We start from the raw sequence: 56,849 nt of genomic DNA on the forward strand, positions 1-56,849 counted from the left end.
GAGCGGCTGGTTGCCCGGTGGCCGGGTCGGGTGGAGGTGGCGGCGGTGAATGGTCCGTCGTCGGTGGTGGTGGCGGGTGAACCGGCCGTGCTGGATGAGTTGTTGGCGGAGTGTGGGGCGGTGGGGGTGCGGGCCCGGCGGGTCGATGTGGACTATGCGTCGCACACGGTGCAGGTGGAGGCGATCGAGGAGGAGCTGGCCCGGGCCCTGTCGGGTGTCCGGCCGGTGTCTTCGCGTGTCCCGTTCTTCTCGACGCTGGAGGCGGGGTGGGTGGACACGGCCGCGTTGGATGGCGGGTACTGGTTCCGGAATCTGCGGGGCAGAGTGCGTTTCGCGGATGCGGTGGAGCAGTTGCTGGGTGAGGGGTTCGGGGCGTTCGTCGAGGTGAGCGGGCATCCGGTGCTGACGATGAGCATCGAGGCGGTGGCGGAGCAGGCGGATGCCGGGCCGGTGGTGGTGAGTGGGACGCTGCGCCGGGGCGAGGGCGGCCTGCGCCGGATATGGACGTCGCTGGCGGAGGTGTATGTACGCGGTGTCCCGGTCGACTGGGCGTCCCTGCTGGGCGCGGCTTCCGCGGATACCGTATGGGAGCTGCCCACCTACGCCTTCCAACACCAGCACTACTGGCTCAAGAGCGCTGCTCCCGCCGACGCGGGCTCCGTCGATGCCCAGCTCCTGGCCATGGCGGATCTGCCCGCCCCAACGGACATGCTGACCGCCCGCCTGCGTGGGCAGTCCGCGCCGGAGCAGGAACGTATCTTGTTGGAGACCGTCCGTCAGGAGACCGCAGGCGTCCTGGGCTACTCCTCGTTCGAGGACATCGAACCGGACATGGTGTTCAACCAGATCGGGTTCGACTCGGTCACCGCGGTGCAACTGCGAAACCGCCTCAACGCACTCACCGACCGGACGCTGCCGACCACCCTGCTCTTCGACTACCCCACGCCCCTGATCCTCGCCGCCTTCCTTGGCGACGAGCTAATGGGAGAAGCCGGGGATATCGAGGACACGACGAGCACGGCCGAGGTGTCGACGAAGCCGGTGTCGACCGAGCCGATCGCGATCGTGGGTATGGCGTGCCGGCTGCCGGGCGGCGTGTCCACGCCGGAAGAACTATGGGACCTGGTCAGCCAGGGACGGGACGGAATCAGTGACTTCCCGGTGAACCGTGGCTGGGACCTGGAGAAGCTGTTCCACCCGGACCCGGACCACGCCGGTACCAGTTACGCACGGCAGGGCGGATTCCTGCACGACGCCGGGGAGTTCGACGCGGGGTTCTTCGGGATATCCCCCCGTGAGGCGCTGGCCGTGGATCCGCAGCAGCGTCTGATGCTGGAGGCCTCGTGGGAGGCACTGGAACGTGCGGGGATCGACCCGACCACCCTGCGAGGCAAGGACGTAGGCGTCTTCTCCGGGGTGACTTACCACAACTACGGGTCCGGCGTGGAGCCGGTGCCTGCCGAACTGGAAGGCATGTTGGGCCTCGGCGCCTCGGCGAGCGTGCTGTCGGGTCGGGTGTCGTACGCGCTGGGCTTCGAGGGCCCGTCGGTCGCGGTGGACACGGCGTGTTCCTCGTCTCTGGTGGCGTTGCATCTGGCGGCGCAGTCGTTGCGTGCGGGGGAGTGCTCGATCGCCCTGGCGGGTGGGGTCACCGTGATGCCCACTCCCGGCATCTTCATCGCCTTCTCGCGGCAGCGCGGCATGTCGGTCGACGGCCGCTGCAAGTCCTTTGACGCTTCGGCGGACGGCACGGGCTGGGCCGAGGGTGTGGGTGTACTCGCCCTGGAGCGGTTGTCCGACGCGCAGCGCAACGGTCATCGGGTGTTGGCGGTGGTGCGGGGTAGTGCGGTGAATCAGGACGGTGCGTCGAACGGTTTGACGGCGCCGAATGGTCCGTCGCAGCAGCGGGTCATCCGGCAGGCGCTGACCAACGCACGCCTTGCCGCGTCCGATGTGGACGCGGTCGAGGCGCATGGTACGGGTACGGCGTTGGGTGATCCGATCGAGGCGCAGGCGCTGTTGGCTACGTACGGTCAGGGGCGGCCGGTGGGCCGTCCGTTGTGGTTGGGGTCGTTGAAGTCGAATATCGGTCATGCGCAGGCGGCTGCGGGTGTGGCTGGTGTGATCAAGATGGTGATGGCGTTGCGGCATGGGGTGTTGCCGCGGACGTTGCATGTAGATGCCCCCACTCCGCAGGTGGATTGGTCGGCGGGTGCGGTGGAGTTGTTGACCGAGGAACGGCCGTGGCCGGAGGAGGCGGGGCGCCCGCGCCGGGCCGGGGTGTCCGCGTTCGGAGTCAGCGGCACCAACGCCCACGTCATCCTGGAGCAGGCTGCGCCGATGGAGGTGGACTCGACCGAGCCGGTGAAGCCCTGGCCGAAGGGCGTTCCTGTGCCGCTGGTGGTGTCCGGCCGAGATGCCGCGGGGCTTGCGGCGCAGGCACTGCGGCACCAGTCCTTCCTCCTGAGCGAACCGCAACTCGACCTGAGTGAGCTGGGTTTTGCGTTGGGTGTGGGTCGTGCGGGGTTGTCGGATCGTGCGGTGGTGGTGGCGGGGGACCGGGGTGAAGCGTTGGCGGGGTTGGGCGCGGTGGTGCGGGGTGAGCCGGCGGTCGGCGTGGTGTCGGGGTCGGTGAGGCGGGGCCGGCTGGGGGTGTTGTTCGCCGGCCAGGGATCTCAACGGGTGGGCATGGGCCGGGAGTTGTACGAGGCGTTCCCGGTGTTCCGGGAGGCGTTCGATGCGGTGTGTGAGGTGTTGGACGCCGAACTGAACTCGGACTCGGGCTTGGACTCGGGCTCGGGCTCGGACTTGGGCTTGGGTTCGGTCTCGGGTGGGGTTTCGGTGCGGGATGTGGTGTTCGGGGGTGGGGGGTTGTTGGGACGGACGGTGTTTGGCCAGGCGGGGTTGTTTGCGTTGGAGACGGCGTTGTTCCGGTTGGTGGAGTCGTGGGGTGTGGTGGCGGATGTGGTGGGTGGGCATTCGTTGGGTGAGGTGACGGCGGCGCATGTGGCGGGTGTGTTGTCGTTGGGGGATGCGGCGGTGTTGGTGGCGGCGCGGGGCCGGTTGATGGAGGGGTTGCCGGCGGGTGGGGTGATGGTGGCCGTCGCTGCGGGAGAAGAGGAGGTGCGGCCGCTGCTGGTGCCAGGGGTGGATGTTGCGGCGGTGAACGGTCCTGCGGCGGTGGTGTTGTCCGGTGATGAGGAGCCGGTTCTGCGGGTGGTGAAGACGCTGGCGGGGCGGGGGGTGAGGACGAAGAGGCTGCCGGTGTCGCATGCGTTTCATTCGGCGCGGATGGAGCCGATGCTGGCGGAGTTCCGGCGGGTGGTGGAGGGGTTGTCGTTCGGGGTGCCGGGGATTGCGGTGGTCTCGAATGTGACGGGGGAGGTGGCGGACGCCGAGCTGTTGTGTTCGCCGGAGTATTGGGTGGGGCATGTGCGGTCGGTGGTGCGGTTCGCGGATGGTGTGCGGGCCATGGCCGGATACGGGGTGAGCACGTTCTTGGAGTTGGGTCCGGATGGCACGTTGTCCGCGATGGGCAGTGAATGCCTGGACGCTGAAGACGAGCAGGCCGTGTTTGTACCGGCTCTGCGCCGGGAAGGCGACGAGGCTCGCGCGTTGATGTCTGCCCTCGCTCAGCTCCATGTGACAGGCGTGCAGGTCGACTTCACCGCCCTGCATGGCGGCACGACCCTTCCCGCCCTCACACCTGACCTGCCGACCTACGCCTTCCAGCGGGAGCACTACTGGTTGGTGGGAGACGGAAGCGGTGTTGGGGATGTCGCGTCGGCGGGGCTGACAGGGGTCGGGCATCCGTTGCTGGGTGCGGTGACGGAGGTGCCCGAGTCGGGCGAGGTGCTGTTCACGTCACGTTTGTCGCTGCGGTCGCATCCGTGGCTGGCCGACCATGTGGCGGCGGGGGCGGTGTTGTTGCCCGGGGCGGCGTTCGTGGAGTTGGCGGTGCGGGCCGGTGACGAGGTCGGCTGCGGTGGGGTCGAGGAGCTGGTGATGGAGGCCCCGCTGGTGTTGGCCGAGGGCACGGCGGTGCAGTTACGGGTGTGCGTACAGGCGCCCGAGGAGACGGGCCGGCGCGGCGTACGGGTGTACTCGCGCGCTGAAGACGCCGCTGCCGGTGCGCCCTGGGTGCGGCACGCCTCGGGAACCTTGCACCCCGCGGAGGCGCCCGCGCCCGAGACAGAGCTGTCGGTGTGGCCGCCGGCCGGTGCGGTGGCCGTGGACCCGGCGGAGGTCGAAGGTCTCTACGACGCTCTGGAAGACGTCGGCTACAGGTACGGTCCGGCGTTCCAGGGACTGCGGGCGGCCTGGCGCGCGGACGGCGCCGTATACGCGGAGGTGGCCCTCCCCGAGGAGCACCGGGCCCAGGCGGCAGCCTTCGGACTCCACCCGGCACTCCTTGATGCGGCCATGCACACCGTCGCCTTCCACGAACGCGACGAAGTCGATGCGGAGTTGGTGCTGCCGTTCGCCTATCGAGAAGTGGCGCTGCATGCCTCCGGGGCCTCGGCGCTGCGGGTCCGCGTGACACCGAGCGGCCCGAACACGATGACCCTGGAACTGGCCGACGAGACCGGCGCGTCCGTGGCTTCGGTGGGCTCGGTGGTTTCCCGCCCGGTCACCGCCGAGCAATTCGGCACCGCGGCGACGGCGGACCGGATGTTCCGCGTCGCCTGGGACGAACTGCCGGTTCGGCCGGACGGTACAGCCGCGGAACCCATACCGGTGGCCGACGCCGAGGACATACACCGCCTGACCGCGACGACGCCGAGCACGACGCCGACCACTGTGTCGGAGACCTCGCGCCCGGACGTACTGCTGCTGGATCTCAACGGCGATACGACCGATGTGCGGGAGCTGACCGCGCGGGCGCTGCGCGTCGTACAGGCGTGGCTGGCCGAGCCGTCACTGGCGTTCAGTCGGCTGGTCGTGGTGACGCGGGGTGCCGTGGCGGTCCGGGCCACCGATGCGGTCGATCCGGCCTCCGCTGCGGTATGGGGGCTGATGGGGGCCGCACAGGCGGAGAACCCCGGGCGGATTCTCCTTCTCGACATCCTCGACGTCGATCGAGGGCCGATACCGGCCGCACCGTTGTCCGCGCTGCTCGCCGGTGACCAGCACCAACTGGCCTTGCGCGGCACCAGCTGCTTCGCCCGGCACCTCATCCGAACCGGATCGGTGCGCGAGGCCGGGACTGAGGCCGGTGCCTCGATGGGCGCTCGGGAGCCCGGCGGGACGGTGTTGGTGACCGGTGGTACGGGTGCGTTGGGCGGAGTGGTGGCCCGGCATCTGGTGACGGCGCACGGGGCGCGGAACCTGGTGTTGGCAAGCCGGGGCGGGCCCCGGGCCGCCGGGGCCGCCGAGTTGGAGGCGCAGCTGGTGGCGGCGGGCGCGCGGGTGCGGGTCGTGGCCTGCGACGTGGGAGACCGCGAGGCGGTGGCCGGGCTGCTGGACGAGATCCCGGACGACGCTCCGTTGACGGCGGTGGTGCACATGGCCGGCATACTCGACGACGGTGTGCTGACGGCGTTGACGCCGGAGCGGATGGACGCGGTCTTCCGGGCGAAGGTGGACGGTGCGTTCCACCTCCATGAGCTGACCCGCGACCTGGATCTGTCCGCCTTCGTTCTCTTCTCCTCCGCCGCCGGGATTCTCGGCAACGCGGGGCAGGGCAACTACGCCGCCGCCAACGCCTACCTCGACGCATTGGCCCACCAGCGCCGGGCCCAAGGGCTGCCCGCGGTCTCCCTGGCCTGGGGGATGTGGCAGCAGGCCGCCGGCACGGGGATGACCGGCCGTCTCGGCGACACCGAGCAGCACCGGATGACACGCGGTGGTGTGGCCCCCTTGTCCTCGGCCGAGGGCATGGAACTGTTCGACACCGCGCTGCTCCTGGACGAACCGGTGCTGCTGCCGATGAAGCTGGACCTCGGCGCGCTGCGGGCGCAGGCCGCCGACGGGCCGGTCCAGCCGCTGCTGCACAAGCTGGTGCCCCCGGTCCGGCGAGCCGTCCGGGCCGCAGTGGACCAGGGCCTGGTGACCGGCCGGCTGGCCGGAGCCAGTGCGGCGGAGCAGGAGCTGATCCTGCTCGAGACGGTCCAGCGGGAGGCTGCCCAGGTCCTGGGACACTCGACGGCCGCCGCTCTCGACCCCGATGTGCTGTTCACCGAGATCGGCCTGGACTCCCTGATGGCGGTGGAACTGCGGGACCGCCTGGCCCAGCGCACCGCACTGCGGCTGCCTCCGACGTTCGTCTTCGACCACCCGACTCTTCGGATGCTCGCCCGGCAACTCCGGGACGAGCTGGAGAAAGCCGACGCGAACGCCGCCCCCGGAACCGCCCGGGAGTGAGCCGCACAGCGCAGCAGGCCCAGCTCAACCGGTCCAGCCCGGCAGGCACCGACCGCAGCGGCAAGAAAGGGATCGCACATGTTCAGCACGGACACGTACCTGGCGCACCTGGGGTTCTCCCGGCCGCCCGACCCGACCCTGCCGAATCTGCGGCAGCTGCACCGGAGCCACCTGGGGGCGGTCCCCTACGACACCGCTCACACGCACCGCCTCAGCGCGGAGAACATGGCGGACATCGACATCGACAAGGCCTTCGACGCCATCGTGCCGACCGGCGCCGGTGGTATGTGTCTTGAGCTCAACACCCTGTTCGCCCGGCTGCTGCGCGAACTGGACTACGACCTGGACGTCATCGGCGGCGGTACGTATCTGCCCGGTGACACCTTCGCCCCCGACCCCGAGCACATGCTGATGCTCGTACGAGTCGAGGGGCAGGAGTGGCTGGCCGACGTGGGTCATGCCGGTCTCTGCTTCACCGAGCCGCTGCGCCTGTCGGAGGAGGTGCAGTGGCAGTACGGCTGTGCGTTCCGGCTGATCCGGCGGGACGGTTACCTCGTACTCCAGGCCAAGACCCTGGAGCGCGACTGGCGCACCACCTACCGCTTCACCACCGAGCCCAGGACCTACGACGCCTGGGCCGGCGTAGGGGAGGGCAACGGCCCGGCCATCCTCGCGGCGATGCGCCGGCGCAGGCGGGCCACCGACAAGGGACAGGTCTTCCTCACCAACAACATGTTCACGGTCGTGGAGGACGGCCGTGAGAAGGTCACCCTCCTCGTCGATCCGGAGCAGCGCGCCCAGGTGCTCGACACGTACTGGGACGGTCGCGACTGACCGGGCCGGTGCCGCACGTCCCCGCCCCGACACCGTGTTGCGACCGCGGTCGACGACCAGCAGATGAGAGTGATGCGCCGTGAAATTCGGTTTGCTGTACGGGGCCCAGCTGCCCCGTCCCTGGACCCAGGACTCCGAACACCGCCTGTTCGGCGAGATGTTGGAGGAGATCGAGCTGGCCGACCGGCTTGGCTTCGACCATGTGTGGTGTCCTGAGCACCACTTCCTGGAGGAGTACTCGCACATGTCCGGGCCGGAGGTGTTCCTCGGCGCGGTCAGTCAGCGCACCAGCCGTATCCGCATCGGCCACGCGGTCGCTCTGATGCCCCCGGCGTTCAACCCGACGGCACGGATCGCCGAGCGGATCGCCATGCTGGATCTGCTCTCGAACGGGCGTGTGGAGTTCGGCACCGGTGAGTCCACCACCCCCACCGAGCTGGGCGGGTTCGGGGTGGAGCGCTCCGTCAAGCGGGACCAGTGGGCGGAGGCGATGGAGGCCGTCGCCCGGATGTTCGTGGAGGAGCCCTTCGCCGGATACGAGGGGAAGTACGTCTCGGCCCCGATCCGCAATGTGCTGCCCAAGCCGCGGCAGAAGCCCCACCCCCCGATGTGGATGGCCTGCGGGAACCGTGACGCGATCCGTGTCGCCGCCGCCAAGGGTCTCGGCGCGCTGAACTTCTCCTTCTTCGGACCGGCGGAGACCAAGAAGTGCGTCGACGCCTACTACTCGGGCATCGAGTCCGCGGACTGCGTGCCGGCCGGGTTCGCGGTCAACGCGCAGATCGCCGCGACCATTCCGATGTTCTGCCACCAGGACGAGACCACCGCGGTGGAACGCGGCGCCGACGGCGTCCAGTTCTTCAACTTCGGCCTCGGCTTCTACGCCGGCTTCGGCACCGCCGCACCGGGGCGCACCCGGCTGTGGGAGACCTTTCAGCGCGACCGTGACCGGTACGGCATGGGCCGCTCCTCCTTCGGCAGACCCGGCATGCCGTTGGGCAATCCGGCCCGGGGCGCGGTGGGTACCCCGCGGCAGATACGAGACTTCCTGCGGCTGCACGAGGAAGCCGGCCTGGACCAGGCGATCTTCCTCGTCCAGGGCGGCGGAACCCGGCACGAGCACATCTGCGAGTCGCTGGAACTCTTCGCGAACGAGGTGATGCCCGAGTTCAAGGAGCGCGACGAGGCCGCCGAACGGCGCAAGACGGCCCGGCTCCAGCCCGCCATCGACGCCGCCATGGCCCGGCGCGAGCCGCCACGGACGGCCGATCCCGACTACATCATTCCCGCCCGCAGCCCGAGCTGACAGCCCGGACAGCCCGGATCTGGCAGTGCGTCACAGAAGCGGTGCATCACGGAAGCAGAGCCTCACAGAAGGAGAACGTGCTACCACCATGGCTGACACCCCTGAAGAAGAGATGCGCATCCTCGACCCGCAGACCATCGCGGAGGAGCTGCGCAAGCACGGACCGCCGCGCCAGATCACGATGCACGGCACGACGGCGTGGCTCGTCTCCCGGTACGAGGAGGCCCGGGAATGCCTCGGACACCCCGGCATGAGCCCGGCCGCCGCCTATGCCGCCTCCCAGGGACAGACGACGCCGGTGAGCGGACTGTTCGAGGACACGCTGGCCGGTACCAATCCGCCCCAGCACACCCGGCTGCGCCGGTTACTGTCCAAGGCGTTCACGGCGCGTCGGGTGGAGAGCCTGCGACCCAGGGTCCAGGAGATCACCGACACGTTGCTGGACGCGATCGCGGCCGACGGCCGGGCCGATCTCGTCACCGCGCTGGCCGTTCCGCTGCCCATGCAGGTCATCTGCGAACTCCTCGGTGTGCCCATCGCCGACCGTGTCGAGTTCCACCAGTGGGCCGACCTGATGCTCACGCCCCCGCTGGACCCGGACACCGCGGCACGCTCCCAGGACGCCTCCGCCAAACTGTGGACGTACATGGAGGATCTCGCCGAGGCCAGGCGGCAGGATCCGAAGGACGACCTGATCAGCGATCTGATGTCCGCACACGAGGAGGACCGGCTCAGCCACCGTGAGGTGGTCGCCACCGCACGGCTGATGCTGATCGCCGGGTACGAGCTGACCGGCAGCTTCATCAGCAACGCGGTGCTCTCCCTGCTGACCCGGCCGGACCAGATGGAGTTGCTGCGCAAGGACCCGGAGCAGCTGTCCGGGCGTGGCCTGGACGAACTGCTCCGGCACGCCGGGCCCGGCATCCTCGTCGCACGGTTCGCCAACGAGGACGTGGAGATCGGCTCCGTGCTGATACGCGCCGGTGACCAGGTACTCCTGGACATGAACGCCGCACACTCCGACCCGGCGTACTTCACCGACGGCGAGCGGCTGGACCTGACCAGGGAATCCGCCGCGCATCTGCAGTTCGGCCACGGCATCCACTACTGCATCGGCGCGCCGCTGGCCAGGGTGGAGGGGCAGATCGCCCTGGAGAGCCTGATCCGGCGGTTCCCCGACCTCCGGCTGAGCGTTCCCGCCTCCGAGGTCAGCCACAGCAAGAACCCGTTCATCCGCTCGCTGGCGGCACTCCCCGTCGAGTTCGAGGCCAGGTAGGCAGGCGGCTCGCCTCACCACCGGGAGACGGAGGTGAGGCGAGCCGGGTGCGGAACGGCGAGCTACGGGGCCGTCACCACCGGGCACAGCGACAGCAGTTCGGCCGGCTTGTGCAGGACCACATCGGGTTCCGCCGCGAGCAGCGTCTCCCTGTCGGTCTCGCCCCACATCGCGGCCACGGCGGTGATGCCCGCTCCCCGTGCGCTGGCCAGATCGGTGACCGCGTCCCCGACCATCACGGTCCGGTCGGGGTCGGCGCTCATCGACTCCATCGCCTTCAGCACGATGTCCGGTGCGGGCTTGGGCCGGGCCACCTCGTCCGAGCCGAGGACCACGTCGAAGTACCTGTGGATGCCCAGCGTGTCCAGCAGCGACCGCGCCCGCGGTCCCGCCTTGCCGGTGGCCACGGCGAGCCGCAGCCCGCGGTGGCGCAGCTCCGCCAGCAGCTCGGGCACGCCGTCGAACATCTCCACCAGGTGGGCGAGCCGGTAGCTCTCGCGGACGAACGGGGTCTCCATCTCCAGGGGGAGACCCATGATCCGCATGATGTCGGGGAAGTAGCGGCCCAGATGCCGGTTGTACTCCTCGAAGGGCGGTTCGCCTTCGCCGACGGCCTCGGCGTAGGCGATGGTGAACGCCTCGCGCATCACCGCGAAGCTGTTGACGAGTACACCGTCGAGGTCGAAGACCACCGAGGTGATCGGGGTGGCACCCGCTCCGGAGAGTGGGCTGCCGTGACGGATCGGATGGCTGTTCATGGAGCACTCCCGTGGTGCGGGCCGGTACGGCGGACCGCAGGCCCGGGTCTCGGGTGCGGCGGTCCGTGAAGGCGGTTGAGGCAGGCGGAGCGGGCAGAGCGGGGGAGCAGGTGACCGGTGGCGGGCAGCCGGTGCGGGTTACGCCGACGCCGGCTCCTGGACCTCCCGGGCGGTCCCGGCGGGCCAGGTGGTTTCCGTGGTCCGGGCCGACGCGTAGACCCGTTCGATGGCGCCGATGGTGCGGCGGACCTCCTCGATCACCCGGCCCCGCGCGGCCGGGTCGCGCAGCAGCGCGGGAAGCGTGCCGAGCTGCCGGTCGTACTCGACGCCGATCCGTTCGGTGGGTACGGCCACCGGCCAGGTCGTCCCGTCGACGGTGCGGGTGAGCGTGGATTCCTCAAGGCGGTTGGGGCTGAACCCGAAGGTGCAGCGCAAGGTCGCGCTGCCCGCGCTGCCGTCGACCGTGATCCGGGTGGTGTCCAGCGCCTCGTGCGAGGCCCAGCTCGCGTGCAGAACGACGGACCGGCCGTCCTCGGTGACAAGGAAGCCGCGCGCGGTGTCCTCGACATCGCTTCCGCCCCGGCCCACGCCCACGTCGTCGTCGTTGCCCCGCCACGTGGCCCGGGAGGATCGCTGGGTGATGAAGTCGGCGGACACCGTGCCGACGGCATGCCGGAACGCGGCGGTGCCGAGCAGCGGGACGGCGATGTCGAACAGATGCCAGCCCAGGTCGACCAGCGCCCCGCCGCCCGCGAGTGACCGCTGCGTGAACCAGCCGCCCCGGTCGGGTACGCCACGCGCCCGCACCCAGGCCAGTTCGACATGGCGGATCCGGCCCAGCCGGGTGGCCAGCCGGTACAGCCCGTGCACATCGGCCCGATGGCGGGCCGCGCTGCCGGCCAGCAGCACCGCGCCACCGGAGCGCTCCGCGGCGGCCAGCCGCTCGGCCTCCTGGGAGGTCAGGCACACCGGCTTCTCCAGGAACACCGAAATGCCCTTGGCGAGCAGCTCGGTGGCGACCGCGCAGTGCAGATGGTTGGGCACCGCGACCACCGCGAGATCCACCTCGGAGGGGTCGAGGTCGTGAACCGTCGCCAGCACCGGCAGCGGGTCCGCCCCCGCCTCCTCGGCGACGGCCGCGCGCCCGCGTTCGTCGGGATCCACCGCCGCGGTCAGGGCGAAGGCGGGGTTGCGGCGGAGGCGGGGCAGCCAGATCGAGCGGGCGGCCCACCCCAGGCCCACCACAGCGGTCCGGACCGGCCCTTCCCGGAGGGAGGGGGCGCTCACGCGTTCACGAGCACGTCGGCGACCACGGCGGCCACTTCGTGCATCTGCTCCTCGCCGCCCAGCAGCACCCGGTGGTGCAGCCAGACGCAGTCGCGGGTGAGTGCCTCCGAGTGCGGGCAGCGGCGGGCGAGTTCGTCCACCGTGGTGTCCGGCGCCGCGGCCTCCCAGAAGGCGTCCGTACGGTAGACCGCGCGGAAGGCGACGAAGGCGGGCACCCCGCGCTCGATGAGGACGTCGACGACCTTCGCGCGCCGCTCCTCGGTGATCCCCGGTATCCGGAACATCGCCATGTAGTGCGGATTGCGGTCTCCCCGGTCGTCGCGAGCCTGCGGTACGACACCGGGGATCTCGGCGAGCAGCCGGCTCAGTACCGGCCAGCGCAGCTCACGTGTCGTGATCTGCGCGTCCAGGCGGGCGAGTTGGGAGCGCAGCACGGAGGCGGAGAACTCGTTGAGCCGGAAGTTGGAGCCCGAGGTGCGGTGGAAGTAGCCGCGGTCGGTGCGCGGACGACCGCAGCTGTGCCGGACGAAGCCCTTCTCGTACGACTCGGCGTCGGGGAAGAGCACGGCACCGCCCTCACCGGCGGTCATCAGCTTGCCGTTCTGGAAGCTGAACGTCGCGACCGAGCCCAGCTCCCCGACCTTCTTGCCGCGCCACTGGGCACCGTGGGCGTGGGCCGCGTCCTGGAGCAACGGCACCCCCGAGTCGGCGGACAGCTTGCCCAGCGCGTCCATGTCGCACATCTGGCCCGCCATGTGCACCGGCATGATCGCGTGGGTCTTCGGGCCGATGGCCGCCTCCACCGCCGACGGATCGATGCAGTAGGTGTCGGGGTTCACGTCGACGGGAACGGCCACTGCACCCAGGCGCTGTGCGGCCTGCGAGGACGAGATGAAGGTGAACGCGGGGACGATCACCTCGGAGCCGGGGCCCACGCCCATCACTTCGAGGGCCAGTTCCAGCGCATGTGTGCCGTTGGTGACCGCCAGCGCGTGCTCGCTGCCATGGGCCGCGGCGAACTCCGCCTCGAAGGCGTCCACTTCACTGCCCCCGATGCGCCACCACTGTCCCTGCTCCAGGGCCCGCATCAGGGCCTCGCGCTCCTCGTCGCCGTACTGCGGCCATGCGGGCAGTTCGGATGTCAGTCGGACACCATTGCTCATGATTTCCCTACTCCCTTTACGCGTTATGGAGGCAGGTCCTCAGCGGACGCAATAGCACGCTAACTGGCCGACGGCACAAACGTCATTCCCCCTCAAGGCACCCCTACAACCCCCTCAGAACTGTTGCCGGGCAATCTCTCGTGCCATTCCCGCGGTTCCCGTGCTTGAATGGCAACTCCGCGACGATCCGCTGTAATTCAGCTGACCCCACAGGGTGAGGTGCCCATTGAGCAGGCTGTTGTTGGTGAACGGACCGAATCTCGGCATACTCGGCAGGCGGCAGCCCGAGATCTACGGCACGGATACGCTGCAGGACATCGAGCGCTGGGTCGGGGAAGAGGTCGCGGAGCGCGGCTGGAAGGTGAATTCCTACCAGTTCGACGGCGAAGCGGAGATCATCCAGACCATTCAGGGGAACTACGACTCCGTCGCCGCCATCATCAATCCGGCCGCGCTCATGATGGCCGGATGGGGACTTCGGGACGCGCTGGCCAACTATCCACGGCCATGGATAGAAGTGCATCTGTCGAATGTCTGGGCCCGCGAGCAGTTCCGGCACGAGTCGGTGACCGGCCCGCTGGCCGCGGGTGTCATCTTCGGCCTCGGGGCACTGGGATACCGGCTCGCCGCACGCGCCCTGCTCGAAAAGGTGCCCGACTGAGTGCCCGCACCACCGTCACCACACCTCCTCGGAGGCCGACGAGCCGGGAGACCACCATCAGTCATCTGGGCATCGACATCGGCGGCACCAAAGTGGCGCTGCGCGTCGAACACGACGACCTGAGCATCAGCGAGTGCTCTTTCAACTGGTCCGAGCCGGACGGTACGGAGGCCGCGCCGCCCGGCGACGCCGCCCGTGACCTGGACCTGCTGACGCATCACGTCAGGAAGGTGTGCGCCGGCCGCCCCGAGCGGCTCAGCGGTGTGGGAGTGGCGATGCCCGCCACACTCGACGCCACCGGCACGGTCACCGCCTGGCCAGGCCGCCCCGGCTGGGCCGGGGTGGACCTGCGTGGCGCACTGTCCACGCTCTTCGGCGACGCCGAGGTGCGCTGCGCGGACGACGGTGATGTGGCCGCCCTCGCCGAAGCCCACGAAGCCGGCTGCCCCGACCTGTTCTACCTCGGCGTCGGCACCGGTGTCGGCGGCGGCATCGTGCTGAACGGCACATCCCTGCCCGGCGTGGGCCGCGGCTTCTCCTGCGAGGCCGGCCACCTCATCGTGGACCGTGGGGGGCCGCTGTGCGACTGCGGTCGGCGCGGCTGCGTCCAGGCGGTGGCCTCGGGTCCGGCGACCCTGCGCCGGGCGGCGCGGCGGCGGGGCGGAGAGGTGACCTTCGGCGCGCTGCGGGAGGGCGCGCTCGACGGGCAGCCCTGGGCCGTGACCTCGCTGCGGGAGAGCTGCGCTGCCCTGGCCGCGGCCGTGGCGGGTGTGTGCGAACTGCTCCATCCCGCACTGGTGTTGATCGGCGGAGGGTTCGCCGCGGCGATGCCGGACTTCGTGGAGACGGTGGCCGAGCGGACGACGGCGCTGGAACGCCCGGGCCATCCGCTGCCACCGGTACGGCCCGCCCGGCTGGGCGGACTGTCCTCACTGCACGGCGCCGTCCTGCTGGCCAAGGGACTGCCGCGCTGACCCGCACCCCGCACCCCGCACCCCGTACCCCCGTACCCCCGCACCCCGCACGGCCCTGCTCCGGCCGCCGGGCTCCGATTGCGCAACCGGCCCCATTCGCACCGGCGCTACCCGGTGGCCCGGTCCATGCCGGCGAGCGTCGTGGCGACCGTCTCCTCCGCCACGCCGGAGACCAGGTCCGGACCGCCGGGACCGTCCAGGACGAAGGTGAGCCCGCGCGTCGCCTTCTTGTCCAGCCGCATCACCTCGATCAGCCGCGCCGGATCGGCATCGGCGGGCAGCGCGTACGGCAGTCCGTAACCGCGCACCACCTCCAGGTGCTCGGCCGCCCGTGCCGCGTCGATCCGGCCCAGAGCCAGCGCGAGACGCCCGGCGAAGACCGTGCCGATCGCCACTCCCTCACCGTGGCGCACTGCGAAGTCGGTCACGACCTCCAGCGCATGGCCCAGGGTGTGTCCGTAGTTGAGCACATGACGCAGCCCCGAGTCCCGCTCGTCCGCGGAGACCACCGACGCCTTCAGCGCCACGCTCGCCGCGATCTGCTCCGGCAGGGGCAACCCGCGCACATCGCCGGCGCCGATGAAGTGGCACCGGGCGATCTCCCCGTAGCCGTTGAGCAACTCCCGTGGCGGGAGAGTCTCCAGATAGTCGGTGTCGCACAGCACGGCGGCCGGCTGCCAGTAGGCCCCGATCAGGTTCTTGCCCTCGGGAAGGTTCACCGCGGTCTTCCCGCCCACGCCTGCGTCCACCTGGGCCAGCAGCGAGGTCGGCAGATGCACCACAGGCACGCCACGGTGGTACAGCGCGGCGGCCAGACCGACGACATCGGTGGTGGTCCCGCCACCGCAGGAGACGACGGCGTCGGTACGGGTCAGCCCGAAACGGACGAACTCGCGGCACAGTGCCTCCACCGTGGACAGCGTCTTGTGCTCCTCGCCGTCACGGGCGCGCAGTACGGCCGAGGGAACGCCTGGGTCGGGCAGCCAGTCGTCCGGCCGGGCGGAGACCATCACCACGCGCCGCGCGCCCAGCTCCGCGAGCACCCCGGACAGCGCATGCCGGACACCCGGCCCGATGTCGACGGGATAGGAACGGTCGCCGAGTTCCACCATGACGCGGGTGTGCGCCTGATCCCGTTGATCCTTGGCCAGGTGTTCTGTCATCCCGCCTGTTCCCTCGGTACCCGGAAGCGGTTGATGGCGTCGATGTGCCGGGCGCGCATGTCCTGGTCGCGCACGCCCATGCCTTCCTCGGGGGCGAGGCAGAGGACGCCGACCTTGCCCTGGTGGAGGTTGCGGTGGACGTCGTAGGCGGCCTGACCGGTGTCTTCGAGCGGGTAGACCCTGGAGAGGGTGGGGTGGATCCTGCCCTTGACGACGAGGCGGTTGGCTTCCCATGCCTCGCGGTAGTTGGCGAAGTGCGAGCCGATGATCCGCTTCAGGGACATCCACAGGTAGCGGTTGTCGTACTCGTGGTTGAACCCGGAGGTCGAGGCGCAGGTGACGATCGTGCCGCCCTTGCGGGTGACGTAAACGCTTGCGCCGAAGGTCTCGCGGCCGGGGTGCTCGAAGACGATGTCCACGTCCTCGCCGCCGGTGAGTTCACGGATGCGCTTGCCGAACCGCTTCCACTCGCGCGGGTCCTGGTGGTGCTCGTCCTTCCAGAACCGGTAGTCCTCCGCACTGCGGTCGATGATCAGCTCGGCGCCCATGCTGCGGCAGATGGCGGCCTTGCGTTCGCTGGAGACGACGCAGACGGGAGTGGCGCCGCCGGCGAGCGCGAGCTGGGTGGCGTAGGAGCCGAGTCCGCCGCTCGCGCCCCAGATCAGGACGTTGTCGCCCTGCTTCATGCCGGCGCCGTTGCGGGAGACGAGCTGTCGGTACGCGGTGGAGTTCACCAGCCCCGGAGCGGCGGCCTCCTCCCAGCTGAGGTGGTCGGGCTTGGGCATCAGCTGGTTGGACTTGACGAGCGCGATCTCGGCGAGCCCGCCGAAGTTGGTCTCGAAGCCCCAGATGCGCTGCTCGGGGTCGAGCATCGTGTCGTTGTGCCCGTCGGACGACTCCAGTTCCACCGACAGGCAGTGCGCGACGACCTCGTCACCGGGCTGCCAGGCGTTGACGCCCGGGCCGGTGCGCAACACCACACCCGCGAGGTCGGAACCGATGACGTGGTACGGCAGGTCATGGCGCTTGGCCAGCGGGGACAGCCGGCCGTAGCGCTCAAGGAAGCCGAAGGTCGGCAGCGGCTCGAAAATGGCCGACCACACGGTGTTGTAGTTGACCGAGGAGGCCATGACGGCCACCAGGGCCTCGCCGGGGCCGGGCGAGGGAACGGGTACTTCCGCGAGATGGAGTGACTTCCGCGGATCCCTCTCGGCCGGGGCCATGCCTTCGAAGAGGTCGGTCTCGTCCTTCCGGATGACGATGCCGCGAGTGAATTCGGGAAGAGGTACACCGAGCCAGTCCTGCCGGGAAACGCCCTCGGTAAGGATCGCGCTGGTTATTTCGTCCACGTCCCGAACCCTAAAGTTCCCCTGCCACCGCGTGAACCCCAGTCCCTGCCGTCTCGTTAAGGGGTACCCCCTGCAAGACAGGGCAGGAAGTGCCTAGGGGGTGGGCGGGCCGAGGCAGTCGCGGTCAGCCGGAATCACGGTCGGTCACCCGGTGCGGCCACCGCCTCCGCCCACTGGGCGATCAGATCCACGATCGCCGTCTGATGGGATGACAGATAGAAGTGTCCGCCGGTGAAGACCCGGAGTTCGAAAGACCCTTCCGTGTGCTCGGACCAGGCGCGGGCCTCGTCCTGATCGACCTTGGGGTCGTCGTCGCCCACCAGGCACACCACGGGGCACCGCAGCTTCGGCCCCGGCTCGTACTCGTACGTCTCGACGGCCTGGTAGTCCGCGCGGATCGCGGGGAGCACCATGTCCAGCACGTCCGGATCGGTCAGGAGCCCCACGTCCGTGCCGTTCAGCCTGCGCATCTCGTCGATGATTCCGGCGTCGCTGCGCTGGTGCACGGTCTCCCAACGCTTGCGGGACGGAGCGCGCCGGGCGGAGACGAACAGACCGGCCAGGACGATGCCGTGCTCACGCTCCAGCCGCCGCGCCACCTCGAAGCCGAGGGTCGCGCCCAAGCTGTGCCCGAAGAACAGCAGCGGCCGGTCCGCCCAGGGCACCAACGCTGTCACGACCTGGTCCGCGATCTCGGAGACACTGGTCAGACATGGTTCCGTACGACGGTCCTGACGCCCCGGATACTGAAGAGCCAGCACGTCGACCGAAGCCGGCATCGCCGTGGCGACCGGGTAGAAGAAGCTGGCCGAGCCGCCCGCGTGCGGCAGACAGACCAGCCTGACGTCGCTGTGCGGACGGGGGTGATATCGGCGTATCCACAAACTGTCCTGCTGGGCCGACGTGACCATGTCGCTTTGGGATCCCTTCCAGTGGGAGCCACCGGGGAAACGGTGACGTACGCTGCAGTAGTCTCACAGGTGGAGGGGCACTGCTCACACCCCTAGCATCCCCCTCACTGGCTGTTCGTTCCGTGGATTCGTGCTTGGTTCCGGCTCAGGGTCCGCGCCAGTTCGGGTGGCTTCGCCGACGAGTCCGCGGGCCGTGCCGATGCTCCGCTCGATCTTCCGGCGTCTCGGGATGACTCCGAATCCCTTGGTGCCGGGCTTGCGTGGGACGGGGTGCACGTCGATGCGGGCCACGGTGTCGGAGAGGCTCGCGGCGGCGGTGACCAGGACGGTCAGCATCAGGCCGAGGGCGTTACAGCCCAGGTGGCGTGTGCGGCCGATGATCCGCTTGCCGCGCCGGTGCGGGACGTCGTGGGGCGGGTTGCGCCAGGGAATACCGGTGCCGGTCCACGTAGAGCATTGCGTTCATGAGGAGTCGCGGGTCGTGCCGGGGCGGACGTCCCTGAGGTGGTGGCCGGCCAGATTCCCGATGAGCTGCCCAGCGGCGGCGCCCTTCTGGAGAATTCCTGGTCGCAGCTCCAGTGGGTCCCGGCAACGGAGTTCGTTCCCACGGCAGTTCTCTTCGACGGAGGGGTGCGGTTGGGCGGCAGGTGCTTCGGCTTCCAGCGAGGTCCCCGCTGCTACTTGCTGATGCAGGGGTGCTGTTCAGGATGTCCTTGGCGGTCTGCTGCCCTCACCGGTCCGGGTCCTGTCGGCGAAGGCCGTCGAGGATGACGTTCATGAGAGGCCGTGCCATTGATCCCCATTCGTCCCGGCCCAGTCGGCCGAGGTAGGCGATGAGCAGGAGGACCCCGCGGGCGTCCACGTCCGTGCGGAGGGAACCGGCTGCCTTTCCGGCGTCCAGCAGGTGACCGAGGGCGTCTTCGATGGGGTTCTGGCTGTGGGCGACAAGGTCTTGCCACGCCGTCGGCTCCAGCGCGGCCAGGACGCCGTACTTGATCTCGGCGTAATCGATCACTCGGTCGAGCCAGTGCCGCAGGGCTTCCGCGGGCTCGTGTTCCGTCAGCAGAGCGGAGGCGGCGGCCACGAGTTCTTCGACGTCGCGCCGGTAGACCTCGGCGAGGAGCGCTTCGCGGTTGGGAAAGTTCCGGTAGAGCGTTCCCTGGCCCACACCGGCGCGCTTGGCGATCTCGTTGAGGTGGACGTGGTGGGACTCGGCGAGGGCTGCGCGGGCGGCCTCGACGATGCGGGTCCGGTTCTGCACCGCGTCCGGACGGCGTGCTGGCGCGCTCATGGGCCTCTCCCGATGTTCCGCCGCTAACAAGTGGACACGTGTCCGGTAGGGTGAATCACGCACCGGACACGTGTCCACTTTACCTGGAGGCAGTAATGCTCTCTCTTCACGGCAAAATCGTCGCCATCACCGGAGCAAGTGGCGGCATCGGCGAAGCCACGGCCCGTCTGCTCGCCCAGCGCGGCGCCTCGGTCGTCCTCGCAGCGCGCCGCGGCGAACGCATCGACGCCATAGCCCAGGACATCCGGGAGGAAGGGGGTCGTGCCGCCACGTGCGTCGTCGACGTCACCAAGGCCGAGGACCTGCGGCACCTGGTCGCCACCACCATCGACCGGTACGGCCGTATCGATGTACTGGTGAACAACGCCGGCATCGCCCCGATCAGCCCGCTGGCCGATCTCGACACCGAAGGCTGGTCGGCCATGATCGATGTCAACCTTCGCGGCACGCTCCACGGCATCGCCGCCGCGCTGCCCGTCTTCCGCGAGCAGGGGTCGGGCCACCTGGTCAGCATCATCTCCGTGGCCGGCCTGTCCGGTGTGTCCCCCTCGATGGCTGTCTACGCCGCGACCAAGAACGCGGTGCGCGCCGTCCACGAGGGGCTGCGCATGGAGTCCACCGACGGAGTGGTGCGTACGACAGCCATCTCGCCGGGATACGTCCGCACCGATCTCGCCGACTCGATGACAGACCCGCGCCTCCGCGAGCGGACGCGCAAGAACATGGACGCGGTGGGCATCCCTGCGGCGGCGGTCGCCCGCGCGGTGGCCTTCGCCATCGAGCAGCCCGGCGACGTCGAGATCGGCGAGATCAACGTCCGCCCCACCGTCCAGGCATGACACAGGGGGTGCTGATCCGCTCGCCCAGCACGATTCCGAGGAAGATGAATCAGCCGGCGGACGCGGCGCCGTGTTCAACGCGGGGTCAGGCTCCCTGAGCAAGCGCCAGGGCAGCAGTCACAGGGCTCCCGCACTCCAGGTGGCTGCGTCCGTGGTCGCGTTACCCGTGGAGCGGGCCCGTAGGGTGACGGCGTTGTAGCCGATGGCGGGGAGCAGCGCCGGCGTGATGCCTGTCAGAGGGCGGGGACCGGAGACCGGGTGCGCGACCAGGAGCAGCGGACCGGGCAGCGCGATTCCGACCGCGGTGGCGCCACGCTTGGTGAGCCGCTCGTTCAGAAGGACGTGTGCTCCGGCGCTGACCAGGATGGGCCGCGCCGAGGGTGACCATGGGGCCGAGCGCGAGCCCGGCGTCCTGGGCAACGCCGAAGTAGGCCGTCTGATGGGCCGCCAGGGCCACGCCGGTGAACACTGCGGTGCGTCGGCATGATGTGGGCCGCACGGCGGCAGGCTGCCGGGTGCGGTGTGCGAGCAGGACCGCGACGGCGACGGCGAAGCGCCGGAACGGTACGGCGATCGTGCCGAGGCCGCTGGTGCGGAACAGTTCGTCTGCCGCCGCGCCGCCTGCGCCCCAGGTGATGGCGGCGGCGGAAACGGAGAACAAGCCACGCCGAAGCGGCGTGAGGGCATGCGTGATCATGTGGTGCGTCTGGTGCGTCTCCACGAGGGAGAGCCGGAAGGGGGCTGCTTCGTGTGCGGGTGGCATCCATCGCCCCGGCAGCTGTGCGGCCGAGGTCGGGACTGCTCTGCGCCGCCCGCCGGCGGACGGGGGGCGGCAAGATCATGAAGCGCATGGGGGAACCCTGGCGTTGCCGCTTCGGCGGGTGGGTGTGCTTTCCACGGCGGACGGACTGGGGCATCGTCTTCGTCAAGCTGCTGCGGCCTCGGGGTGTCCGCGTTCTCTCCGATGCGGTTCTGGCGAGTGCTTGCCGGGACCGCGTTCGCACGTACGGCGACAGAAGTGTCAGGACGCTGGTTCCAAGGGGCATTTGGGGGATTCATGCGGCAGCGCTCGTTGCTTCCTGTGCAAATTGTCGTGCTGGTCTCGGCGACTCTGCTGGAGGTCCTGACCAACTTCACCGCGAACGCGGTGCAGTCGCCGGTCGTCCGGCTGATCAGCCGGATCGCGCCACTGGCGGTGGTGGTCCTGATCGGTGTGGTGATCGCCGGGCAGGTGGTCGTCCAGAAGCGCTCGAACCCCGCTGCTCCGCGACCTGCCTGGGACAGCGACCGCACCCCTTACCCGGGACTGGCCGCCTTCGACCGCGGCGACGCGGCGGTGTTCTTCGGCAGGGAGGACGAGATCGCCGGGATCATCCGGCGGCTGCACCTGTCCGCGCAGCAGCCCTCGGAACGGTTCCTCTGTCTGACCGGCACCTCGGGCAGCGGCAAGAGTTCGCTGGTGCACGCGGGCGTGCTGCCCCGGCTGCTGGAGTCCAGGTGGCGGCTGCTGCCGGTGATCGTGCCCGGCGCCGACCCCCTGCGGCACCTGGAGGAGGCGCTGGCGGCCAGGCCCCGCGGCGCAGCGGCGGCCAGAGCCGGGCGCACGCTGCTGGTGGTCGACCAGCTGGAGGAACTGGTGACCGCCTCGCCGCCGGAGCGGCGCGAGCGCTTCCTGGGAGGGCTGGCCGAGGCACTGCGGGAGGACCGCCGGCTGTGGGTGGTGGCCACTCTGCGGGTGGAGTTCCTGCCGGAGTTCCTGGCATCGGCGCAGCAGGAGCTGTTCACCGCCCCCACCGCCCTCGGCACGATGAGCACCGCCGAGCTGGTGGCCGCCGTGGAGCAGCCCGCCCGGCTGGCCGGTGGCGCGTTCGAGCCGGGACTGGTCGCGCGGATCGTGGAGGACACCGGCACCGCCGACGCGCTGCCGCTCCTCGCCTATCTGCTGCGGGAGCTCTACCTCTCGGTCGGCGACTCCAAGATCGCCACCAAGGAGAGCTACCTGGCCCTCGGCGGCGTCACCGGCGCCCTCGCCCGTCAGGCCGACGAGGTCTTCGCCACGGTCGTCGACGAGCACGGCGCGGACACCGTGCTGACCGCGCTTCTGCTGTTGGTGGGGATGGAGGCGGGTGAACCGGTCAAGCGCCGGGTGCCTACGGCGGAACTCTCGCCCACCGAGCGGGAGATCCTGCGGCCCTTCGACGCGGCACGGCTCCTGGTGGTCACCAGAGTCGACGACGTACCCGCGGTCCAGGTCGCACACGAGGCGCTGTTCCGGCAGTGGCCGCCGCTGCAGCAGCAGGTGACGGTCCGGGCCGAACTGCTCAAGAGCCGCAGCGAGTTGGAACGCTGGGCCGCGGACTGGCAGGCCTCGGGACGCAGCCCCGACTACCTGCTCACCGGGGAGCGGCTGGCGGTGGCCGGGCGCTGGCTGGCCGGTCTGGAGACCGCGGACGGTGCGACGGTGGCGGTGCGGGAGCTGGTCGTGGCCTCGCGCAGCCGGGACCGGGACTTCCTGCTGCGGGTTTCGGAGTCGATCGGCCAGTACGTCCTGGCCAATGCCGAGCGCGAACCCGAGTTCGGCACCCTGCTGGCCGCGACCGTCCTCACCGAGTGCCCGCCCACTTCTACGGCGGTGCGCGCGCTGATGACCGCGCTGGCCCACAACCACACCCGGGCGGTGCTGGCCGGCCACCGGGCCGGGGTGCGCGCGATATCCTGGTCCCCGGACGGCGCCTGGCTGGCGACCGGCTCGCTCGACGGCACCGTACGCCTGTGGGACGTCGTCACCGGGGCGGCGGGCGCGGTTCTGGAAGGGCACGGCGACGGCGTCGTCGCGGTGCACTGGTCGCCGGACGCGCGGCTGCTGGCGACCGGTTCGCGGGACCGTACGGCCCGGGTCTGGGACCCGGCCACCGGCCGGACCGTCGCCGTGCTCGACGCGGCCACCGACACGGTGCGGGACGTCGCCTTCTCGCCCGACGGCGAGCTGCTGGCGACCTGTTCCAGGGACCGGCGCATCCGGATCTTCGCCACCGCCGGGTGGGCGCAGGTCGCCGAACCGGCCGGGCACAGCGACGAGATATACCAGCTGGCATGGTCTCCGGACGGGACTCGGCTGCTCTCCGCCGCCTACGACCGCAGCTACATCCTGTGGCTGCGGGAGAACTGGCAGCCGCAGCGGGTCGGGGACCGGCCCTCGGGCCATGCCACGCCGTTCGGCTGGACCGTGGACGGGACCTTCCTGGTCTCCGGAGAGGAGTGGGTCAAGGTGATCGACGCCGCCACCGGCCAGGAGCGGCGGGTCTTTCCCGAGCGCAGCGAACTGATCGTCAGCCTGCGCTGCTCACCGACGGGCGACAGTTTCGCGCTGTCCTCACGCGGGCCCGAGGTCAGGATCCGCATGCTCGACCACGGCGACGAGCGGGCCAGACTCTGCGGTCATGCCACCCGGGTGGAGTCGGTGGCCTGGTCCCCGACCGGAGAGCAACTGGCAGCCGGAGCGGAGGACGGCGCCGCCCGGATCTGGTCGGTCGACGTCCCCGGCGCGGAGCTGTACGCCACGGCCCGGCATCCTGGCCTGGTCACCGGCCTGGACCTGAGCCCGGACGGGGCGTTGATCGCCTCCGGGGCCGCCGACGGTGTGGTGCGGATCTGGCGTGCGCACGACGGCAGCCCGGTGGCCACCCTTGCCGGGCACGGCACCGTAGTCACCGACCTGCGCTGGCACCCGCACGGTGGAGCGCTGGTGAGCTGCGCGGACGACGGCACGGTCCGGATCTGGAAGCCCGCCGCCGGCACGTGGGCCGGAGCGGAAGGGGGGACGGAGAGGATCTTCACCACCGAGGAGACCGTCGAGGCACTGGCCTGGTCACCGGACGGCGGGCGACTGGCTCTCGCCGGGCGGGACCAGCGGGTCACCGTGCTCGACGCCGGGTCCGGGCAGGTGCTCGGCCGGTACGGTGAGCACTCTCAATGGGTCTGCGCCGTGGCCTGGTCACCCCGCGCCGGTCTGCTGGCGACCGGCTCGGACGACCACACGGCGCAGCTGTGGGACGTCGCCTCGGCCACGCTCCGGCACCGGCTGATCGGGCATCAGAGCTGGGTCGACGCGGTCACGTTCGCCCCGGACGGCGCACGACTGGCGACGAGCTCGGCCGATCTCACGGTACGGCTGTGGGACGTCGCCACCGGGAGGCAGGTCGGCGAGCTGCGCGGCCACGAGGCACGCATCCGCGCCGTCGCCTTCGCCCCCGACGGACAGCTGCTGGCCACCGCCTCCGACGACCGCACGGTGCGGCTGTGGGACGCACGCACCGGGCAGGAGCGTCGGGTGATCGGCATCCACCGGGACCGGGTCCAGCGGCTGGCCTGGTTCCCCGACGGCAGCCGGGTGGCCACCGCCTCCGAGGACCGGACCGTACGCGTCTGGGGTGCCGAAGGAGATCTCGACGCCCTGCTGGCGACCGCCAGGGAACGCATCTTTCGCACGCTCACGCCGAACGAGCGCCGGACCCATCTGCTCCCCGAGTAGCCGGCCGGCGCACAGGCCGGCCGGCCGCGGCAGCCAACCCGGGGACCGCCATGCGGAGGGAGACGGCGTCGGTTCGGGTACTGATGAGCTCGCGTATGCAACTCTGGTCGGCGGGGGATGACGCAGACCGGCCGTCATCCCCATCCTGGGAGGCAAGGGAAAATTCCCGGGGGCCGACGACGCGGAATATCGAGTCCGGGCCTATGACTATGTGTCAGGGGTTTCGGAGATCGGATCCCTCTCATGGACACGATCTGCTTATTCGTAGATGCCTTTGGGGGCTTCCCCTGAGCCGTGGCCACCGTTTGCTGTGCGGCAGCGGTCAGCGTAGCCGTTCGCTGTTCGAAGGCGATCGGGCTGACCTGGCCGATGGCTGAATGCCTTCTCCTGGTGTTGTAGCGGGTAATCCAGCGGAAGACTGCGAGGCGGGCTTCACGGACTCCTGACCAGCGTTTGCGGCCTTGCAGGGTCTCCCGTTTCAGGGTCGCGTTGAAGCTCTCCGCGGCGGCGTTCATCGTGTTGGCAGCGGTGACCTGTGGGCCCGCTGGATCGCATCCCACCTTCTGGAACTGCTCGACGACCTGGCTGCCAGCAGCCTCTACACTCTGCTCCCTGTCTGCTCCTTGACGGAACGCCCCCGCCGTCGCCCGTACCTTCGCCCTGTCCGATCCGGCCGTGCTAACCCTGTGGCCACCCCAGCGCAAGCTCCTTCATCTCGAACACGGCAACCCGCTCGACCCAGCCACCAGCCGCAGCCACATCAGTGTGCCTACTAGTGCAGGCAAGACCCTCATGGCGCAGCTCGTGGTCTGCTCCCATCTTGCGCGCTCACCGGGCCGGGTCATCTACGTATCTCCACTGCGCAGCCTTGGCCGTGAGATGCGCCAAGCCCTCCGCGCCCGACTGCGCCTGCTCGGGCGCCGCCTGGCCGCTGAACAGCCCGACTTCCCCGCGGCCGACCGCGATACCGACATCGCCGCAGACCTGGAGATCCTCACCCCGAACGTCTGATGCATGCTCTGCGCCACGACCCCGTGCAGACCCTGCAGGACGTAGGTCTGATCGTCATCGACGAGGCTCACCAGATGGCGCAGGACCGTCGCGGCTTTCTCCTGGAAGGCATGCTCGCTTCCTGCCAGGTTCACCCGGCAGCTCCGCGCATGGTCCTCCTGTCCGCTGCGATTGGAAACCGCGCGGCCGTGGCTACCTGGCCAGCACCTGATCTGGCAGAGGGCCACGTGGTTTTCAGTGATGAGCCTGCGGCCCACCGCTACCGCGCGGCCCACCGAACTCGTCACAGGTCCGCTCGGGACACGCAGCTTCGACGAGGGGAACCCGCCGAAGTGGAACCGGGAGACGAGGCTGAGCGGGACCGCGGACTACAGCCTGTTCGCCGTCGGCGCCGCATATCTCACCGGTGCCGGCAGCGTCTTCATGATCGTCGGAATACGCAGGGACGCACGCAACACTGCCGTGGCCATCGCCGAGCACCTGCCTGAGCGACCCCAGGCCGCTCAGATCACCGCCTACCTCGCCGATACAGTCGGCCCTGAACACCCCCTGGTCTCCTGCGCCAACAAGGCGTCGCCTACCACCACGCCGACCTGCCTGACGACGTCCTGTACGCCATAGGGGAGGCCCTGCGCGCCGACCAGATCCGCGCCATCGCCAGCACCAGCACGCTCACCGACGGCGTCGATCTCCCCGTACGCACCGTCATCGTTCACAGCAAGGTCGGCGAGGACTTTCTGGCCGATGCCGGCCAACGGCGTATGTCATCGGCTCAACTCCTCAACGCGGTGGGCCGGGCCGGACGCGTGGAGCGCGAGAGCGAGGGCTGGATCCTGCCGCCCCGGTCGCGGAAACCCACCAACAACGACTTCGATCTCGTGACGCCCGGCGACGACTATCTGGACGTCACCTCAGCCTTGGTGGACGAGAGTGCACTGACCCAACTTGCTGAAGCCGAAGACCTCCTGCGAGAGAGCGCTGACGCGATCTTCGCGTAGCGGACGAACCATTGTGGGCCGTGCACCGCCTCCTCGCCATGCAGCAGCTTGACCCGGAGATCCGCGAACGCTGGCTGAACCTGGCCAACCACGTCGCCGACCAGTACCGAACCGCCGACCCAACCACGCGCCGGTGGTGGACCACGACCGGTACCAGCCCGGGCACCGCCCGCACCCTGGACCACCTGGCTGAGACCCTCGCCGGCGAACTTCTCGCCCAGGCCGATCCTCTCGAACGCGAAACCAATGAGCACTGTGCATCGTGAAGTTGCTGGTCACGGGTCTGGTGTGCGCGGGGTTCGGGATGCTCGTGTTGGTCGTGGGTGGATGACTTCGGTGAAGATCGTCGGTCACCGGGACACTTCGCGGTTCGTGAGGACGAGCAGGGTCCTGACCAGGGCGGTCGCCCAGGTCGGGTCGGTGCGGACTCTGCCGAGCACGCGCCAGTTTTCGAGGTGGGCGAAGCCGTGCTCCACCGGTGCCCGGGCCGCTGCCAGTGCGGTGTTCGACAGCTTCTGTCCTCGTGTCAGGGGCCGGTTCCGTGCGGCCTGTAACCGGTGATCACTGCGGGGCCGGTGTCGGGGCCGCTGTCGTCGAGCCCGACGAAGCCCAGGTCGGCGATCGTCCCGAGACCGGCCGCCCGCAGCTTGGCGGTGAGCTGGTCGTGTCGGCAGGCGGTGATCTCCGAGGTCCGTCCGGGCCGGGCCGCCGAGGCCCGGAGCAGCCGGCCGCGATCGTCGGTGAGCGCGATCACGAGCAGGCCATGGCATGTGCTCTTGCCGGAGTAGTTCTTCCGGTTCTCTTTGCCGGAGCGCCGGCGGGTGCGGATCAGCGTGCCGTCCAGCAGCACCATCCCGCCACCCTTGCGGGCGATCTTTTTGAGGGCGCGGTCCAGGCGCGGGGCGCGGGCGGCCAGCAGGCCGACGACTTCCCTGACCCACCGGGTCACAGTGGTGCGGTGTATCCCGTTGCCGCCGGCCAGATCGCCCGGCCGCTGGTCACAGGGCAGTACGGCCCGCACGAGGGAGGCGATCCGTTCCGGAGGCAGGGCCCGCCACCGTGACCTGATCTTCTTCAGGTGGTCGCGGATCAGGCCGGCGAGCCAGTTCAGGGTGGCACTCGACAGCGGCAGGCGGGCAATGCAGACAAGGCTGTCAGGGCCATCGACGGGGTGGTTGTTTTTCTTCACACCAAACTCAACTGCTGCCGGGGGCCCGCCAGTTACGCTCCGTCGGCGCCCGCCTCCCTAGGCCTGGGAGCGTGTGGTGAACCTGCCGTCAGGACGCTTGTGCAGTCGGCCGCGGTCGGCGAGCTTGGTCATCTTCGCCGCAACGGTTCCAGCTTCCCGCGCACCGTCACCTCAAGGCCTGGTTCCTCGCCGACGGCCCTGACCTGCACCGGGCCGTCGGCAGCCCGTACGATCGCCAGGATCTTGCGGTAGTCAGCGGGCAGCGCGGCCTCATCGCCCGTCCCGCCGCGGTGCGGGATCAGCAAAACCGCCCGTCCCGCCACCCGGGCCGCTGTCGGGGCCGCGGCCCGGGTGGCCTCCGTCACAGCCTGGTCCTGTTCGGCCAGCCGGTGCAGGACCCGCTCGGCGATCACCAACTCCTCCCGCTCGGCCTGGACCTCCGCCAGTTGCTTGGCCAACTCCTCGGCGAGCGTGTCCAGTTCATTCCGGCGAGCCGTGATCCGCGCCAGCTCCGGCATCCCCGCGCTCTCCCGGCACCGGCCCGGTGAGGGATCGTAGGAGGGGCACGGCGGTCGGCGCAGCAGAACCCGACAACGGCCCTGGGGACAGGTCGGACGATCTTCGCCATGGACACCCGCCGACGATCAGCGCGAGTACCCCGCCCGCCCCGCACACCAGGCCCGTGACCTGTGTACTTCATGTCTGCACAGGTCTCAGTGGGAATGGGGCAGTCTTCGCCCGGATGCCGACCCGCGGCGTGCGTGGTGGTAGGTCTTCGATCAGCGGTCGATGGCGGCCATGTTGTCCGCGTCGTAGCGCTCGCCGGAGGCCGGGGGCAGGTCGTTCAGGCGGGCGACGTGGCCGGCGGTGAGCTCGATGTGGTCGGCGGCGGCGTTCTCCTCCAGCCGGGCGATTCGCTTGGTTCCGGGGATGGGCGCGATGTCGTCACCCTGGGCGAGCAGCCAGGCCAAGGCGACCTGCGCGGGCGTGGTGTCGATCTCGGCGGCTACGGCCCGGACCTCGTCGACGATTCGCAGGTTGCGTTCCAGGTTGCCGTCGGCGAAGCGGTGGTTGGTGCGGCGCCAGTCGTCGGCGTCAAGATCGTTCAGGGAGCGGATGTTGCCGGTCAGGAAGCCGCGGCCAAGCGGGGAGTACGGCACGAAGCCGATGCCCAGTTCGCGCAGGACGGGCAGGATTTCGGCCTCCGGGTCGCGGGTCCACAGGGAGTATTCGGACTGGACCGCGGTGACCGGATGCACGGCGTGAGCGCGGCGGATCGTGGCAGGGCCGGCCTCGGACAGGCCGATGTGGCGGATCTTGCCTTCGGTCACCAGTTCGGCCAGTGCGCCGACGGTCTCTTCGATGGGCGTGCCGGGGTCCACCCGGTGCTGGTAGTAGAGGTCGATGTAGTCGGTGCCCAGGCGCTCCAGTGATCCCTCCACGGCCAGGCGGATGTTGGCCGGGGTGCTGTCGGGAGCCGAGCCGCCGGTGTGGGAGATCAGTCCGAACTTGGTGGCCAGCACGACCTCGTCCCGGTGCCCTTGCACGGCCCGGCCGACCAGCTCCTCGTTGATGAAGGGGCCGTATCCCTCAGCGGTGTCGATATGGGTGACCCCGAGGTCCAGAGCGCGGTGGATCGTGCGGATCGACTCGTCGTCGAACTGGCCGGCGCCGGTGTAGAACGCCGACATTCCCATGGCTCCGAGACCGATGCGCGAGACCTTCAGGCTGCCGAGCGAAATGGTTTTCATGGCGCGGACTTCCCTTCCCATTGTTTGGTACCGATCGGTGCAGAACAATAGCACATCAAGACCGATCGGTACCGAACCGCGTTCGCCGCCTTGCGGGAACGAAACTGCTGGTCAGCTGGGATCTGTACCGAGTGGTACACTTATGGCATGGGTGACTCGCCTAAGGCCGTCATGGGTCGGCCCCGAGGATTCGACATCGACCAGGCGCTGGAACGGGCGATGCGGGTGTTCTGGGCGCGTGGTTACGAAGGTGCAAGCCTCGCCGAGCTGACCGGCGCCATGGGGATCACCAAGACGAGCATGTACGCGGCCTTCGGCAACAAGGAACAGTTGTTCCGCAAGGCCCTCCAGCGCTACGGCGCGGGGCCGGCCGCCTACGCCACGCGCGCCCTGGAGGAGCCCACCGCACGGGCTGTGGCCTTGGCGTTCCTCCGCGGAGCGGTCTGCACCACGACCCCTCCCGATGGCCCCTCCGGGTGCCTGACCGTGCAGGGTGCGCTGGCGTCGAGCGACGAGAGCCGGGCCGTCCACGACCTGCTTGTCGACTGGCGCAACGACGCGGGGGTCCGCCTCGAGGAGCGCTTCCGGCGCGCCGTCAACGAGGGTGATCTGCCGCGCAACGCCGACCCTCGGCGTCTTGCCCGGTTCATCATGACAATGGGGTTCGGCATCGCGGTGCAGGCCGCCAACGGCCTCGGTCCTGCTGAGCTCGATGAGATCGTCGACACGGCGCTGCTCGGCTGGCCTGCATAGCGGCTGCACCCCTTAGCTCGCCCCGGTGGGACATCCTCCGCGCATGGGGGCCGTGACGGTGCGGCAAAACTTCGGTACCGTTCGGGACAGAAGTTTCGGACAGTGGTTCCTCCCCCTGCCGACGATCACCGCGACGATGCCGTCAAGGGCCGTCGCGAAACACCGCGCATGACCTCCGCTCCGGGGGCCGAAGAAGGAGATCATGTCCGACACCGACCTGCGTGAGTTCTACCTGCGCTACATCGGGGCGCTCAACGCCCACGAGATCTACCGCATGGACGAGTTCATCAACGACGAGACCACCCTGAACGGCGAGCCGGGCACTCGGGACCAGGTCATCGCTGTGCTGAACGGCGACATCGGCGCGGTGCCGGACTTCCGCTGGGAGCCCCGGGAGATCGCGGTCGATGGTGATCGTCTGGCTGCCCGTCTTACCAACACGGGCACGCCCGCCAAGGAGTGGCTCGGCGTGGCTCCCACCGGCGCCTCGTTCGAGATCGTCGAGTACGCCATCTATCAGGTTCGTGACGGGCGGTTCGTGCACATGACGGCCCTGCACGACGCCGAGACCCTGAGGCGGCAGCTCGGTGCCTGACCCCCGTAAGCCGATCGGCGTAGGCATCGTCGGCCTGAGCGCCACGGGAGGCTGGGCGGCCGGGGCTCACCTGCCCGCGCTGAGCGCCGTCGACGGGATCGAGCTTCGCGCGCTGGCGGCGAGCTCCGCAGCCTCGGCCCAGGCCGCGGGAGCGGCGTATGGCGTACCCGCGTACACGTCGGTCGAGCAGCTCGCCGGCGACGAGAACGTCGACCTCGTGGTTGTCGCCGTCAAAGTGCCCCAGCATCGCGAACTCGTGTTGCCCGTGCTGAAGGCGGGAGTGCCGGTGCTCTCGGAGTGGCCGCTCGCCGTCGACCTGCGCGAGGCCGAGGAGATGGAGCGTGCCGCCGGGACGACGCGCACCTTCGTCGGTCTTCAGGGACGCTCCTCGCCTACCTTCCGCTGGCTGGCCGACCTCGTGTCCGAAGGATTCGTGGGGGAAGTGCTCTCCGCCACCGTCGTGGCGTCTTCGACCGAATGGGGCACTCCGGTGTCTCCGACCATGGTCTACACGCTCGACCGCAAGCTCGGGGCCACGATGCTGACCATCGCGTTCGGACACGCGATCGATCTGGTGTCGATGGTCGTCGGCGAGCTTCAGGAAGTGGTCGCCACGACCGCGACCCGGCGCCGCCAGGTTCCCCTCGGGCGCACCGGGCAGGTCGTTCCGATGACCGCCGAGGACCAGATCGCTATCTCGGGCACCGTGGCGGGCGGGGCGATCCTGTCCGTCCACCACCGTGGAGGCGCGGCATCGGGTGCAGGGTTCTCTCTGATCATCGACGGCACGGAGGGGCGACTTGAGATCACCGCCGCCGAGTTCCCGCACATCGGTCCGGTCACGGTGCGTGGCACACGCAGCGGCGGTCGGCCTACGAAGGTCACGCTGCCCAGCGGCTACGACGACTATCCCGGCCTGGCCGGAACAGTGATCCACACGCTGGTGCACGCCTACGCCGCGATTCGGGACGACCTCGTCCACGGAACGGCTGTCGCCCCGGACTTCACCCACGCCGTCAAGCGCCACCGACTCCTTGACGCGATCGTACGGTCCGCCGCCACAGGCCAACGAAAAGCCCTCCATCCTTAGGCCCGCAGCCAGTCGATTCGACACTGTCCGACATGGTGTAGCTCTTCTGTAGGGACCTGGTGGGGCGGTGCGGAGTGGACAGCCAGCCCCGGTGTAGCTGCAACCAGTGGTCGAGAGCGGCGAAGTCCTCGTCCGTGATGCCTTGTCGGGGATCGACGCGATGCAGAAGGACCTGGCCTGCGTGTTGTGCCTCCATCCAGGTCCGGTCGGCGGCCGTGATCTCGTCGTCGACCCAGGCGAAGGGGCGCCCGGCCGCCCAGTGGTGGAGGTCACGGGTCTTCCAGTGAAGCCCGTCCTTCTCGTCTTCGTCGGACGGCTCGGGCCAGATCACTACGGGCAGCTCCGGCAGGCCCAGCCACGGTGCGATGCATTCGTTCGCGTCGGACATCCACGTGGTGGCCCACACCAGCTGGCACGGCAGCGCCATCAGCCGGGGCCCATGCGCCGGATCGATCCTGGTGATCAGCGGATTCGCGTCGGCTGCCTGCGCCTGGCGCCCGGCCTGGTAGGTCGGGTATCCGTTCGGAAGCTGTTGCTGTGTTGCCCCGAAGGGAATGAGCGGACCGTCGACATCGAGAAAGAGAAGGGGCAGCGTAGAACCGATCACGACTGCACGGTAACGGTGTTCGGGCTGACGCGACAGCGGTCCGCGTCGGGCCCTCCGGGCAGGTTGATTCCCCTTCGGGAGGACGGTGAGGGCGGCGATGGGCTCGTTGATCGAAGAGCTCCACCGGCGGGAAGCGGCGGCCCGCGCGCAGGTACAGGCACTCCGCGAACAGATTGACGAGTTCGCCGAGAGGCTCGCGGCAGCCGAGGAAGCAGAAGCGGGGCCGGTGGCCTCCCGGCCCGGGGATCAAGGGCCGCACCATGGTCGACGGCGGCTGCCCGATGGCCCGCGACCACAGCCCCTGCCCCGACCGGCCCCTGAGCGTCCGGCTGACCATCACCAGCGGCGACGGCGGACGGACGGTCACCAAGACGACCAGCGACGCAGACGGCCACTTCCGCCTCCCGCTGCCGCCAGGCACGTACACCATCCGCCCGGCCAATCTCACCGGCGCCGTCGTCCCGATCGCCCAGCCGGTGTCCGTCACCGTCAGGAGCGGAAGGTGCACCGCGGTCACCCTCCGCTTCGACTCGGGCATCCGCTGAAACCTGAGACGTGGAGCCGCCCCGGCAGGACGTGCCGGGGCGGCTGTTGCGTTCATGGTCTGTCGGTCAGGGACTGTCCTCGCCGCCCCCGGTGCCGCCGTTGGCCAGCCATTGCGCGTAGGCGATCGCGGCCAGGCGGGCGGAGAAGGCGTTGTCACGTGCGGTGGCGGTCGTGGCGGTGGCGGTGCCTGCCGCTGCGGTAAGAGCCGAAGTCGGCGTGTACATCGCCTCGTTGAAGACCGACCCGCTGGGGGCCGAGGCCACGGCGAAGACGGGGTGTGCGGTTCCGCCGGAGAAGGAGGTGGAGATGTAGTCGCCGACCATGGTGCCCTGCGTGGTGCTCGCCAGCCAGGAGTGGGTCATCGGACCGGCGAGCTGGGTCGGTGCCGTCCAGGTGCTGCCGGCGTTGGTCGAGGAGACGTAGCCGACGTCCAACTGGCAGGTCGCGGCGGTGCAGTTGGCTGTCGGGTGGTAGTAGTACGCCAGCGCCAGGTGCGCGGTGGTGCCCGAGGTGGCCGGGTCGACGGCGAGGCCGGGGATGAAGTGGTCGACGGTGCTGGTGGTCGCGTCGATGGGGATGCGGGTCACTGCCGACCAGGTGGTGCCGTTTGTGGTCGTGGACATCACGATGTCGTTGGAGGTGCAGGAGCCCCCGCCGGCGCGGAAGCGGCAGTCCTGCCAGACGACGTACGCCTTGCCGGCGGCGTCGATCTCGGCGGAGGGGAGCGGGCCGCTGCGCAGGCTGCCGTGCACGGTGAAGGTGCTGACGGTGGCGACGGTGGTGGTCGAGGTCCAGGTACTGCCGCCGTTGGTGGACCGGAAGGAGAGGATCGACGTCTCGGAGGCGTTGGAGGCCGGGACGATCACCGTGCCGTTGGGCTGGACGACGGGCTGGCCGCCCAGGCCGGTGGCGTTGTTGCCGGTGTTCTTCGAGGCGCCCCAGGTGAGACCGCCGTCGCTCGACGTGGTCATCTTCAGGCGGTCGCCGTCGCCGTTGTTGTCGTACTCGGTGTAGCAGTTGCCGTAGAAGGCGCTCGTGGCGGTGTTGTCGCAGACGATCCAGTTCTTGTCGAGGCTGGAGCCGGTCGCGGTGATGACCGGGTTGCTCCAGGTCAGTCCGCCGTCGGTGGAGCGGCTGGTGAAGACCTCGGGGACGGTGACGGACGAGGTGATGGGGATGGTGGAGATCAGCCAGGCGTTGTGCTTGGCGTCGTAGGCCACCGAGGGGTCGCTGACCCGCTGGAAGGTGCCGCCCGCCTGGGTGGTGATGCCCGGGAGGAAGCCCTTGGTCCAGGTGGTGCCGCCGTCGGTGGAGGTGGAGAAGCCGATGTTGGAGGAGCCGCCGTCGTTGAACCGGCCGACCTGGAAGGCGGAGACGATCGTGGAGCCGTAGGAGAAGGTGTCCGGCTCGACCTCGGTGGCGTGCTGGCTGGTGGAGTTGGTGTAGGGGTCGGTGCTGATCTGGGTGAGGGCGGGCGCGGCAGTGGCGGTGGTCGTCGACAGGGCCAGCGCGCCGGCCGCGAGGGCCGCCGTCACCAGGCCGGGTCTCGCCATACGGCGGAGCAGGGATGCCAGGGACATGATCCGTTCCCTTTCGAAGAAGGGGCACGTCCGGCATCGGTATGTCGCGCGCGTCGCGAAGTGGGGTCGGGAGTATGCCTCGTACACGTCCGCGCCGTGAGGGCGGGCGGAGCCCGGCCGAACTGAACATCGTGCAGGACGTGCTGAAGGACGCCGCCACTCTGCTGCGCAAGCATGACCATGTCAACATGTTCCGGCTCAACACCGCCCGAATCAGAAGGAATTGACGTCACCTTGACCCTCGGACACCTCGACGGGCCGCCTTGCCGCACCACGCTCTCCGACTGAGCCGGCGGGATGCCAGGTGCCATTGACGAATGTGTCATGAATCCTGCTGGCCTATTCCGCGTGGGAGCTCGCTGGGCAGGCCGGTGGCGGCCCGTCCAGCACTTCTGGTCGATGGTCGAGCCGGTTGCCCACGTTCAGCGGGGTGCGTGAGCCGGTTCTGGGCGAGGAGGACGGCGAGAGCGCCTGCCACGGTGGCGGCGCGGGTGAGGGCGGTGGCGTAGGTGGCGCCGCCCATGCGAGCGAGCTTGCCTGCGGCGGCACCGGCCAGCGGTGCGACGACGATGATGAGTGCGGTGGTGAGAAGGACGACGGCGACCGTCACGGCAGACTCCCTGTACACGATGGGATGTTGACGTGGTCCAAGGCCGCGGAAACCGTGTTCGCCGTGGTTCGCCGGGACGACGATGGACATCGGTGAACACATCGGGGCCGGGGGCGAGCACGTGCACGACGAGCAGAACGGCGGCAGTCCGCCACTCACCGAACTGCGCAGGAGGCTGACTGGCGGGTGGGCGCGGGCCGGGCTGAGCCAGAAGCAGCTCGCCGCCCAGGCGAAGCTGGGGCGCACCACTGTGTCGGAGGCGCTTTCACCCAAAGGGCCTGTGCCCTCCGCAGCGACGGTGGCGACGCCGGCCCGAACGTGGTGAGGATCCGTCGGTCCGGCAGAGCGCCGACGCCGTGGGGATGAAAAGCACGGCGTCGGTCGCGAAGCACGTACCTGTCGGCTGGTGTGCTGAGCATGCGGTTCCGCTGGGGACTCGATGCTGGGCTGGACATCTGCCGCGCAACCTTCACCCGCATGGGCAACCTCGGTGTACGACTCACACGGTTTCGGACGCGCCACATTCGGAGCCCTGCTCCAGGAGCCCGTGTGTGCGGGCCCCAGGGCATTGATGAGGATGAGGCTCAGAGGCAACTGAGAAGTCCCTGTGAAAAAGTGCCGAGGCTTCCGCAGCGTCCACCGCCCGGTCATCCCCCCATGGAGAAAGCCCTCATGAGCCTCACTGTCGTCAATGGACTGCCCGCGCACGTCCTGTTCGTGCACTTCGTCATTGTGCTCGTGCCCTTGAGCGCCCTGGCACTCGTGGTGTGCGCGGCCTGGCCCGCAGGTGCCCGGCGGCTCGGCCTGCTGCTGCCGATCCTCGCGCTCGTGACGCTGGCGAGCGTGCCGGTGGCCACCCATGCGGGGGAGTGGCTGGAACAGCACGTCGGCAGCGACCCGTTGGTGCGCAAGCACGCCGAACTTGGCGACGGTCTGCTCCCGTGGGCTCTGGGTCTCTTCGTGATCTCGGCCGTCGTCTGGTGGACGGCCCGCCGGTCGGCCCCCGCCGCGGACGGCGCGGCGGGGGCTTCGTGGTCGCCCTCGGTACTGGTTCGGGGCGCGATCGTGGTTGTTTCCCTCTCGGTCGCGGTCGGTGCCGTGGTGGACGTCTACCGGATCGGCGACTCGGGCGCCAAGGCCGCCTGGGAGGACAACTACTCCAAGACGGCCACGCAGAACGGCGGCTGACGGGACGCGGCCGGCGTTGGGGCCGGGCGCCTGCGGACCGGCATCGCGAGTCCTTGTCGCGTACGTCTCTGCTCGGGCCGAACGGTCCCCGACGTGCCCGCGGGATACCTGAGAAGTTCAGCTGATCCCGGCGGGAGGGATGCTCCCCTCCGTGGTGGACTCGGCGTGATGCCCCGAGGCGGTGGCATGGGCGTCCCGGGCGTGTTGGGTGTGGTCCGCACGGAGGCTGGCGATCAAACGGTCAGCGATGCTGTCGGCGACCAAGGGGGTCCGGTCTCGGTGATCACGATGGGACCGGTTGGCCCCTCCTGTGACCGAGTGGCCCCTTTCTGACGTGGTGGGCCCTGCACGTGAATGGGACGGAGAGCGCGGCCCGTACGGCACATGCCACGAGCCGCGACACACCAGCAGCGTGTGCGGCCCGGGCCGAGAAGGAACGTCTTCGACGGCCGGAGCGTGCCGAGCTGCCAGTTCCCGGAGGCGGTGGGTGCAGTGGTCCATGAGCATGTCGTACGTGATCCCGTGGCGGAACGTGACGGGACCGGGTCACGGCCTGCCGACCCGTTGGAGCCGCTGACCCTGCTGTTGCAGCATCTGCGCAGTTCGGCCGAAGGACTGGCGGAGCGGGAGGCGGCGCGCAGGCTGCAGGTCTACGGGCAGAACGAACTGGTCCGCCGTGGCGGGACCCGGTGGCCTGCCGAGCTCGCACGGCAGTTCACCCATCCGTTGGCCCTGGTCCTAGCGGTGGCCGCGGTACTGGCGTGGGTCAGCGGGAGCCCGACCCTGGCGGTGGCGATCACGGCGGTGATCGTGCTCAACGCGGCGTTCGCGTTCTTCCAGGAGGTACAGGCGGAGCGGGCCGTGGAGGAATTGGCGGCCTTTCTCCCCTCCCACGCCCGGGTGTTGCGGGACGGCCGCCCTCAGCAGGTGGAGGCCGTCGCTCTGGTCCCGGGTGATGTGATGGTCGTGGCCGAGGGCGACAGCATCTGCGCCGACGCCCGGCTGCTCAGCGGTGCGGTGCAGGTCGACATCTCCACCCTCACCGGTGAGTCCGAGCCGGTCACCCGCTCCGCCGAGACCATGGACACCGACGTTCCCGTGCTCCAAGCACGTGACGTCCTGTTCAGCGGGACGGTGTGCACCGGTGGTGAGGCCCTCGCGGTGGTCACCGCGACGGGGATGCACACGGAACTGGGCCGCATCGCCACCCTCACCGCGCGCGTGACACGTGAGGACAGCCCGCTGGAACACCAGGTGAAACGGGTCGCCTGGCTGATCGCCGCGGTCGCCGTCGGTGTGGGGGTCGGCTTCCTGCCGCTGGGCCTGCTGGCCGGACTGGGCTGGAGTGCGGCGATCAGCTTCGCGATCGGCCTGCTGGTGGCCAACGTGCCCGAGGGACTGCTGCCCACGATCACCCTGGCCTTGGCCGTGGGCGTACGGGAGTTGGCCGGGCGCGGCGCCGTCGTCAAACGTCTCAGCGCCGTGGAGACACTCGGCTCGACGACGGTGATCTGCACCGACAAGACCGGAACCCTCACCGAGAACCACATGCGCGTCACCTCCCTGTGGACGTCCGAGGGCTCCGCGGACCCGCGGGTGCCGACGCCGCAGACCGACCTCGTCGTGCGATCCGCCGCGGCCTGCACCAACGCCGAACTGCCCGGGAGCGCCACGGCCGAGGCGAAGGGGGATCCCACCGAACTCGCCCTGCTGGAGCTGGCCGCCGCCCTCGGCCGTCCGGTCACCCCCGACCAACGCACCCTGGGGCGCCGGACCTTGTTCCCCTTCGACTCACGGATCAAGCTCATGACCACCGTGGACGAGCAGCAGGACGGGGACGGCGGCACTGTCCTCGCGGTGCACACCAAGGGCGCGCCCGAAGAGGTGCTCCCCAGGTGCACCCACCTCCAACATCCCAGCGGCGCAAGCTCGTTGACGGACAGCGACCGTGCCGCGGTGACCTCGGCCATGAACGACTACGCGGACGCCGGACTGCGCGTCCTTGCCGTCGCCGTCCGCCAATTGCCCACCGGGGTACCGGTTCCCGACCGGCGGGAGGAAGCCGAACTCGGCCTGTGCCTGCTCGGCCTGGTCGCCATGACCGACCCTCCCCGCCCCCAGGTGGAGGCCGCGATCGCGCGCGCCCACCAGGCCGGCATCCGCGTGCACGTCGTCACCGGCGACTATGGCGCGACCGCCGCGGCGATCGCCCGCAAGGTCGGCATCGGCGACGACAAGCCGCACGTCGTCACCGGCCCCGAACTCGACCGGCTCTCCGAACGAGAACTGGATCAACTTCTGGCCTCGGAAGGCGAAGTGGTCTTCGCGCGGAGCACACCGGAAGCCAAGCTCCGTATCGCCGACGCGCTGCGCGCCGAGGGGCAGGTAGTCGCCATGACCGGGGACGGTGTCAACGACGCCCCCGCGCTGCGCAGGGCCGACATCGGGATCGCCATGGGCCGCTCCGGCACCGATGTCGCGCGGGAAGCCTCCACGATGGTGCTCACCGACGACGACTTCACCACCATCGTCTCGGCCATCGAGGCCGGCCGCCGTATCTACGACAACGTCCGCAAGTTCATCGTCTACATCTTCGCGCACGCCGTCCCGGAAGTCCTTCCCTTCCTGGTCTTCGCGCTGTCCGGCGGGGCGATCCCGCTCCCGCTGACCGTCATGCAGATCCTCGCGATCGACTTGGGGACCGACACCCTGCCCGCGCTCGCCCTGAGCCGGGAACCCGCCGAACCCGGCGCCATGCAACGGCCCCCGCGCCCCCGCTCCCAGAACGTCATCACCCGGTCCATGCTCGCCCGGGCCTGGGGCTTCCTCGGACTGATCTCCGGGCTGCTGGTCATGGCGGCCTTCCTCATCGTCCTGCTGCACGCGGGCTGGCACCCGGGCGACGACGTCGGTGCGGGCAGCGCTCTCCATCACGCCTACCGGCAGGCCACCACCATCACCTGGGTCGGGATCGTCGCCTGCCAGCTCGGCACGGCCATGGCGGTGCGCACCGAACACGCCTCGCTGCGCAGCGTCGGCCTGTTCACCAACAAACCGCTCCTGGCAGCCCTCGGCTTCGCCATGGTCTTCGCCGTGGCCGGGGTGTACATCCCTGTCGCCCACACCGTGCTGGGCACCGAAGCGTTGTCCGCCGGTCAGTGGGCCCTCGTCGCACCGTTCCCCTTCATCGTCTGGGGAGCCGACGAACTACGCCGCTGGTGCCGGCGCCGTCTTGAAGCCGTGCTTGTCAGCTCGGTTACCGGTCCTGAGCGCCGGCAGTCCGGCTCAGTGGCCGGAGTTGTTGCCGGTCGTGATCTTTCGTAGGCCGTAGAGGGCGGCCCCGAGGGCGAGGACGGCGGTGCCGGAGACGACGGTGCTCGCGGGGAGGGCGAAAGCGAGGGCCGCGCAGCCGGCCAGGCCGACGACGGGGACGAGGCGGTTCGGTCGACCTTCTTCCTCGGTGAGGGTCCAGGCCGAGGCGTTGGTGATGGCGTAGTAGGCCAGGACGCCGAAGGAGGAGAAACCGATCGCACCGCGCACGTCCGTGGTCGCGGCGAGGACCGTGACCACCGCGCCGACCGCGAGTTCGGCGCGGAGGGGAACACTGAAGCGAGGGTGGACGGAGGCCAGGGCGTGCGGCAGGTGCCGGTCCCGGGCCATGGCGAGGGTGGTGCGGGAGACGCCGAGGAGCAGTGCGAGCAGGGAGCCGAGCGCGGCGACGGCGCCGCCGATACGGACGGCCGGCACCAGCCGGTCGGCGCCCGCGGCACGCGCGGCGTCCGACAGCGGGGCGGTGGCGTTCGCCAGACCGCGCGGACCGAGCAGAGTCAGGGTGGCGACGGCGACGAGGGCGTAGACGGCGAGAGTGATCCCGAGCGCGAGCGGAATCGCGCGCGGGATGGTGCGGACCGGGTCACGGACCTCCTCGCCGAGGGTGGCGATGCGGGCGTAGCCGGCGAAGGCGAAGAAGAGCAGGCCCGCGGCCCGGAGCAGTCCGCCGACGGTGGTGTCCGAGCCGATGCCCAGCCGCGCGGTGTCCGCGTGGGCGGTGGCCAGGGCGGCGATGACCACGGCGGCGAGCACGGCCAGGACCACGGCGACGATGACGCGGGTGAGGAGGGCGGACTTCTGCACCCCGGTGCAGTTCACCACGGTCAGCGTCACTACGGCGGCCACGGCCACCGCGTGGGTCTGGCCGGGCCAGAGGTAGGCGCCGACGGTGAGGGCCATGGCCGCGCAGGAGGCCGTCTTGCCGACGACGAACGCCCAGCTGGCCAGGTAGCCCCAGAAGTCGCCCAGGCGTTCGCGGCCGTAGACGTAGGTGCCGCCGGACTGCGGGTAGAGGGCGGCCAGCCGTGCCGAGGACGTCGCGTTGCAGTAGGCCACGACGGCGGCCAGGGCCAGAGCGAGCAGTAGTCCGGAACCGGCTGCCTCGGCCGCCGGGCCGAGGGCCGCGAAGATCCCCGCACCGATCATCGACCCCAGGCCGATCACCACGGCGTCGGACAGATCCAGACGCCGTTTCATCCCGCCCGTGCCTGCTGGGGCGCTCTTCGCGTTCATCGTGCACTCCTCCTCGTACTCGGCGCACGGTAGCCGAGGAGGAGAGGGCTGCCGCCGGAGCGTTGGTGCGGGCGGTGGCGGTGCCCGGATTCGTTTTTCAACGGCTGGCGTCAGCGGGGCGGCAGTTCATCGTGCCTTGCTGTGCGGTGCCGTGTGTCAGCTCGTCTTGCGGCCCCAGCTCGGTCCCACGAGCTTCCACTCGGTGCCCCAGGAGTCGATACGGCGCTGGTCCAGCCGATACCGTGCGACGGCCCCGGCGCCCAATGCCAGACCGGCGAGGGCGAGCGCGGCGATCAGGCCCAGGAAGGCGGATTCGAGAGTCGCCTCGGTCCGGCTCGGCGGTTCGATGGTGAGATTGCCCGCGGCGTCCATCCAGACCACAACCTTGGATCCGGCTTTCTCCCCTGTCTCCACCAGCGTGTTGCCCGTACGACGGGTGCCGTCGGCGGTCGTCCAGCGGATCTTCGCCCGGATCTGGTCGCGGGCCCCGCCGGCAGCCGAGGCGGAGGGCGGGGTGTCCGTGAGGAGGACCGCCCGCACGGAGTGCCGCTCGGCGCGCTGCGCGGCGAACACCTCGTCGCCGGCGTGGTACGTCACCAGGCCGGCGAGCGCGCCGCCCACCGCGACGACCGCCCACACGACGAGGACGATCCAGGTTTCGACGATGTCGTCGTGCCGGCGCAACGGATTGCTCCGCAAGCGCCACAGCCGCTTCTTCCCACGCCTGTTCCTGTTCATGAGTCCGCACCTCCTCGTCGTGGTCTTCATGACGAAGGTGTCAGCGAGGAATGCGGGGTCGCATGGGCCGAACAGGGCCTGGCAGGTGCCCGATCGGCACCGCGTCCCGGGCCTGGACGGTCCGTTCAGCCCGCGGTGGCGGAGGCGCCGCCGGACTCCGGCCCGGCGGCCAGGGCGGTCGACAGCCGCGCGTGGATCTCGAAGACGTCGCTGAGCCGGGCGTGGCGCACGATCCGCAGGAAACCCGTCTGGCCCGTGACGAGCCGGAGCCGTCCGCCCCGGGCCGCGGTCTGGTTCTGTGCCCGGCACAGGACACCCAGCCCGGCACAGTCGACGAACGACAGGGCGCGTAGGTCCAGTACGAGATCGGGGCAGGAGCCGGCGGTCAGCATGTCGAGGCGCGCCGACAGCCGCTGCCCCGTGAGGAGGTCGATCTCGCCGCGCAGTGCCATGACGGTCGTCCCGGCGATCACACGCTCCGTGGAGTGCAGTGCGGTGGCGGGGGTGTGGATCTCGGTCATGGTGCGAGCCAACCGGCCAGGTGGTCCCGCCCGGAAGGGCCGACCAGCCCCGTCCACCTGTTCGACCTGGGCCGTTCGGCCCAGCCCGTGGCTGCTCGGTCGCGACGACCCCGTTCGTCCGGCCGATGAGGGCCGACCGGCCCAAGCCAGGACCGACGGACCCGGACACGCTGGACACACGGGGGCAGTCGACCGAATGGGGAAGGAACGTCATGAAGGGCCTCGTCTTCCACGGCCCGGGACAGTCCTCATGGGATTCCGTCCCGGATCCCGGCATCAAGGACGCCACCGACGTGATCGTGCGCGTCGACGCCGTCACCATCTGCGGAACCGACCTGCACATCCTCAAGGGCGACGTACCCGAGGTACGCCCCGGCACCGTCCTCGGCCACGAGGCCGTCGGCGAGGTCGTGGAAGCGGGCTCCGACGTGCGGACCGTACGGCCCGGGGACCGCGTCCTGGTCTCCTGCATCACCGCCTGCGGGCGCTGTGCCTACTGCCGCAAGGCCATGTACGGCCAGTGCCGCGACGGCGGAGGCTGGATCCTCGGCCACCTCATCGACGGCGCCCAGGCCGAGTACGTGCGTGTCCCGCACGCCGACCTCTCCGTCCACCTGCTGCCCAGCACGCTGGACGCCAAGGACGCCGTCCTGCTGGCGGACATCCTCCCCACCGGGTACGAGGTGGGCGTGCTCAACGGACAGGTGCGCCCCGGTGACACCGTCGCCGTCGTCGGAGCCGGTCCGGTCGGACTGGCGGCGATCGCCACGGCCCGGCTGTTCTCGCCCGAACGCGTCGTCGCCGTGGACCTGGCCGCCGCCCGGCTGGACGCGGCGAAGCGGTTCGGCGCCGACGCCGTGGTGGACGCCCGCGAAACCCCCGAGCAGCTCATCGCCGACCTCACCGACGGCATGGGGGCCGACGTCGTCATCGAGGCGGTCGGCGTACCCGAGACCTTCGAACTGTGCACCCGTATGGTGCGCCCCGGCGGCCACGTCGCCAACGTCGGCGTCCACGGCGAACCCGCGACCCTGCACCTCGAAGACCTGTGGATCAAGAACATCACCATCACCACCGGCCTGGTCGACACCCACTCCACCCCCACCCTGCTGCGCATGGCCGCCGCCGGCCGGCTGCCCACCGGCGCGCTGGTCACCCACACCTTCCCGCTGGACCACATGGAGGAGGCGTACGACGTCTTCGCCAAGGCGGCCGACACCGGCGCCCTCAAGGTCGTGCTCGGCGGGACCCGGCACGAGGAAGTCGCCGTCCAGGCGACAGGACGAAAGGACGTGACCAGCCATGCCTGACCCGTTCCCGCTGAACGTGACAGATGGTTCACCCGCGGGTGATCTCGGACGCCGGATCGCCGTACGGCGCACGGCACTTGACCTCTCCCGCGAGGAGACGGCCGTCCAGGCCGGCGTGGCGGCGAGCTACCTCCAGTACCTGGAGGAGTTTCCCGGTGCCGCTCCGGACCGGAGCGTTCTGCTCAGGCTCGCCGCGGCCCTGGACACCACCGTGACCGACCTCGCCGGAGGCGACAGCGATCTCACACCTGGCCAGGGCCGGGCGGGCTCCGCCCCCACGTTCACCGAACTGACCGTCCAGGAGTGCCGAGAACTGCTGTCGACACACGGGGTGGGCAGGGTCGCGATACCCACCGCCTCGGGACCCGTCATCGTCCCCGTCAACTACAGCGTGGTCGACGGTGCGATCGTGTACAGGACCGCGCCCGGTGCGATGCCGTCCCGGGCTGCGGGCTGCCAGGTGACCTTCGAGATCGACCGTATCGACGACGCGTTCGGCGAAGGCTGGAGCGTGCTGGCGCTCGGCCGGGCGCGGACCGTGACCGACGCCGACGACGTTCGGCGTCTGACGGAACAGGCGTTCAGCCAGCCGTGGGCCGGCGGCTCACGTGAGGAGTGGGTCCGTATCGACGCGCTGAGTCTCACTGGGCGTCGGATCACCACGCGCCAAGGGACGTTCTCCGAAGCGAGCGGGACCGATGGCACCTCACCTGCCGGCCCTGCGGTACCGAACACGTAGTGACACCCCCGGAAACGCAGACCCGCGCACAGGGCGAGAGACGGACTGGCTGATGTATTCCAACGACGGATTCCGCGAACTGGAACGAAACGAGTGCCTGCGCCGGCTGGGCCGGGCACGCGTCGGCCGCATCGTCCACACTCGCCAGGCACTGCCCGCCGTACTGCCCGTGAACTTCTCCCTGGACCACGACGGGGCGGTGCTGCTGTGCACGTCCGCGGACTCGGAGCTGGTGCGCGCGATCGGCGGATCGGTGGTCGCCTTCGAGGCCGACGAGGTCGACGCCGCAGCGCACTCCGGCTGGAGCGTCGTCGTCACCGGGTCGGCCACCGTGGTGACCGACCCGGCCGAGCACGAACGCATGCTCCGAAACGGCCCGACCTCCTGGGTGCCCTCGCCCCAGGAAGTCTTCGTCCGGATCGAACCCGAGCTGGTGACGGGACGTGAACTCGTGGGCGGGCGTTCGATGTACGGGGTGGATCTCACCGGCGCGACCTGAACCGGGGCGTACGACTGTGTGCCCGGGTGGGGCCTGGATGAGGCCAGAAGCCGCGATGGCGCTGGTCTTGAGGCTGGCGGTAGAGACGCACCTACCACCGTCCGGGACTCACGGAGTCCCGGCTGCGGCGGCAGGCAGGGGGATGATGCGCGGGTAGCGGAGCGGGGGAGTACGGACGTCCGGTGGGGTGCGGGGTGTGGTGTCGGCCCCGGACCCCGCGGCAGCTCGCAGGGCCATGTCGAGATCGCCTCGGATCAGGGTGGACACCGGGCACTGCCGGCATTCGCCCGACGACGCGTGACCTGCCACGCCGGACTCAAGGGATCGGACGTGGTTGAAGGCGTCCAGGCCCCCGTCCGCGCGGATCGCGTACCAGTTGCCGAGGCGGTCCGGTCCGCTGAACCCTGCGGCCACGCCCGGTTCCGTCGGCAGGAGGACATGACCGTCGTGGACACGCACGAGGAAGACCTGGTCCATGTAGTCGCAGATGTCGGGCTGCGGGTCGTTCTCGCGCAGCCACACCAGGGCCTCACTTCGGGTGCCCGGTCCCCACAGGAGGGTCGTCGGGTAGGACGTCGTCGCGTGGAGCGAGTCGAACTCCAGCAGGTTGGGATCCTCGCGTCCCTCCGACCAGTGCACGGCCCGGACCAGCACGTACGTCCAGCCCGTATCCCTTGTCGTGGCGCTGGTGGCCAGGTTCTCGGCGAGCCCGGCAACGCACTCGTCTCCCGCGCTGGTCCAGCCGATGAACAGGACCTCGCGGGTGATCGGCTGCGGGTAGAGGCGCCCGCCCGGGGTTGGGCACCCCCACAGCTGATTGATGACCTCCACCAGCGTCGACAGCGCCATGAGCGCGTCGCCGGGGCCGAGCAGGTGGAAGGATCCGTGCGCCACCTCGTTGCGCATGTCCTGCAGAAAGGTCTCTACGCGCCGACTGCGCCCGCCGCGCAGCAGGCCCTCGCGGCGTGCCCAGGAGATCAGCCCGTCGAGCGTCCCATTGAAGCCGGTCCAGCGGCCGGCCATCTGGATCCTGGGCCCAGTGAGCTTCAGATCTCGCATCTGGCGGAAGAAGTGGCTGTAGCCGGTCGCCGAGATGCGGTGCTCGTGCCCGTGCTTGTCCCGGACGGCGACCGTGCCTTTGTGGAAGGCCATGAAGCGGTCGCGCAGCGCCTGTTCGAAGGCCAGTCGGGCATCGTCGGCCACCATCGTGAAGAGTTCGTAGTTCAGCACGCCGTAGACGAAGACCGTGCGCAGCCGATCGAACTGCCGCCGGGTCAGGTCGCCGACCTCGGGAGCGAGTACCAGTACGGAGGCCAGGCGTTGGTGGTGCGCGACCGCGACATCCGGCGAGGCAGGGGTGAGAGCCCCTCCCGGCGTGGAGTGCAGCGACCGGGGGTCGACGGCTTGAAGGTCCTGAAGCGTGAGGTCACGGTCCACGAAGACCACCTTCCGGAGAGTGAGCGAACCTTGCAGAATGACGGACCGTCCACGGCAAGGCAACCTTCTTTCAGCAGGGCACGTGACAACTGCAGGGCCGTTCCGGTGCGAGCTGTGGCTGCCGAGCTGACTGCGGTCCGCCGACCCAACACCGAGTAGCGCGGGCTCAGTCACAGCTGGCCGTCAATACGGGCCGTTGCCCGCATCCAGTCGGCGTCGATGGATTGTGAGTCCGTGACAGGACGACGCCTGGCCCGTACGGCCCCACAAGAAGGGGCCGTACGGCGTGTCAGCAGGTTCCCGTGGCCCCTGCCCCGGTCCGTTCGCGCAGGACGAGCATCGCCGGCAGAGCCGCTGTGCGCATGGGCGGCCCCTTCTCGCCGAACAGCGTGAGCAGGCAACAGTCAGAAGGGAAACGGGACATGACTCTCCATCATGTGGTCGTCGGAGTGGACGGTTCGCTGATCTCCGTACGAGCCCTGGACCGGGCAGCGGACGAGGCCGCGCGGCGCGGTGTCGAACTGACCGTCGTGTACGCCGCTGCCGACAGCGACGAGGCCGGACCGGTCCTGGCGTCCGCGGTCACGCGCGTCGGAGTACGCCACCCCGAGCTGACGGTGTCGACCAGGGACGCCGTCGGCGGCCCGGTGCGCACGCTCGTGCGTGAGAGCGAGGGCGCGGACCTCACCGTTGTGGGAACCCGGGGCATGGGCGGCCTCGCGGGCCTGCTGTTCGGCTCGGTGAGTCTGCGGCTGGCCGCGCGGGTGCACAGCCCGTTGCTCGTCGTGCGCGGAGACCACCCGTGCGACGACGGACGGCCCGTACTGCTCGGCCTGGAGGGCGACAGCGACGAGGACACGGCGCTCTACGCCTTCCAGGAGGCCGAGCGGCGCGGTGTCCCGCTGCGCGTCGTGCACTCCTGGACCCACCGGCACGTCACCCCCGAGCTGCCCTCACTGGTCCCGGCGATGAGCCTGGGCCAGGAGCAACTCGCCCGGCAGGCAAGGGCGGAGGACGCCGTTCCGCGCTTCAGCCTGGCCCGGCTGAGCGAGCGGCATCCCGGTGTCGAGGTCGAGAGCCGTACGGTCCGCACCGGCCCGGCGCGTGCCTTGCTGGAGGCCACCCGCGACTGTGCCGTCGTGGTCGTCGGTGCCCATCACCGCACCCACCGGTTCGGCCCGCGGCTGGGTCCGGTGGCGCACACCCTGCTGCACCGCTCCCACAGCCCGGTGGTCGTGGTGCCCACCGCCAAGTGACCCGGCGGACAGGGACGTTCGGCCCCTCGCTCCGGGCCTTGCAGCCCCTCCGCCGACACGGTCCGCCGCGAGACATTGAGGGCGCAACGAGAGCCCTCCAATCCAACGCATCGTTCCCTCGAAAGGGATGAGCATCATGGCAGTCCAGAACCAACCCCAACACCACCTGCGATTCCGCTTCCCGTCCCTGCACCGGACCGGGACGGCACAGGCCGCCACTGACACGACGGCGGCGACTATTTCGGCGCGTGCCTACGTGTTCGCGTCTCTGCGTGTGCTGACCGGGTTCGTCTTCCTGTGGGCGTTCCTGGACAAGACGTTCGGGTTCGGTTACGCCACCCCGTCAGGGAAGGGCTGGATCGACGGTGGTTCGCCGACGAAGGGTTTCCTGAGCAGTGTGGCGGCGGGTCCGATGGCGTCGACGTTCCACGACTGGGCCGGTGCGGGCTGGGCGGACTGGCTGTTCATGCTCGGTCTGCTGGGTATCGGTGTCGCGCTGGTCTCCGGTGTCGCGTTGCGGCTGGCGGCGGTGGCGGGCACGGCGATGATGGCGCTGATGTGGATGGCGGAGTGGCCGCCGGCCAGGCACCTCTCCGACGGGTCGCTGAGCATGTCGTCGAACCCGTTCGTCGACTACCACCTGATCTACGCCGTCGTCATCATCGCCCTCGCGGTGGCGGGTGCCGGCGCGACCTGGGGTCTGGGCAAGGTCTGGGCCAAGCTCCCGATCGTCCGCGACCACAACTGGCTGCGCTGACCACGCCAGATCCGGCGGGCCCTCGTGAGGGGGCCCGGAGTGCGGCTGCCCATTGGGCCGAACGGCCCCTGTCGGGGACCTGCGGCCCCTGCCGCGGGAACCCCTGCGCCACGAACCTGGAATCAGACATCCGTTCAGGAGGAAGAATCATGGTCCGCACTGTTGTCGCAGGTCTCGACGGTTCCCCCGAGAGCCGCGCCGCCGCCGAATGGGCGGCCCGCGAGGCCGAACTGCGCGGCCTGCAGCTGAAGGTCGTCCACGTCTGGGAGCCCGCCCCGGACCCGCTCGCCCAGGCCCCGCTGCTGGGCGCGGAGACGCAACAGCACTGGAGCGAGCGCATTCCGCGTGAGGCGGGCGAGGGCCTGCGGGTGCGCCACCCCGGTCTGGACGTGACCGAGGACCAGGTGACCGGCACGCCCGCGGACGCGCTGCTCGACGCGGCGAAGGACGCCGAACTGCTGGTCCTCGGCTCGCGCGGACTGAGCGGCGTCGGCGGATTCCTCGTCGGCTCCGTCGGCCTCTCCGTCGTCGCTCGCGCCGAACTGCCCGTGGTCCTGGTCCGGGCCGGCGGACAGGCCGCCGACGAACACGACACGGACCCGGCGGGCAGCCCGTCGACCGGCACCCCGTACCGGCCCGTGGTCCTCGGCCTCGACGCCGACACCCCCGCCGACGCGGTGATCGAGTTCGCGTTCGCCGAGGCCGCCCGGCGCGGCACCGGTCTGCGGGTGGTCTACGGCTGGAACCTGCCGCCCTACTACGCCTACGGCCTCGCGATGGACGCGGGCCTGAACGACGAACTCTCCCGCGAGGAGACCGCCGCTCTCACCGAGGCCCTGCGCCCTTGGCGCTTGAAGCACCCCGACATCCAGGTCGCCTTGGAACCCCGCGTCGGCAGCGCCGCCGACCACCTGGTGGACGCCTCCCGAGAGGCCTCCCTGGTCGTCATCGGCCGCCGGATCCGCCGCGCCGCGCTCGGCGCGCACATCGGCCCGGTCGCACACGGCGTCCTGCACCACGCCGTCGCCCCCGTGGCCGTCGTCGCACACGACTGACCCACCCCCGACTTTCCCCCTGAGGAGCATTGGCCATGAAGGCAGCAGTAGTACGGGCGTTCGGTGAGCCCCTGGTGATCGAGGACCGCCCCGACCCCGAGCCCGGCCCCGGCCAGGTCCGTGTCCGCGTCGAGGCCTCCGGGCTGTGCCACACCGACATCCACGCCGCGCACGGCGACTGGCCGGTCAAGCCCAACCCGCCCTTCGTCCCCGGCCACGAGGGCGTCGGCCTCGTCGAGAAGCTCGGCGACGGCGTCACCCACCTGACCGTCGGCCAGCGGGTCGCCGTGCCGTGGCTCGGCAGGGCCTGCGGGCGGTGCGAGCACTGCCTGTCCGGCTGGGAGACCCTCTGCGAGCAGCAGATCAACACCGGCTACGGCTGCGACGGCGGGTACGCGGAGAAGATGCTGGCCTGGGCGGACTTCGCGCAGCCGGTGCCCGACGGCGTGAGCGCGGTCGACGCCGCCCCGCTGACCTGCGCGGGCGTCACGACGTACAAGGCGCTGAAGGTCGCCGGCGTGCGGCCCGCGCAACTCGTCGCGATCTCCGGTGTCGGCGGGCTCGGCCACCTCGCCGTGCAGTACGCGAAAATCGCCGGCGCCCAGGTCGCGGCCATCGACGTCACCGACGAGAAGCTCGAACTCGCCACCGCGCTCGGCGCCGACCTCGTCATCGACGCCCGCAAGGACGACGTGGGAGAAGTCCTCAAGCGGCACGGCGGCGCGCACGCGGCGATCGCCCTGGCCGTGAACGAGGCCGCGTTCGCCGCCGTCAACTCCGGTCTGCGGCGCGGCGGGAAGCTCGTCATGGTCGCCCTGCCCGCGCACGGCACCATCCAGGTCCCGATCTTCGACACCGTGCTCAACGGCACCTCGGTGATCGGCTCGATCGTCGGCACCCGGCAGGACCTCGCCGAGGTCTTCCAACTGCACGCCACCGGACAGACCAAGGTCATCTCCGAGACCCGCCCGCTGAGTTCGGTCAACGAGTCCATCGCCGACGTGCTGCGCGGCGACGTCAAGGCCCGGATCGTCTTCGACCTCACGTCGGGGCGGTGACGGACATGACGAAGGCCCTGCCGATCGTCGTCGGCGTCGACGGTTCCGAGCCCAGCCTGCGGGCCGTCGACTGGGCGGCCGACGAGGCCGCCGTACGCGGACTGCCGCTGCGGCTGGTGTACGCGTCGCTGTGGGAGCGGTACGAGGGCACCTCGCTCGCCGACGACCTCGCCAAGCCCGACGAACAGGTGCTCGCCGAGGACATCGTCGACACGGCCGCCCGGCGTGCCCACCTCCGTCGGCCCGACCTGAAGATCTCCACCGACGTCCTGGCCGAGGAGCCCGAGTACGCGCTGGTGCGGGAGAGTCGCAGCGCCTCCGCGCTGGTGACGGGCACCCGCGGCCGCAGCGGCCTCGCCGAGGCGCTGCTGGGCTCGGTGAGCCTGACCGTGGCCGGACACGCGCAGTGCCCGATGATCGTCGTCCGCGGCAACCACGACAACCAGGCCCGCACCGGCACGCACGGTCGCGTCGTCGTGGGCGTCGGAGAGAAGCCGGGGGGCTCGGCGGCGGTGCGTTTCGCCTTCGAGGAGGCGCGGCGGCGCGGAGTGCCGGTGGAGGCCGTACGGGCCTGGCGCTGGCCCGCGCACGAGACCACCGACCATCCCCTGATGTCCGGCGAACCCGCCCGACTGCACGAGCAGGAGGCGGCGGAGGTGCTGGAAGCGGCGCTCCAGGACGCTCCGGTCGACGTCGAGACGCACCGCCGCACGGTCGAGGGCCCCACCCGGGCCGTGCTCGTGGGCGCCTCGCGCGACGCCGACCTCCTGATCGTCGGAGCCAAACGCCGCCCCGGACACTACGGACTCCAACTCGGCCGAGTGGCCCACGGGGTGCTGCACCACTCCGCCTGCCCGGTGGTCATCGTGCCCGAGCACGCATGAGCATGCCCGTCCCCAACTCCGCCTGCTGACGCAGTAGTTCCGCCTCCACCGCCCGCTGCCCGTGCCGATGACCTCCGGAGCCTCCGATGCCCAAGGCCGAAATGCTGGACGCGACCGCACTCTCCGACGACGAACTGCGCACCCTGGACGCCCACTGGCGTGCCGCCAACTACCTTGCCGCCGGCCAGATCTACCTGATGGCGAACGCCCTGCTCACCGAGCCCCTGAAGCCGGAGCACATCAAACCTCGACTGCTCGGCCACTGGGGCACCTCGCCCGGCCTCAACCTCGTGTACACCCACCTCAACCGGGTGATCAAGGCGCGCGGCCTGGACGCGTTGTGCGTGTGGGGACCCGGCCACGGCGGCCCGTCCGTGCTCGCCAACTCCTGGCTGGAGGGCAGCTACAGCGAGACCTACCCGGACGTGAGCCGCGACGGCGCCGGCATGGAGCGGCTGTTCAAGCAGTTCTCCTTCCCCGGTGGTGTGCCGAGCCATGTGGCACCCGAGACCCCGGGCTCGATCCACGAGGGTGGCGAACTCGGCTACTCCCTCGCCCACGCGTACGGCGCCGCCTTCGACAACCCGGACCTGCTCGTGGCCTGTGTGATCGGCGACGGCGAGGCGGAGACAGGCCCGCTGGCCGCCGCCTGGCACTCCAACAAGTTCCTCGACCCGGTCCACGACGGCGCGGTCCTGCCGATCCTGCACCTCAACGGCTACAAGATCGCCAACCCGACGGTCCTGTCCCGCCTCCCCGAGTCCGAACTCGACGAGCTGCTACGGGGATACGGCCACGACCCGATCCACGTCACCGGCGACGACCCGCTCCAGGTGCACAGGGCGATGGCCGCCGCGTTCGACGACGCCCTGGACCGCATCGCCGTGATGCAGCGCACCGCCCGCGAGGACGGCGTCACCGAGCGCGTGCACTGGCCGGTGATCGTGCTGCGCACTCCCAAGGGCTGGACCGGCCCCGCCGAGGTCGACGGCGTCCCCGTCGAGGGCACCTGGCGCGCACACCAGGTCCCGCTGTCCGAGGTGCGCGAAAACCCTGAGCATCTGCGGCAGTTGGAGACCTGGCTGCGCTCGTACCACCCGGAGAAGCTCTTCGGCCCGGACGGGCGGCCCGTCGCAGACGTCCTGGCCTGCGTACCCGAGGGCGCGAAGCGGCTGGGCTCCAGCCCGTACGCCAACGGCGGCCTGCTGGTACGCGACCTGCCGATCCCGTCCCTGGACCGTTTCGCCGTCCCGGTCGAGAAGCCGGGCACCACCCTGCACGAGCCGACCCGCGTCCTTGGCGACCTCCTCGAACAGGTCATGCACGACACCTCGGCGAGCCGCGACTTCCGCGTCGTGGGCCCGGACGAGACCGCTTCCAACCGCCTCCAGGCCGTCTTCAACGCCAGCGGCAAGGCATGGCAGGCCGGACTCCTGCCCGTCGACGAACACCTGGACCGGCACGGCCGCGTGATGGAGATCCTCTCCGAACACACCTGCCAGGGCTGGCTGGAGGGTTACCTCCTCACCGGCAGGCACGGACTGTTCTCCTGCTACGAGGCGTTCGTGCACATCGTCGACTCCATGGTCAACCAGCACATCAAGTGGCTGAAGACATCGAGGGAGTTGGCGTGGCGGGCACCCATCGCCTCCCTCAACTACCTGCTCACTTCGCACGTGTGGCGCCAGGACCACAACGGCTTCTCCCACCAGGACCCCGGCTTCGTCGACCACGTCCTCAACAAGAGCCCCGAGGTCGTACGGGTCTACCTCCCGCCGGACGCCAACACCCTTCTCTCGGTGGCCGATCACGTCCTGCGGAGCCGCGACTACGTCAACGTGGTCGTCGCCGGCAAACAGCCCTGCTTCGACTGGCTCTCCATGGAACAGGCCCGCGCCCACTGCGCGCGCGGCGCCGGGATCTGGGAGTGGGCCGGCAGCGAGAACGGCGGCGAACCCGACGTCGTCCTCGCCTGTGCCGGTGACGTCCCCACCCTGGAGGTGCTGGCCGCCGCCCAGCTGCTGCGCCGCCACCTGCCCCACCTGGCCGTCCGGGTCGTCAACGTCGTCGACATGACCCGGCTGCTGCCGCGCGAGGAACACCCGCACGGTATGAGCGACTTCGAGTACGACGGCCTGTTCACCACCGACAAGCCGGTCATCTTCGCCTACCACGGCTACCCGTGGCTCATCCACCGCCTCGCCTACCGCCGGGCCGGCCACGCCAACCTGCACGTGCGCGGCTACAAGGAGTCCGGCACCACGACCACGCCCTTCGACATGGTCGTCCGCAACGACCTCGACCGCTACCGCCTCGTCATGGACGTCATCGACCGCGTCCCCGGCCTCGCGGTACGCGCCGCCGCCGTACGCCAGCAGATGGCCGACGCCCGCACCCGCCACCACGCCTGGATCCGCGCACACGGCACCGACCTGCCCGAAGTCGCCGACTGGACCTGGAACGCCTGAAATCCCCACCCCAGCAAAGGAGTTCACCGCCATGACCGTACGCGTCGGCATCAACGGCTTCGGCCGGATAGGCCGCACCTACCTGCGCGCGGCACTCGACCGCGCCGAGGCGGGCACCCAGGACGTCGAGGTCGTCGCCGTCAACGACATCACCTCGCCCGCGACCCTCGCCCACCTCCTCGAATACGACTCCACGTTCGGCCGCATCGGTCGCGAGGTCACCCACGACGACAGCTCGATCACCGTCGACGGTCGGCGCATCGAGGTCACCGCCGAACGCGATCCGGCCGCGCTGCACTGGTCGGACTACGGCGCCGGCATCGTCGTCGAGTCCACCGGCCGCTTCCGTGACCGCGACTCGGCCGCCCTGCACCTCAAGGCGGGTGCCCACACCGTGCTGCTGTCCGCACCCGGCAAGAACGCGGACGCCACCATCGTGATGGGCGTCAACGACACGACGTACGACCGCCGCCAGGACCGGATCGTCTCGGCCGCCTCCTGCACCACCAACTGCGTCGCCCCGATGGTCAAGGTCCTCCACGAGACCTTCGGCATCGACCGGGGCATGATGACCACCATCCACGGCTACACCAACGACCAGTCCCTCCTCGACGGTCCGCACAAGGACCTGCGCCGGGCCCGCTCGGCGGCCCTGAGCATCATCCCCACCAGCACGGGTGCCGCCCGCGCGGTCGGCCTGGTGCTGCCGGAGCTGGCGGGTGCCCTGGACGGTATCGCCGTACGCGTACCGGTGGAGGACGGCTCGCTCACCGACCTCGCGGTCGTCCTGCACCGTGAGACGACGGTGGAGGAGGTCAACGCGGCCTTCGCCGAGGCCGCGGACGGCCCGCTCAACGGCATCCTGCGCGTCTCGAAGGCCCCGATCGTCTCCCGCGACGTCATCGGCGACCCCGCGTCCTGCGTCTTCGACCCGGCGCTCACCCAGGCGCACGGCACCCTGGTCAAGGTCTTCGGCTGGTACGACAACGAGTGGGGCTACACCAACCGGCTCCTCGACCTGACGGCGCTTGTCGCCGACGACTGAGCACGACCGCGAGAGGCCCCGTGAGGTGGGCCTGTGGGCGGATTCCTGAGGGCCGAAAGGCCCCATGGTCCGCCCCCAGGCAGCCCATGGGGCCTCTGCCCGTTCCGCGGGACGCTCGAAGTGTCGAAGAACCCTGGAGGAGACCCCGATGACGGACGACCTGCTCAGCGAACCCCCGGTCCACGCCCTGCTCGCGGACGGTACCACCGTGTGCATCCGTCCCGTCGAGGCCCGCGACCACGACCAACTCCAGGGCCTCTACGAGGAGATGTCCCCGGAGAACCTGCGGCTGCGCTTCTTCGGAGTGAGCCGCCGGTCCGCAGAGACGGCGGCCGACCGGGCCTGCCGGCCGCACCCCGGATACCGTGCGCTGCTGGCCGAGACCAAGGGCCAGGTGATAGGGCTCGCCGAGTACGACACCGGCGGTACCGGGACAGTGGCCGACATCTCCATCGCGGTCGCCGACGGACTGCACCACCGGGGCATCGGCACCCTTCTCGTCGAGCACCTGGTCTCCGCCGCGCGTGCCGAGGGCATCACGACGTTCACGGCCGACGCGCTCAGCGAGAACCGCGAGATCCTGCGGCTCTTCGCCGACCTCGGCCTGCGCACCGCCCGCCGCTTCGAGGGCCCCGAGATGCGCTGCACGATCGAACTCGACGAGGACGAGAACTACCTGTCGGCCACCGAGGCACGTGGCCGTGCCGCCGACGTCGCCAGTCTCGTGCCGCTGCTGCGCCCGGGCGCGGTCGCCGTCGTCGGTGCCGGACGCAAGGCCGGTTCCGTGGGCCGGGCGATCCTGCACCACCTGAAGGCCGGCGGCTTCACCCGCCGCCTCTTCGCGGTGAATCCCGCGGCCACCTCGATCCTCGGCGTGCCGAGCCATCCCTCGGTCAGCGCCCTGCCCAGGACGCCCGACCTCGTGGTCGTCGCCGTACCCGCCGCCGCCGTCCCGGCCGCCGCCGAGGAGTGCGGCAAGGCGGGGGTACGCGCTCTCCTCGTCGTCACCGCCGGACTCGACGCGTCCCAGGCCGGGGCGCTCATGGCGGCCTGCCGGGCCTACGGCATGCGGCTCGTCGGCCCCAATTGCCTCGGTGTCTCCAACACCGACCCGGAACTGAGCCTCGACGCCACCTTCGCCGCCAACCACCCGAACCCCGGCACCGCGGGCATCGCTGTGCAGTCGGGCGGCGTCGGCATCGCCCTGCTCGACGGATTGTCCCGGCTCGGGATCGGTGTCTCGACCTTCGCCTCCCTGGGCGACAAGTTCGACGTCAGCGGCAACGACATGCTCCAGTGGTGGGAGAGCGACGGCACCACCGATCTCGCCCTGCTGCACCTGGAGTCCTTCGGCAACCCGCGGGCGTTCTCCCGCACCGCGCGCCGCGTGACGCGCCGCATGCCGGTCCTGACCGTCGACGCGGGCCGCACCGACGCGGGCCGTCGCGCCGCCGCCTCGCACACCGCGGCGGCCGCCACCCGCACCATGACGCGCGGGGCGCTGTTCTCCCAGGCCGGCATCACCGCCACCCGCTCCGTCGGTGAACTCCTGGAAGCCGCCGCCCTGTTGCACTCCCAGCCGCTGCCGGCCGGATCCCGCGTCCTGATCGTCACCAACGCCGGGGGAGCAGGTGTCCTCGCGGCCGATGCCTGCGCCGAGGCAGGGCTCCGCCTGCCGACGCCCACCCCCGAACTCGTCGACGACCTGCTCGCCGTACTGCCCGAAGGCGCCGCGACCGGCAATCCGATCGACGCCACCGCGGCCGTCAGCGAGGACCAGTTGAGGGACTGCGTGGACCGGATCATGCGGCACGCCGGCGTCGACGCCGTGCTCGTGGCCCTGGTCCCCACGGCGGTCGCCGAGGCGACCGGCGACGATCTCGTCCGGGCCCTCA

47 protein-coding genes and 4 pseudogenes (1 of these 51 running past the window's edge) are annotated in these 56,849 nt (G+C 70.2%); 31 read left to right on the forward strand and 20 right to left on the reverse strand.

What is annotated here, in order from left to right:
* From ACIQBL_RS44860 to ACIQBL_RS44875, 4 genes are all read left to right on the forward strand, one after another.
* On the forward strand, positions 1 to 6,363 hold a 6,363-nt coding region (locus ACIQBL_RS44860), incomplete at its 5' end, for an SDR family NAD(P)-dependent oxidoreductase (protein WP_401953963.1).
* A 78-nt stretch (positions 6,364 to 6,441) separates the two neighbouring features.
* Positions 6,442 to 7,197: an arylamine N-acetyltransferase gene (locus ACIQBL_RS44865; RefSeq protein WP_401953965.1), complete on the forward strand. Its 756-nt coding sequence runs from the start codon at positions 6,442 to 6,444 to the stop codon at positions 7,195 to 7,197.
* Between the two features lie 79 nt (positions 7,198 to 7,276).
* Positions 7,277 to 8,503 carry an LLM class flavin-dependent oxidoreductase gene (locus ACIQBL_RS44870; RefSeq protein ID WP_401953967.1) on the forward strand — a complete coding sequence of 409 codons (1,227 nt, stop codon included), beginning with the start codon at positions 7,277 to 7,279 and terminating at the stop codon, positions 8,501 to 8,503.
* A gap of 88 nt (positions 8,504 to 8,591) precedes the next feature.
* Positions 8,592 to 9,779 carry a cytochrome P450 gene (locus ACIQBL_RS44875; protein WP_401953969.1) on the forward strand — a complete coding sequence of 396 codons (1,188 nt, stop codon included), beginning with the start codon at positions 8,592 to 8,594 and terminating at the stop codon, positions 9,777 to 9,779.
* A 62-nt stretch (positions 9,780 to 9,841) separates the two neighbouring features.
* Here the strand turns inward: ACIQBL_RS44875 and ACIQBL_RS44880 are convergent, their stop codons facing one another.
* The 3 genes from ACIQBL_RS44880 to ACIQBL_RS44890 all read right to left on the reverse strand — a co-directional run bounded on the left by ACIQBL_RS44880 (position 9,842) and on the right by ACIQBL_RS44890 (position 12,987).
* Positions 9,842 to 10,537, reverse strand: a complete 696-nt coding sequence (locus ACIQBL_RS44880) for an HAD-IA family hydrolase (RefSeq protein WP_401953972.1) — start codon at positions 10,535 to 10,537, stop codon at positions 9,842 to 9,844.
* 138 nt (positions 10,538 to 10,675) lie between these two features.
* Positions 10,676 to 11,824, reverse strand: coding sequence for a Gfo/Idh/MocA family protein (locus ACIQBL_RS44885; protein ID WP_401953974.1), 1,149 nt, complete (start codon positions 11,822 to 11,824; stop codon positions 10,676 to 10,678).
* Positions 11,821 to 12,987: a DegT/DnrJ/EryC1/StrS family aminotransferase gene (locus ACIQBL_RS44890; RefSeq protein ID WP_401953976.1), complete on the reverse strand. Its 1,167-nt coding sequence runs from the start codon at positions 12,985 to 12,987 to the stop codon at positions 11,821 to 11,823. The genes ACIQBL_RS44885 and ACIQBL_RS44890 overlap by 4 nt, the downstream gene beginning before the upstream one ends.
* A 226-nt stretch (positions 12,988 to 13,213) precedes the next feature.
* Here ACIQBL_RS44890 and ACIQBL_RS44895 point away from each other — a divergent pair, with 226 nt between their 5' ends.
* Complete coding sequence (locus ACIQBL_RS44895; RefSeq protein ID WP_401953979.1) at positions 13,214 to 13,648, forward strand: type II 3-dehydroquinate dehydratase; 435 nt, start codon at positions 13,214 to 13,216, stop codon at positions 13,646 to 13,648.
* A 92-nt stretch (positions 13,649 to 13,740) separates the two neighbouring features.
* A complete protein-coding gene (locus tag ACIQBL_RS44900; RefSeq protein WP_401953981.1) occupies positions 13,741 to 14,622 on the forward strand; it encodes an ROK family protein in 882 nt (293 codons plus the stop codon).
* Between the two features lie 107 nt (positions 14,623 to 14,729).
* Here ACIQBL_RS44900 and ACIQBL_RS44905 read toward each other — a convergent pair whose 3' ends face one another.
* The 4 genes from ACIQBL_RS44905 to ACIQBL_RS44920 form a co-directional block, all read right to left on the reverse strand.
* Complete coding sequence (locus tag ACIQBL_RS44905) at positions 14,730 to 15,785, reverse strand: 3-dehydroquinate synthase family protein (RefSeq protein WP_401953984.1); 1,056 nt, start codon at positions 15,783 to 15,785, stop codon at positions 14,730 to 14,732.
* Entirely contained in the window at positions 15,782 to 17,134 is a 1,353-nt protein-coding gene (gene ccrA / locus ACIQBL_RS44910; protein ID WP_401953986.1) for a crotonyl-CoA carboxylase/reductase, read from the reverse strand. The genes ACIQBL_RS44905 and ccrA overlap by 4 nt, the downstream gene beginning before the upstream one ends.
* A gap of 134 nt (positions 17,135 to 17,268) precedes the next feature.
* Entirely contained in the window at positions 17,269 to 18,045 is a 777-nt protein-coding gene (locus ACIQBL_RS44915; RefSeq protein WP_401953989.1) for a thioesterase II family protein, read from the reverse strand.
* A gap of 730 nt (positions 18,046 to 18,775) precedes the next feature.
* On the reverse strand, positions 18,776 to 19,336 hold the full coding sequence (locus ACIQBL_RS44920; protein WP_401953991.1) for a TetR/AcrR family transcriptional regulator: 561 nt from the start codon (positions 19,334 to 19,336) through the stop codon (positions 18,776 to 18,778).
* Positions 19,337 to 19,431: 95 nt separating this feature from the next.
* Here ACIQBL_RS44920 and ACIQBL_RS44925 point away from each other — a divergent pair, with 95 nt between their 5' ends.
* Complete coding sequence (locus tag ACIQBL_RS44925; protein ID WP_401953994.1) at positions 19,432 to 20,175, forward strand: SDR family oxidoreductase; 744 nt, start codon at positions 19,432 to 19,434, stop codon at positions 20,173 to 20,175.
* 117 nt (positions 20,176 to 20,292) lie between these two features.
* Here the strand turns inward: ACIQBL_RS44925 and ACIQBL_RS44930 are convergent, their stop codons facing one another.
* Positions 20,293 to 20,595 (reverse strand): hypothetical protein, encoded by a 303-nt coding sequence (locus ACIQBL_RS44930; protein WP_401953996.1) that lies wholly within the window; start codon positions 20,593 to 20,595, stop codon positions 20,293 to 20,295.
* A gap of 661 nt (positions 20,596 to 21,256) precedes the next feature.
* On the opposite strand from ACIQBL_RS44930, the gene ACIQBL_RS44935 reads away from it, so the two are divergent.
* Complete coding sequence (locus ACIQBL_RS44935; RefSeq protein WP_401953999.1) at positions 21,257 to 24,706, forward strand: WD40 repeat domain-containing protein; 3,450 nt, start codon at positions 21,257 to 21,259, stop codon at positions 24,704 to 24,706.
* Positions 24,707 to 25,017: 311 nt separating this feature from the next.
* Here the strand turns inward: ACIQBL_RS44935 and ACIQBL_RS44940 are convergent.
* Positions 25,018 to 25,218: pseudogene (locus tag ACIQBL_RS44940) on the reverse strand (integrase core domain-containing protein); the annotation flags it as partial.
* Between the two features lie 253 nt (positions 25,219 to 25,471).
* Here ACIQBL_RS44940 and ACIQBL_RS44945 point away from each other — a divergent pair.
* The 3 genes and pseudogenes from ACIQBL_RS44945 (at position 25,472) to ACIQBL_RS44955 (ending at position 26,338) form a co-directional block, all read left to right on the forward strand.
* Positions 25,472 to 25,717, forward strand: coding sequence for a DEAD/DEAH box helicase (locus ACIQBL_RS44945; protein ID WP_401954001.1), 246 nt, complete (start codon positions 25,472 to 25,474; stop codon positions 25,715 to 25,717).
* Positions 25,717 to 25,833 (forward strand): annotated as a pseudogene (locus tag ACIQBL_RS44950) (hypothetical protein); the annotation flags it as partial. The gene ACIQBL_RS44945 and the pseudogene ACIQBL_RS44950, both read left to right, overlap by 1 nt.
* 124 nt (positions 25,834 to 25,957) lie before the next feature.
* The gene (locus tag ACIQBL_RS44955) at positions 25,958 to 26,338 is read left to right on the forward strand and encodes a hypothetical protein (protein WP_401954219.1); all 381 of its coding nucleotides are present in this window, start codon (positions 25,958 to 25,960) and stop codon (positions 26,336 to 26,338) included.
* On the opposite strand, the gene ACIQBL_RS44960 is transcribed toward ACIQBL_RS44955, so the two are convergent.
* Positions 26,233 to 26,472 carry a hypothetical protein gene (locus ACIQBL_RS44960; RefSeq protein ID WP_401954004.1) on the reverse strand — a complete coding sequence of 80 codons (240 nt, stop codon included), beginning with the start codon at positions 26,470 to 26,472 and terminating at the stop codon, positions 26,233 to 26,235. The genes ACIQBL_RS44955 and ACIQBL_RS44960 overlap by 106 nt on opposite strands.
* A 6-nt stretch (positions 26,473 to 26,478) precedes the next feature.
* On the opposite strand from ACIQBL_RS44960, the gene ACIQBL_RS44965 reads away from it, so the two are divergent.
* Entirely contained in the window at positions 26,479 to 26,715 is a 237-nt protein-coding gene (locus ACIQBL_RS44965; protein ID WP_401954006.1) for a hypothetical protein, read from the forward strand.
* Positions 26,716 to 26,753: 38 nt separating this feature from the next.
* Positions 26,754 to 26,981, forward strand: coding sequence for a hypothetical protein (locus ACIQBL_RS44970; RefSeq protein WP_401954009.1), 228 nt, complete (start codon positions 26,754 to 26,756; stop codon positions 26,979 to 26,981).
* An 84-nt stretch (positions 26,982 to 27,065) separates the two neighbouring features.
* Here ACIQBL_RS44970 and ACIQBL_RS44975 read toward each other — a convergent pair.
* From ACIQBL_RS44975 to ACIQBL_RS44985, 3 genes and pseudogenes are all read right to left on the reverse strand, one after another.
* A pseudogene (locus ACIQBL_RS44975) lies at positions 27,066 to 27,904 on the reverse strand (transposase family protein).
* Between the two features lie 128 nt (positions 27,905 to 28,032).
* On the reverse strand, positions 28,033 to 28,422 hold the full coding sequence (locus ACIQBL_RS44980) for a hypothetical protein (RefSeq protein WP_401954011.1): 390 nt from the start codon (positions 28,420 to 28,422) through the stop codon (positions 28,033 to 28,035).
* A gap of 261 nt (positions 28,423 to 28,683) precedes the next feature.
* Positions 28,684 to 29,655 (reverse strand): aldo/keto reductase, encoded by a 972-nt coding sequence (locus ACIQBL_RS44985; RefSeq protein WP_401954013.1) that lies wholly within the window; start codon positions 29,653 to 29,655, stop codon positions 28,684 to 28,686.
* A gap of 147 nt (positions 29,656 to 29,802) precedes the next feature.
* Between ACIQBL_RS44985 and ACIQBL_RS44990 the strand changes: the two genes are divergently transcribed.
* The 3 genes from ACIQBL_RS44990 to ACIQBL_RS45000 all read left to right on the forward strand — a co-directional run bounded on the left by ACIQBL_RS44990 (position 29,803) and on the right by ACIQBL_RS45000 (position 32,093).
* Positions 29,803 to 30,408, forward strand: coding sequence for a TetR/AcrR family transcriptional regulator (locus tag ACIQBL_RS44990; RefSeq protein ID WP_401954016.1), 606 nt, complete (start codon positions 29,803 to 29,805; stop codon positions 30,406 to 30,408).
* Positions 30,409 to 30,610: 202 nt separating this feature from the next.
* Positions 30,611 to 31,003 (forward strand): ester cyclase, encoded by a 393-nt coding sequence (locus ACIQBL_RS44995; protein WP_401954018.1) that lies wholly within the window; start codon positions 30,611 to 30,613, stop codon positions 31,001 to 31,003.
* Positions 30,996 to 32,093, forward strand: a complete 1,098-nt coding sequence (locus ACIQBL_RS45000) for a Gfo/Idh/MocA family protein (RefSeq protein WP_401954021.1) — start codon at positions 30,996 to 30,998, stop codon at positions 32,091 to 32,093. Before ACIQBL_RS44995 ends, ACIQBL_RS45000 begins: the two co-directional genes overlap by 8 nt.
* Before the next feature lie 97 nt (positions 32,094 to 32,190).
* Here the strand turns inward: ACIQBL_RS45000 and ACIQBL_RS45005 are convergent.
* Positions 32,191 to 32,700 (reverse strand): annotated as a pseudogene (locus tag ACIQBL_RS45005) (HAD domain-containing protein); the annotation flags it as partial.
* A gap of 260 nt (positions 32,701 to 32,960) precedes the next feature.
* Here ACIQBL_RS45005 and ACIQBL_RS45010 point away from each other — a divergent pair.
* Positions 32,961 to 33,245 carry a carboxypeptidase-like regulatory domain-containing protein gene (locus ACIQBL_RS45010; RefSeq protein WP_401954023.1) on the forward strand — a complete coding sequence of 95 codons (285 nt, stop codon included), beginning with the start codon at positions 32,961 to 32,963 and terminating at the stop codon, positions 33,243 to 33,245.
* A gap of 66 nt (positions 33,246 to 33,311) precedes the next feature.
* On the opposite strand, the gene ACIQBL_RS45015 is transcribed toward ACIQBL_RS45010, so the two are convergent.
* On the reverse strand, positions 33,312 to 34,826 hold the full coding sequence (locus tag ACIQBL_RS45015) for a sialidase family protein (RefSeq protein ID WP_401954026.1): 1,515 nt from the start codon (positions 34,824 to 34,826) through the stop codon (positions 33,312 to 33,314).
* Between the two features lie 74 nt (positions 34,827 to 34,900).
* Here ACIQBL_RS45015 and ACIQBL_RS45020 point away from each other — a divergent pair, with 74 nt between their 5' ends.
* On the forward strand, positions 34,901 to 35,053 hold the full coding sequence (locus ACIQBL_RS45020) for a hypothetical protein (RefSeq protein ID WP_401954029.1): 153 nt from the start codon (positions 34,901 to 34,903) through the stop codon (positions 35,051 to 35,053).
* Positions 35,054 to 35,148: 95 nt separating this feature from the next.
* Here ACIQBL_RS45020 and ACIQBL_RS45025 read toward each other — a convergent pair whose 3' ends face one another.
* The gene (locus ACIQBL_RS45025; protein WP_401954031.1) at positions 35,149 to 35,454 is read right to left on the reverse strand and encodes a hypothetical protein; all 306 of its coding nucleotides are present in this window, start codon (positions 35,452 to 35,454) and stop codon (positions 35,149 to 35,151) included.
* 654 nt (positions 35,455 to 36,108) lie between these two features.
* Here ACIQBL_RS45025 and ACIQBL_RS45030 point away from each other — a divergent pair.
* A complete protein-coding gene (locus tag ACIQBL_RS45030; RefSeq protein ID WP_401954034.1) occupies positions 36,109 to 36,624 on the forward strand; it encodes a DUF2231 domain-containing protein in 516 nt (171 codons plus the stop codon).
* Between the two features lie 522 nt (positions 36,625 to 37,146).
* Positions 37,147 to 39,948 carry a cation-translocating P-type ATPase gene (locus tag ACIQBL_RS45035; protein ID WP_401954036.1) on the forward strand — a complete coding sequence of 934 codons (2,802 nt, stop codon included), beginning with the start codon at positions 37,147 to 37,149 and terminating at the stop codon, positions 39,946 to 39,948.
* On the opposite strand, the gene ACIQBL_RS45040 is transcribed toward ACIQBL_RS45035, so the two are convergent.
* The 3 genes from ACIQBL_RS45040 to ACIQBL_RS45050 all read right to left on the reverse strand — a co-directional run bounded on the left by ACIQBL_RS45040 (position 39,910) and on the right by ACIQBL_RS45050 (position 42,446).
* On the reverse strand, positions 39,910 to 41,187 hold the full coding sequence (locus ACIQBL_RS45040; protein ID WP_401954039.1) for an APC family permease: 1,278 nt from the start codon (positions 41,185 to 41,187) through the stop codon (positions 39,910 to 39,912). The two genes, ACIQBL_RS45035 and ACIQBL_RS45040, sit on opposite strands and share 39 nt — an antisense overlap.
* Before the next feature lie 156 nt (positions 41,188 to 41,343).
* Positions 41,344 to 41,925 (reverse strand): hypothetical protein, encoded by a 582-nt coding sequence (locus tag ACIQBL_RS45045; protein WP_401954042.1) that lies wholly within the window; start codon positions 41,923 to 41,925, stop codon positions 41,344 to 41,346.
* 125 nt (positions 41,926 to 42,050) lie between these two features.
* The gene (locus tag ACIQBL_RS45050; protein WP_401954045.1) at positions 42,051 to 42,446 is read right to left on the reverse strand and encodes an STAS domain-containing protein; all 396 of its coding nucleotides are present in this window, start codon (positions 42,444 to 42,446) and stop codon (positions 42,051 to 42,053) included.
* Positions 42,447 to 42,658: 212 nt separating this feature from the next.
* Between ACIQBL_RS45050 and ACIQBL_RS45055 the strand changes: the two genes are divergently transcribed.
* The 3 genes from ACIQBL_RS45055 to ACIQBL_RS45065 are packed head-to-tail and all read left to right on the forward strand — an operon-like array spanning position 42,659 to position 44,994.
* The gene (locus ACIQBL_RS45055) at positions 42,659 to 43,756 is read left to right on the forward strand and encodes a zinc-dependent alcohol dehydrogenase family protein (RefSeq protein WP_401954047.1); all 1,098 of its coding nucleotides are present in this window, start codon (positions 42,659 to 42,661) and stop codon (positions 43,754 to 43,756) included.
* Positions 43,749 to 44,495: a helix-turn-helix domain-containing protein gene (locus tag ACIQBL_RS45060; protein WP_401954050.1), complete on the forward strand. Its 747-nt coding sequence runs from the start codon at positions 43,749 to 43,751 to the stop codon at positions 44,493 to 44,495. Before ACIQBL_RS45055 ends, ACIQBL_RS45060 begins: the two co-directional genes overlap by 8 nt.
* 52 nt (positions 44,496 to 44,547) lie before the next feature.
* Positions 44,548 to 44,994 (forward strand): pyridoxamine 5'-phosphate oxidase family protein, encoded by a 447-nt coding sequence (locus ACIQBL_RS45065; RefSeq protein WP_401954052.1) that lies wholly within the window; start codon positions 44,548 to 44,550, stop codon positions 44,992 to 44,994.
* Between the two features lie 108 nt (positions 44,995 to 45,102).
* Here ACIQBL_RS45065 and ACIQBL_RS45070 read toward each other — a convergent pair whose 3' ends face one another.
* Complete coding sequence (locus tag ACIQBL_RS45070; protein WP_401954054.1) at positions 45,103 to 46,431, reverse strand: hypothetical protein; 1,329 nt, start codon at positions 46,429 to 46,431, stop codon at positions 45,103 to 45,105.
* Positions 46,432 to 46,853: 422 nt separating this feature from the next.
* Between ACIQBL_RS45070 and ACIQBL_RS45075 the strand changes: the two genes are divergently transcribed.
* From ACIQBL_RS45075 to ACIQBL_RS45110, 8 genes are all read left to right on the forward strand, one after another.
* The gene (locus tag ACIQBL_RS45075; protein WP_401954057.1) at positions 46,854 to 47,687 is read left to right on the forward strand and encodes a universal stress protein; all 834 of its coding nucleotides are present in this window, start codon (positions 46,854 to 46,856) and stop codon (positions 47,685 to 47,687) included.
* 136 nt (positions 47,688 to 47,823) lie between these two features.
* Complete coding sequence (locus tag ACIQBL_RS45080) at positions 47,824 to 48,444, forward strand: hypothetical protein (RefSeq protein ID WP_401954059.1); 621 nt, start codon at positions 47,824 to 47,826, stop codon at positions 48,442 to 48,444.
* Positions 48,445 to 48,593: 149 nt separating this feature from the next.
* The gene (locus ACIQBL_RS45085; protein WP_401954062.1) at positions 48,594 to 49,499 is read left to right on the forward strand and encodes a universal stress protein; all 906 of its coding nucleotides are present in this window, start codon (positions 48,594 to 48,596) and stop codon (positions 49,497 to 49,499) included.
* A 35-nt stretch (positions 49,500 to 49,534) separates the two neighbouring features.
* Positions 49,535 to 50,557: a zinc-dependent alcohol dehydrogenase gene (locus ACIQBL_RS45090; RefSeq protein WP_401954064.1), complete on the forward strand. Its 1,023-nt coding sequence runs from the start codon at positions 49,535 to 49,537 to the stop codon at positions 50,555 to 50,557.
* 5 nt (positions 50,558 to 50,562) lie between these two features.
* Positions 50,563 to 51,441, forward strand: coding sequence for a universal stress protein (locus ACIQBL_RS45095; protein WP_401954067.1), 879 nt, complete (start codon positions 50,563 to 50,565; stop codon positions 51,439 to 51,441).
* Positions 51,442 to 51,527: 86 nt separating this feature from the next.
* On the forward strand, positions 51,528 to 53,909 hold the full coding sequence (locus ACIQBL_RS45100; RefSeq protein ID WP_401954069.1) for a phosphoketolase: 2,382 nt from the start codon (positions 51,528 to 51,530) through the stop codon (positions 53,907 to 53,909).
* Positions 53,910 to 53,940: 31 nt separating this feature from the next.
* A complete protein-coding gene (gene gap / locus ACIQBL_RS45105) occupies positions 53,941 to 54,954 on the forward strand; it encodes a type I glyceraldehyde-3-phosphate dehydrogenase (protein ID WP_401954072.1) in 1,014 nt (337 codons plus the stop codon).
* Positions 54,955 to 55,102: 148 nt separating this feature from the next.
* A protein-coding gene (locus ACIQBL_RS45110; RefSeq protein ID WP_401954074.1) for a GNAT family N-acetyltransferase crosses the window boundary here: on the forward strand, positions 55,103 to 56,849 show its 5' portion. It continues 944 nt past the right edge of the window; the window shows 1,747 of its 2,691 coding nt (coding positions 1-1,747); it begins with the start codon at positions 55,103 to 55,105; the stop codon falls past the right edge of the window.

The organism is Streptomyces sp. NPDC088350, from assembly GCF_044753545.1.
Classification (GTDB): Bacteria; Actinomycetota; Actinomycetes; order Streptomycetales; family Streptomycetaceae; genus Streptomyces.

What these genes read in the sequence shown, in the direction of transcription:
- ACIQBL_RS45015 (WP_401954026.1), bottom strand. Translation starts at nt 34,826, where the DNA reads ATGTCCCTGGCATCCCTGCTCCGCCGTATGGCGAGACCCGGCCTGGTG.
- ACIQBL_RS45100 (WP_401954069.1), top strand. Translation starts at nt 51,528, where the DNA reads ATGCCCAAGGCCGAAATGCTGGACGCGACCGCACTCTCCGACGACGAA.
- ACIQBL_RS44995 (WP_401954018.1), top strand. Translation starts at nt 30,611, where the DNA reads ATGTCCGACACCGACCTGCGTGAGTTCTACCTGCGCTACATCGGGGCG.
- ACIQBL_RS44890 (WP_401953976.1), bottom strand. Translation starts at nt 12,987, where the DNA reads ATGAGCAATGGTGTCCGACTGACATCCGAACTGCCCGCATGGCCGCAG.
- ACIQBL_RS45080 (WP_401954059.1), top strand. Translation starts at nt 47,824, where the DNA reads ATGGCAGTCCAGAACCAACCCCAACACCACCTGCGATTCCGCTTCCCG.
- ACIQBL_RS45040 (WP_401954039.1), bottom strand. Translation starts at nt 41,187, where the DNA reads ATGAACGCGAAGAGCGCCCCAGCAGGCACGGGCGGGATGAAACGGCGT.
- ACIQBL_RS45055 (WP_401954047.1), top strand. Translation starts at nt 42,659, where the DNA reads ATGAAGGGCCTCGTCTTCCACGGCCCGGGACAGTCCTCATGGGATTCC.
- ACIQBL_RS45050 (WP_401954045.1), bottom strand. Translation starts at nt 42,446, where the DNA reads ATGACCGAGATCCACACCCCCGCCACCGCACTGCACTCCACGGAGCGT.
- ACIQBL_RS45075 (WP_401954057.1), top strand. Translation starts at nt 46,854, where the DNA reads ATGACTCTCCATCATGTGGTCGTCGGAGTGGACGGTTCGCTGATCTCC.
- ACIQBL_RS44925 (WP_401953994.1), top strand. Translation starts at nt 19,432, where the DNA reads ATGCTCTCTCTTCACGGCAAAATCGTCGCCATCACCGGAGCAAGTGGC.
- ACIQBL_RS44955 (WP_401954219.1), top strand. Translation starts at nt 25,958, where the DNA reads ATGAGCCTGCGGCCCACCGCTACCGCGCGGCCCACCGAACTCGTCACA.
- ACIQBL_RS45090 (WP_401954064.1), top strand. Translation starts at nt 49,535, where the DNA reads ATGAAGGCAGCAGTAGTACGGGCGTTCGGTGAGCCCCTGGTGATCGAG.
- ACIQBL_RS45060 (WP_401954050.1), top strand. Translation starts at nt 43,749, where the DNA reads ATGCCTGACCCGTTCCCGCTGAACGTGACAGATGGTTCACCCGCGGGT.
- ACIQBL_RS45010 (WP_401954023.1), top strand. Translation starts at nt 32,961, where the DNA reads ATGGTCGACGGCGGCTGCCCGATGGCCCGCGACCACAGCCCCTGCCCC.
- ACIQBL_RS44990 (WP_401954016.1), top strand. Translation starts at nt 29,803, where the DNA reads ATGGGTGACTCGCCTAAGGCCGTCATGGGTCGGCCCCGAGGATTCGAC.
- ACIQBL_RS45065 (WP_401954052.1), top strand. Translation starts at nt 44,548, where the DNA reads ATGTATTCCAACGACGGATTCCGCGAACTGGAACGAAACGAGTGCCTG.
- ACIQBL_RS45020 (WP_401954029.1), top strand. Translation starts at nt 34,901, where the DNA reads ATGCCTCGTACACGTCCGCGCCGTGAGGGCGGGCGGAGCCCGGCCGAA.
- ACIQBL_RS44880 (WP_401953972.1), bottom strand. Translation starts at nt 10,537, where the DNA reads ATGAACAGCCATCCGATCCGTCACGGCAGCCCACTCTCCGGAGCGGGT.
- ACIQBL_RS44905 (WP_401953984.1), bottom strand. Translation starts at nt 15,785, where the DNA reads ATGACAGAACACCTGGCCAAGGATCAACGGGATCAGGCGCACACCCGC.
- ACIQBL_RS45085 (WP_401954062.1), top strand. Translation starts at nt 48,594, where the DNA reads ATGGTCCGCACTGTTGTCGCAGGTCTCGACGGTTCCCCCGAGAGCCGC.
- ACIQBL_RS44915 (WP_401953989.1), bottom strand. Translation starts at nt 18,045, where the DNA reads ATGGTCACGTCGGCCCAGCAGGACAGTTTGTGGATACGCCGATATCAC.
- ACIQBL_RS45045 (WP_401954042.1), bottom strand. Translation starts at nt 41,925, where the DNA reads ATGAACAGGAACAGGCGTGGGAAGAAGCGGCTGTGGCGCTTGCGGAGC.
- ACIQBL_RS45095 (WP_401954067.1), top strand. Translation starts at nt 50,563, where the DNA reads ATGACGAAGGCCCTGCCGATCGTCGTCGGCGTCGACGGTTCCGAGCCC.
- ACIQBL_RS44980 (WP_401954011.1), bottom strand. Translation starts at nt 28,422, where the DNA reads ATGCCGGAGCTGGCGCGGATCACGGCTCGCCGGAATGAACTGGACACG.
- ACIQBL_RS44985 (WP_401954013.1), bottom strand. Translation starts at nt 29,655, where the DNA reads ATGAAAACCATTTCGCTCGGCAGCCTGAAGGTCTCGCGCATCGGTCTC.
- ACIQBL_RS44920 (WP_401953991.1), bottom strand. Translation starts at nt 19,336, where the DNA reads ATGAGCGCGCCAGCACGCCGTCCGGACGCGGTGCAGAACCGGACCCGC.
- ACIQBL_RS45030 (WP_401954034.1), top strand. Translation starts at nt 36,109, where the DNA reads ATGAGCCTCACTGTCGTCAATGGACTGCCCGCGCACGTCCTGTTCGTG.
- ACIQBL_RS44965 (WP_401954006.1), top strand. Translation starts at nt 26,479, where the DNA reads ATGTCATCGGCTCAACTCCTCAACGCGGTGGGCCGGGCCGGACGCGTG.
- gap (WP_401954072.1), top strand. Translation starts at nt 53,941, where the DNA reads ATGACCGTACGCGTCGGCATCAACGGCTTCGGCCGGATAGGCCGCACC.
- ACIQBL_RS44970 (WP_401954009.1), top strand. Translation starts at nt 26,754, where the DNA reads ATGCAGCAGCTTGACCCGGAGATCCGCGAACGCTGGCTGAACCTGGCC.
- ACIQBL_RS44865 (WP_401953965.1), top strand. Translation starts at nt 6,442, where the DNA reads ATGTTCAGCACGGACACGTACCTGGCGCACCTGGGGTTCTCCCGGCCG.
- ACIQBL_RS44875 (WP_401953969.1), top strand. Translation starts at nt 8,592, where the DNA reads ATGGCTGACACCCCTGAAGAAGAGATGCGCATCCTCGACCCGCAGACC.